This is a genomic window from Flavobacterium buctense (genome assembly GCF_014486695.1).
GTDB classification, from domain to species: domain Bacteria; phylum Bacteroidota; class Bacteroidia; order Flavobacteriales; family Flavobacteriaceae; genus Flavobacterium; species Flavobacterium buctense.
In genome coordinates, this window is record NZ_JACTAB010000001.1 from 57,672 (window position 1) to 115,342 (window position 57,671).

Genomic DNA, 57,671 nt, shown 5'->3' on the forward strand with positions numbered 1-57,671 from the left:
TAAAATCTTTTTAATGTTTATCTATTTTGGCGAAAGAATTAGTCCTCGAACTCTTCTTTCAATATTCTTATTACTTCTAAAATGGTTTCTTCTTCTAAATCGGTTCTTCTCACTAAATCAGCCACATCTTGATTCAAAATACTTCTGGCAGTATCCAATCCGATTTTGGCAAATTCGTCAATTACCCAACCGTCGATTTCATCTGAGAACTCTGTTAATTCTACGTCATCTTCTTCTGCCGTGATGCCTTCGCGAATTACATCTAATTCATAACCGGTCAATAATCCGGCCAATTTGATATTGTGACCACCGCGACCAATCGCTTTAGAAACTTCTTCTAATTTCAAGAATACTTCCGCTCTTTTTTTCTCTTCGTCAATTTTAACCGATGATACTTTGGCAGGACTTAATGCTCTGGTGATGTACAACTGCAAGTTGCTGGTGTAATTGATTACGTCGATGTTTTCGTTTCCTAACTCACGAACGATGCCATGAATACGAGAACCTTTCATCCCAACGCATGCTCCAACAGGATCTATTCTATCGTCATAAGAATCAACGGCTACTTTGGCTTTTTCGCCCGGAATTCTCACTACTTTTTTAATCATGATTAAACCATCGAAAACTTCCGGAATTTCTTGTTCGAATAATTTTTCCAAAAATTTATCCGCCGTTCTCGACATGATGATTTGTGGTTTATTTCCTTTCAATTCAACACTTTCGATGATACCGCGAACGTTATCTCCTTTGCGGAAAAAGTCAGACGGTATTTGTTTTTCTTTCGGTAATACGATTTCGTTTCCTTCATCATCGACCAAAATTACAACTCTTGGGCGAACGTGGTGCACTTCTGCGGTGTAAATTTCACCTATTAAATCTTTAAATTGTTTGTAAAGATTAGTATTATCGTGTTCGTGGATTTTAGAAATCAAATTTTGACGCAAAGCCAAAATCGCTCTTCTTCCTAAATCGATTAATTTTACTTCTTCAGAAACTTCTTCTCCGATTTCAAAATCAGGTTCAATTTTTCTAGCATCAGTCAAGGTGATTTCTTCGTTTTCTAAATCTAAATCGTCATCAGCCACAACAATTCTTCTTCTCCATATCTCCATATCTCCTTTATCAGGATTGATGATGATATCAAAATTATCATCCGAACCGTATTTCTTTTTTAATGCGTTTCTAAATACATCCTCCAAAATCGCCATAAGCGTTACTCGATCAATAAGTTTATCATCTTTAAACTCTGAGAATGATTCGATTAATGCAATATTTTCCATGCCAAGTTTTAATTAAATATTATAATAACAATTGCTTCTTTTATTTCTGAATAAGGAATTTCACGTTGGTGTTCTACCGTTTCTTTTCCTTTACCCACTTTTTTTGGTTCTCTTGCAGTCCACGAAAGTGTTATACTTTCTTCTGTAGCTGCTTCTAGTTTTGCTTCAATGGTTTCTGCAGCAGTTTTCACTTTCAAGGTTCTGCCAATATTTTTTTTGTATTGTCTGACCAATTTTAAAGGTGTTGAAACACCGGCCGATGCAACTTCCAAAGAAAAATCTTGTTCTTCACGGTCTAAATTATTTTCGATTACCCGACTGATGTCGATACAATCTTGCAAAATCACACCGTTATCACCATCCAAAGTTACGGTAATTTTATAACTCTCTGAAATACTTAAATCTACTAAAAACAAAGAAGCTTTTTCTTGTAATGCTTCCTCTAATAAATTCGTAACTTTCTCTTTAAATGTCATAGTTGTATAAAAAGAGGGAAGCACTGCTTCCCTCATTATTTAATTTGAATGGTAAATAACGGTGCAAATATAGTTATTTTTTTATAAATCAAAAATCATTGCTAAATCAAAAAAAAATAATACCTTTATTGTGTTAAAATATCCTATCCAAAACTTACTTTTTTACATTATGAAAAAAATTTTAGTCCCAACAGACTTTTCAGACCACGCAAAATACGCTTTAAGAGTTGCTGCTCAAATAGCTAGAAAAAACGGAGGAGAAATTTTTCTTCTTCACATGTTAGAATTACCTCATCAAGCCGGCGACGCTATTGGAAGCGGTCATGATTTACCTGAAATAATGCTTTTCAAAAATGCAGCCATCAATAGATTAGAAGATTTAATGGATGACGAATGCCTCGAGGGATTGAAAGTTTCTGAAATCATACAATTTGAATTGGCCTTTGAAGGAATTATGAATATTAGTAAAAAAAATGACGTTGATTTAATCGTAATGGGTTCACACGGTGCCAGCGGATTTAAAGAGATGTTTATTGGTTCCAATGCTGAAAAAGTAGTTCGTAATTCCGATATACCCGTTTTGATCATCAAAAAAGAAGCCGGTGACTTTGAGGTCAATAAATTTGTTTTTGCTTCCGACTTTTCAGAGGAAATCAAAAAACCGTTCAGCAAAGTGGTTGAATTTGCCAATAAGTTTGACGCAGAACTATTCCTTGTCATGATTAATACTCCAAGTAGTTTTAAACCAACTCATGTGGCTCAAGAAATAATGAAAGATTTTATTGCCAGCTTTAGCATTAACAAATATTCCACACACATTTACAACGATGTTAATGTTGAAAGTGGCGTTTTAAATTTCACAAATCACATTGATGCTGATTTAATAGGAATGAGCACACATGGCAGAAAAGGACTTGCCCACTTCTTTAACGGAAGCATAAGCGAAGACTTGGTTAATCATGCCGTAAAACCTGTAGTTACCTTTAAAATTTAAGATTCAAAGCAACATAAAACAAAAAGCCTCTCTATACGAGAGGCTTTTTGTTTTAATCTGACAAGACTTTTGAAAGAAATTCGGAATAAACTTCTCGCCCGACATAAACAAAAAATCCCGCTTATAGCGGGATTTTGTCGTTGGTCTACTAGGACTCGAACCTAGAAAGACTGCACCAAAAACAGTTGTGTTACCATTACACCATAGACCAGCGTTGCTGAATGCGAGTGCAAATTTAGAACAAATTTTATTTTACACAAACAATTCTATGAAAAAATTAAATACATCCTCTACAAAACCATCAACTGAGGACATAATAAACTTGTACTTAATTCGTTATCGGTTTGAGATTTTTTTGTTAATTGAAGTTTAATTGCGTTAAAAAAAATAGTTTCTTTGTAACCATAAATAAAACCCCTTCATTTCATACTTATATGATGAATTTTAACTTCAACAAGTGGAATACCATTTTAGGATGGACTGCCTTTGCTATTTCTTTAATTACTTTTTCGCTGACTGTAGAACCTACTATGAGTTTTTGGGATTGTGGTGAATATATTGCCACAGCTGCTAAATTAGAAGTTGGACATCCGCCTGGCGCTCCTTTGTTTCAAATTTTAGGCGCTTTCTTTGCGATGTTTGCTACCAACAAAGAAACGGTTGCTTTAATGGTAAACATGATGTCGGTATTTTCAAGCGCCTTTACCATCTTATTTATGTTTTGGTCTTCCTCCATTTTATTAAGAAAAATTGTTTCTTCTTATGCCGAAATGGATAAAAACAAAGCCATTGTTATCTTGGGAAGTTCCATGGTTGGTTCTTTAACTTTAACTTTCTCTGACAGCTTTTGGTTCAATGCTGTGGAAGCCGAAGTGTATGCTATGGCCTCATTATTTATTGCCTTATTATTTTGGCTTGGCTTGCGTTGGGAAGAAGAAATGCACACCCCAAAAGGCAATCGTTGGTTATTGCTTATTTCCCTAATCGTTGGGCTTTCCTTTGGAGTTCACTTTATGGCCTTATTGACTATTCCTGCCATTGGATTTTTATATTTTTTCAAAAATTACAAGACTGTAAACCTCAAAAGTTTCCTTATTGCCAATGTGATTATTGTGGCTGTGTTGTTGTTTATTTTCAAATTATTATTGCCATACACACTAGCTTTCTTTGGTAAAATGGAAATCTTTATGGTGAATAGTATTGGCTTGCCTTTCAACTCAGGAACGATTTTCTCCACTTTACTGATCATTGTTTTTTTCTATTTTGGATTAAAATACACCCGCGAGAAAGGACATCCTTTTTACAACACTGTGTTGCTGTGTATTCTTTTTGTACTGATTGGTTTCTCCACTTGGATGATGCTACCGATTCGTGCCAATGCCAATGTGGTGATTAATGAAAACAAACCTTCTGATGCCGCCGAAGTTTTAGCTTACTACAATCGTGAGCAATATGGTGTTAACCCATTGTTTTACGGCCCGCAGTACACCGATACTTTTGCCGGATTAGATGAAGACCAACCTTACTTAGATAAAGCACCCAATTACGAAAGAGATTATAAAACCGGTAAATATGTAATTGTAAACAATTATAAAAATGCCGAACAAAATTCAGACAACAAACACAAAGCCATACTACCACGTCTTTGGAGTAATGACCATATCGAGAATTATGTACAATTTACAGATATTCCAAAATTCACTTTAAATCAAAACTATCCTTACGAAGAGGATTTGGCACAATACGGTGTTGATATCGACAGCTTGAGTGAAGAACAAGTTATGCAAGCTGTAGTTCAATTGAAAGATGAGATGCAGAAAAACATCAACGACTTCAAATCTGCTTATGCCCAAAAACAAATTGACAACGAAGATTATATTTCATTTCTAAAAAAATACAGTGATTATCTAATCGTGGAAAAACCTTCTACTTGGGACAATATCAGTTTCATGATCGAATACCAATTCGGATACATGTACGGAAGGTATTTGTTGTGGAATTTTGTCGGAAGACAAAATGATGTTCAAGGAAAATATGACAACCTCGATGGAAATTGGTTAAGTGGTATAAAATTCATAGACGAAGTACACTTAGGCAAAGGTTCTCAAGAAAATCTTCCGGATGATGTTATCAATAACAAAGGTCGAAATGTTTATTATTTCTTGCCATTCATCATTGGGTTAATCGGATTGATGTACCACGCGCAGCGTAATTTAAAAAGCTTTTACGTTTTACTCATACTGTTCCTATTTACCGGTTTGGCCTTAAAAATTTACTTAAACGAAAGACCATTTGAACCAAGAGAAAGAGATTATGCTCTCGTAGGTTCGTTCTATGTTTTTGCCCTTTGGATTGGATTTGGCGTATATGCCATCTACGAAATAATTTCAGAGTACCTGAAATCAAAAATTGTTGGACCGGTTGTAATTGCCGCTTGCCTTTTAGCAGCGCCGATTTTGATGGCAACTCAAAACTGGGATGACCACGATCGTTCCAATAGATATACAGCTATAGCCATGGCTAAAAATTATCTCGAATCCTGCGAAAAAAATGCCATCCTGTTTACTATTGGCGACAACGACACTTTCCCGTTATGGTATGCCCAAGAAATAGAAGGCATCAGAACCGATATTAAGATTGTAAATACCAGTTTATTTATGACCGATTGGTATATTGACCAAATGAAGTTTAAAACGTATGATGCTGATGGATTGCCTATTTCCTTCAACCACAATGAATACGTTGGTGACAAATTAGATTACGTAGCTCATATCCCAAAAACGGATGCTCGTTGGGACATCAAAGCTTTTATTGACTTTATCAAAGATCCTAGATCTACTATTGATTTACAAAACGGACAAACCATTCATTTTTTTCCAACCAATAAAATCAGAATTCCGGTAGATAAAAATGCCATCATCAAGAATAAAGTGGTTAACAAAAAAGACTATGATTCTATAGTACCGTACATCGACTTAGACATCAAAGGCAGTGCGATGTATAAAAATCGACTAATGATGTTAGATGTTTTGGCCAATAATAATTGGGAAAGACCTATTTACTTTACCGGTGGAAGTTTTGGGGATGATGATTATCTTTGGATGAAAGATTACCTACAACTAGACGGCTTAGTATATAAACTAGTACCGATAAAAACGCCAGTAGACAAAGATAACCCTTATGATATGGGCCAAATTGACAGTGAAAAAATGTATGATTTGGTCATGAACTGGAAATGGGGCAATGGCGATTTGACTACCATTTATCACGATCCAGAAACCAGAAAAAACAGCATTTCATACCGTACCAATATGGCGCGATTAATGGAGCAATTAATCAATGAAGGCGATAAAGAAAAAGCCCAAAAAGTCATTGAATTAGCCTTGACCAAAATGCCTATGGATTATTACAGTTATTACACCATGGTTGAACCATTTGCTTCGGGTTATTATGAATTAGGCGAAAAAGCAAAAGCGCGTGAATTATTAGAAAAATTAATGACCAAGTACAAACAAAATCTGAAGTATTACGCCGGAATACAACCTTCTATTCAAAACGGAATTGCAACCGATATTATTACCGATATTGAACGCTATAGAAGTTTGCTAATGGTAATGAAAGATCGCGGTGATTTGGAGTTTTACAATCAAAATAAACCGATATTTAATTCTTTTGTGCAACGATTTACTCGTTTTGGAAGAGAACTAGAATAACCTTTTTTTTAAAAATTAGAAGATGTGCCAATTTGACGATTCCTTTTGGCACATTTTTTTTATATTTAGCCTATGAGTTTATGGGTAAAAACAAACCGTTTCGTTAAGACTATCTTTCCCAATTACATTTGGGATATACCCAATGAGGAAAGAAAAATATTCTTAACCTTTGACGACGGTCCAATTCCTGAAATCACCGAATGGACATTGGCACAATTAAAAAAACACAATGCCAAAGCCACCTTCTTTTGCATAGGTGACAATATTCAAAAACATCCTGAAGTTTTTCAAAAAATTATAACTGAAAACCACGCCATAGGAAACCATACTTTTAATCATCTAAAAGGTTGGGGAACTTCTTTGGAAGACTATATTGAGAACACCAAAAAGTGTACACAAGCTATGGCCAACTGCCAACTGAACACTGAACACTGTCTACTATTTCGTCCTCCTTACGGCAAAATCAAACCTGCTCAAGCCCGAGCGCTCAGAAAATTAGGGTACAAAATAATTCTGTGGGATATTATCAGCATGGATTTTGACCAAACCATTTCACCTGAAAAATGTTTGGACAATGTTCTGAAGAATATTGAAAGTGGTAGCATTATCGTTTTTCACGATAGTGTTAAAGCTTGGAAAAACCTAGAATACGTTTTACCAAAAACTTTAGCATTCTTAAACGAAAATGGATTTGTTTGTGAAAAGATTGATTACAATTGATCTTGAACCAATGCGATAATGCTATTAGCATCTAATTCCCCGGATTGTCTCCAAACCATTTGACCGTCTTTGTATATCATTAAAGTAGGCAAACCTTTGATACGCAAAGCATCGGCTAATTCCTGATTTTTGTCGACATCGATTTTGATCACTTTTGCTTTGTCGCCAAGAGCAGCTGCCACATCTCTGATAACAGGATGCATGGACACCGAGGATTCGTTCCATTCTGTGTAAAAGTCAATTAACACAGGTACTTGAGCGTTGATTAATTCTCCAAATTTTGACATAAAACCAAAATAATTTTACCTTCTTTTAAAGACTAAGAAGAGATATTAAAGCACAAATGTAGCATTTTTAACTAATTATGCTACTTTTTCCCCTTTTTTTAGTTCAAAAACAGTTATTTCCGGCCAAATCCCTACTCTACCGGGATAAGCATGAAAGCCTAATCCTCGATTTACATAGATATATCGACCAACATTTTCATATAATCCTGCCCATTGTTTGTATACATATTGCACCGGACTCCACTGAATAATTCCGGGTATTTCAATTCCAAATTGCAAACCGTGCGTATGCCCAGAAAGCGTCAACTGAAAATGCTTGTCATGGTTTTTTACTTCATATTCCCAATGACTCGGATCATGACTCATCAAGATTTTGAAATCTTCTGCCGTCAATCCTTCAGAAGCTTTGAGCAAATCACCTGCTTGTTTGAAGTTTTTTCCCCAATTTTCAACGCCAACAATGGCTATCTCGCTATCGCCTTTTTTGATTTTGGCATGTTGGTTCAACAACAAATCAAAACCAATATCACCGTACAATTTTTTGATGGCTTCAAAATTTTCATCTTTAGCGGTTTGAGATGGCCAATCAATGTATTCACCATAATCATGATTTCCTAAAACGGCAAACTTGCCATATTCGTGAGTGTCAATTTTATTAAACGTATCGATCCACGGATGCATTTCGGAGGCATGAGTATTCACAATGTCTCCGGTAAACAACATCATGTCTGTCTTGTGCTCATTAATCAAATCAACCGCATATTGTATTTTTTCGGCATCGTCAAAACTACCACTGTGAACGTCTGAAATTTGGGTAATCGTGAAACCATCAAAATCTTCGGGTAAATCAGGAAAGAATAACGTTTGTTTGATAACCCTGAAGTTGTATTTTCCTTTGGTCATTCCGTACAAAAGCGAAGTAAACGGAATAGCCGCCATTACCAAAGCGACCTGACTAACAAATCGCCTTCTATCAGGCAAAAAACCACCATTGTCATTGTCGCCCATAAAATGCGTAATTGTTCCTGAAAAAACTCGGTAAACATCTTCCAATAACATGAAGAAAGTCAGAATCATTTTCGGAATAAACAGCAACAATAGCAACCCAAAAGTGAGTAATGTTTTGCTGTTTTGCCCAACTCTGCGATCAAACTGAGAAAATTGGTAGACTATATAGAGGATTGCCGCTATTGAAATTACTTGATAGGCAACCAAAATCCATCTCGACTTAGTGATGGTTCTAAAAGCCTGAAAAGCATAAACTTCAATAATCGCAACAAAAAGGAAGAAGAAAATCCAACGAAGCATGATTCATAAATTTTCAGCAAAATAACAAAGAATCAGAGCATTATTATCTTTCATTTAGCTAAATTTAACTAAAATATTTCTCTTCTTCATCTTTTAAAGTTTCGCTACATTTACACTTTATAATTTATTTCGAAAATGTCACAACAAAAACGCCTTTTCCTGCTCGATGCTTACGCCTTAATTTTCCGTGGTTATTACGCTTTTATCAAAAATCCCCGAATCAATTCAAAAGGAATGGATACTTCGGCCATTATGGGTTTTATGAACTCTTTGATGGATGTGATTAAACGCGAAAAACCCGACCATTTAGCGGTAGCTTTTGACAAAGGCGGAAGCGATTATCGCTACGAAATGTACCAAGAATACAAAGCACATCGTGACGAAACGCCGGAAGCCATTAAAATTGCCGTGCCATACATTCAAGAATTGTTAAAGGCCATGCACATTCCGATTATGGAAAAAGCCGGTTTTGAAGCCGATGACTTAATTGGAACCTTAGCCAAGCAAGCCGAAAAAGAAGGCTTTCAAGTCTTTATGGTGACGCCCGATAAAGATTTTGCCCAACTGGTTTCCGAAAATATTTTCATGTACAAACCGGCACGAATGGGGAACGACATAGAAATTTGGGGCATTCCGGAAGTGTTGGCCAAATTTGAGATAGAAAGACCGGAACAAGTCATCGATTTTCTCGGAATGATGGGCGATTCTGCGGATAATATTCCCGGATTTCCCGGTGTTGGTGAAGTAACAGCGAAGAAATTATTAAAGGAATTCGGTTCGATGGAAAACCTTTTGGAAAATACCGACAAACTAAAAGGCGCTTTAAAAGACAAAATCGAGAACAATAAAGAACTCGGAATTCTATCTAAAAAATTAGCTCGAATTCTACTCGATTGTCCGGTGACTTTTGACGCAACCGATTTCGAATTATCAAAACCCGATATCGAAAAAACAGATGCTTTGTTTATGGAATTGGAATTCCGTCAAATGAAGGCGCAATTCGACAAACTATTCGGCACCGGAAAAGAATATGATGAAATTGAATCTAATGGCAATGACAATGGCAATGATCAAAAAGTGGCTAAGAAACCTGTTGCTAAAAAATCCAACGAAGACCAATTTGATTTATTTGGTTTTTCCGATGAAGAAAGCGATGAGCCGAAACATAATTCTTATTATGCCACTTTAGAAACCACCAATCATACTTATCAAATTGTTCAAGGCGACTTAGGAACCAAATTGTTTCTACAAAACCTAATGAACCAAACTTCAGTCTGCTTCGACACAGAAACTACCGGAATTGACACGCTTCATGCAGAATTAGTCGGCATGTCTTTCTCATTTGAAAAAGGCAAAGCTTTCTACGTTCCGTTTCCTGAAAACCGTGAAGAAGCACAAACATTAGCCGACAAATTCAAACCGTTTTTTGAAAGCGAAACCATTGAAAAGATTGGCCAAAACATTAAATATGATTTAAAGATTCTTTCCAATTACGGTATTTCTGTAAAAGGAAAATTATTCGACACCATGATTGCGCATTATTTAATCAATCCCGATATGCGTCACAATATGGATGTTTTGAGTGAAACGTATTTAAAATATTCGCCAAAATCCATCGAAACATTAATTGGTAAAAAAGGCAAAGGTCAGTTGTCGATGCGAGACGTGCCTTTGGAAGACATCAAAGAATACGCCGCAGAAGATGCTGATATTACGCTTCAATTAAAAGAAATTTTCAGTCCGATTTTAGACAGAGCCGAAACCAAAAAACTATTCGAAGAAATCGAAATTCCATTAATTCCGGTCTTAGCCGCCATGGAAACTGAAGGCATTCGCTTGGATGTTGATTTCCTAAAATCGATGTCGGTTGATATGCAAAAAGAAATCAATCTTTTTGAGCAAAAAATTTACGAAACGGCCGGCGAAAAATTCAATTTGGCTTCCCCAAAACAACTCGGAGAAGTATTATTTGACAAAATGAAAATCGGCGGTACCAAACAAAAGAAAACCAAAACCGGACAATACGCGACCGGCGAAGAAGTATTGAGTTATTTGGCCAACGAACACCAAATCGTAAAAGATATTTTAGAGTGGCGTCAAATGGTAAAATTGCAAAGTACTTATATCGAGGCATTGCCAAATCAAGTCGATGCCAAAACCCAACGCGTTCATACCGATTACATGCAAACCGTTGCCGCAACCGGTCGATTGAGTTCGAATAATCCGAACCTGCAAAACATTCCGATTCGTACCGAACGCGGACGTTTGATTAGAAAAGCATTTATCGCTCGTGATGAAAATTTCACCTTACTTTCTGCCGATTACTCGCAGATTGAATTGAGAATTATTGCCGCTTTATCGGGCGAAGAAAATATGATTAAAGCCTTCCAAAACAACGAAGACATTCACAGAAGTACGGCTGCGAAAGTATTCAATGTAGCTTTAGAAGAAGTCACCAAAGAACAACGAAGCAATGCCAAAACAGTAAACTTTGGCATCATATACGGCGTTTCTGCTTTTGGATTGAGCAACCAAACTTCTTTGTCAAGAAGTGAAAGTGCGGCACTCATTGATGCCTACTACAAAACCTATCCGAAACTAAAATCATACATGTCAGACCAAGTAGATTTTGCCAGAGAAAATGGCTATGTACAAACAGTTTTGGGAAGACGACGTTATTTAAAAGACATCAACTCAGCCAATGCTGTAGTTAGAAGTGGCGCTGAACGAAATGCCGTAAACGCACCCATTCAAGGAAGCGCCGCCGATATCATCAAAATTGCGATGATCAACATTCACAAGAAGCTGACTAGTGAAAACTGGCAATCTAAAATGCTTTTACAAGTGCATGATGAGCTTGTTTTTGATGTACACAACTCAGAATTAGAAAAAATCAAACCGCTAATCAAACACGAAATGGAAAATGCCTTCAAGCTAACTGTTCCGTTGGAAGTTGAACTCGGTAGCGGGAAAAATTGGCTCGAAGCACATTAAAATAAAAAAAGGCAACCATTATAAATCGTTGCCTTTTTTTTATAAAACTATTTTAGATCTTATTCAATAATAATTTTTTTCCATACTTTTTGAGCAGTATTTTGCAGTTCAATCAAATAGACACCGGCTGAAAGACCTTCGATATTGATTTGTGTTGCATTAGCACTGTCAACTTTTATCGATTTTACAAAATTACCCGTTATAGTATAAATAGACACTTGTTCTAAGGCAGTTCTAGTATTGATAGTAAAATTACCATTAGAAGGATTTGGGAAAATCTGTGAAGCATTTAAAGAGAAATCTTCAACTCCAAGAGTGGTGAAAGCTACACTTGTATTTGAAACTCTGTTTCCGGCACCATGATAAGCCAAGGAAAAAGAACTTGAATTTCCGTGAGCAATAGCAATTCCAATAGTGCTGTTGCTGTATACAAAATCAAAGTCGGTAGCATCAGGTGAATTAAATGCTCTTGTGGCAACTATTGTTCTAACTCCGGTTGTTACGGTGTTTGATGTAACGGTCCAATTGTTTTGAGCATCTGCAGTAGGTGCCGATCCAATTCCGTTATGTGTTGCATCTACCAGGATAGTTCCATTGTAATAAACGACATCACTGTCAGCTTCCATACCGCCGGCAAATTGTCCAAATTGACACGCCAACCATCGGTCTGAAGGACCAACTATAGTTAATGTTGCGGTTTGTGTATCATTGTTAAGTAAAATATTGGCACTGATATTCGATACAGAAACAGTGTTCGAAATCTTTGACTGTGACCAACCAAATAATGGTAAAGCAAGAAGTAATAAAGTAATTTTTTTCATAGTATCTATTTTAATAAGTTTATAATTTCTTCATTCTCTGAGAAAGTTGCATATTCAAATGCTGTTTTCCCTTTATTATCTGTTAAATTTTTATCTGCTTTATGAGCTAGCAATAATTTAATCATTTCAATATTTTTAAACTGTACTGCATACATCAGCGCTGTTGTTCCTTGGTTGTCAATAATATTTAAATCGGCTTTTTTATCAATTAGTAACTTTCCAATTTCATTATTTCCTTTTACAATGCAAGCCATCAATGCCGAACCCATATTGGTTTTAACATCAAGATTAGCTCCATTTTCAATAAAATATTTTGCTACAGTATTGTTTCCTTTGTAACACGCCAAAACCAATGCCGTAAATCCATTTTCATTTACGGAATTTAAGCTACTTGGGTTTGAATTAACAAATTCTTTGGCTTGTTCGATTGTCCCTTTTCTGGCAATATCAAAAATATTGGTTGCTTCCTGACAAAACATGAAGTTAACACAGAACATAAAAAACAAACCGGAGAGAATCTTCTTCATTGATATCATTTTTAGATTTTACAAATTTATAATAAAAAAAGAGCAAACCGCTACTGATTAAGGTTGACATTAGGTAAACACATGGTTTACTTTATTGCAATCTTTTGGTAGAATCTCTTTGTCTTAATTCGGTTTTAATTGTAGTGGTAGTGAACGTAAAGGTTTCATCTTCGCTCTCCAATTTATCTATTAATAATTGTGCTGCGACTTCACCTATCTCAGGTCCGTGTTGACTTACCGTAGACAAACTTGGCGTCATTCTTCTTGACCAAACTCCATCGGCAAACCCAATAATTGATAAATCTTGAGGTATTTTATATCCATTTTGAATCCCAAGCTTCATTGCCGTAACTGAAGCATGTTCGTCAACCGCAAAAACACCATCGGGTTTATTTTTAATGAAAAAACCTCCTATTTCGGCATTGAATTCTTCATTATTATTGGTCAAAATCACTAAATTTTCATCCACTTTTAAGCCGTGATTTTCTAACGCTTTATAAAAACCTTGCGCTCTTAATTTTCCAACACTCAAATTGTCTATCGCTGAAAGTAAAGCGATTTTTTTACATCCGGTTTTTATTAAATGCTCCATGGCATTAACCGCTGATTCAAAATCATCTACAATTACTTTGTCGCAATTTACCTCATCGGCAATTCGGTCAAACATTACGATCGGTGTTCCTTCATTTATAATGGAGGTAAAATGACCAAACTTTTGTAGTTTTTGAGATTCTTCCGATATCGAAAGAATAAAACCGTCGATGGTTCCATTGCTTAACATTTCTAGTGCATTGATTTCTTTTTCCAGAGATTCATTTGAAATACACGTAATCACTTTATACCCTTTTTCATCAGCCACTTTTTCGATGCCGCTAAATACTTTAGCAAAAAAAGAATTCAAAATATTCGGAATAATCACGCCTATGGTTTTGGTTCTTCTGTTTTTAAGGTTCAGACCAATCACATTCGGCTTATAATTTTTCAATTTAGCATATTCCTGCACACGTTGTTTGGTAGGTTCACTGATTTCCGGACTTCCGTTCAAAGCTTTTGAAACGGTGGAAACTGAAACGCCTAACTCTTTGGCAATTTGTTTTAAGGTGGCTTTCGATTTCATTTTTATCTTGGTTAAAGCGTAAAAATAGTAAAATTTATTCTCTTTCATCTCAAAGCGGTATGAAAGTTAATCGAAATCTAACACAATTATCTTATGATTTTAACCCAAAAAAGGAATCTAATTCACCCGTTAAGTGTATTCATTTAAAGGATTTTAAGTAAAATGAGGCGCTTTATAAAAAAATTTGAAAAATGGTATTTGCTTTATTAATAAATAATTGTACTTTTGCACTCCCTTTATTGGGAATGGAATGTTTAATTAAAAAAATATTATGGACGCATTAAGCTACAAGACACAATCTACAACCAAGGCCACTTCTGGAAAAGAGTGGATCATCGTAGATGCTGAAGGTCATAACTTAGGTCGTTTTGCTTCAAAAGTTGCGATGCTTTTAAGAGGTAAATACAAGCCGAGTTATACACCTCACGTCGACTGTGGAGATAACGTAATTGTTATCAACGCAGAGAAAATCAACCTAACAGGTAACAAACTTGACGACAAGACTTACATTCGTCACACAGGTTACCCAGGTGGACAAAGAACTTTGACTGCAAAAGTTTTGCAATCAAAAAACCCTGCTTTGCTAGTGGAGAAAGCAGTGAAAGGAATGTTACCTAAAAACAAATTAGGAGCAGAACTTTTCAGAAATTTAAATGTTGTTGTAGGAACTGAGCACAAACAAGGTGCACAAAAACCTAAAACAGTTAACCTAAACGATCTTAAATAATGGGAGTTATTCACAAAATCGGTAGAAGAAAATGTGCAGTAGCACGTGTTTATGTTTCAGAAGGAACAGGAAAAATCACCGTTAACAAAAGAGAATTCAACAACTACTTCCCAACAGCTACTTTACAGTACAAAGTATTACAGCCAATGTCTATGACAAACAACGCTGACAACTTTGACGTAAAAGTAAATGTATACGGTGGTGGTTCAACAGGCCAAGCAGAAGCTGTGAGAATGGCTATTGCAAGAGCAATGTGTGAAGTGGAAGCTGAAAACAGAAGCATCCTAAAACCAGAAGGATTACTAACAAGAGATCCAAGAATGGTAGAACGTAAAAAATTCGGTCAGAAAAAAGCGAGAAAGAGATTCCAATTCTCGAAACGTTAATATTCGGTATTTACCGCACTATATTTTCAGATTATTTTTTACAATTAAATTAGAATTTAAAACAAAGTTGTCGATATTCCTTGTAAAAAGGGAATTAGTTTAGCATCGAAATGCAGTCCAAAGTCTTACTCATTAAGCGAAAAAGGTGACGCATTGCTAATCAAACGGAACGTAAACTATTACACAATGGCAAACAAAATTGACGTTAAAGAATTATTAGAAGCAGGTGTTCACTTCGGACACATGACTCGTAAGTGGGATCCAAATATGGCCCCTTACATCTATATGGAGCGTAATGGAATTCACATTATCAACCTATACAAAACCGCTGCCAAAATTGAAGAGGCTAATGAAGCCATGAAAAAAATTGCAGCATCCGGTAGAAAAATACTTTTCGTAGCTACCAAAAAACAAGCAAAAGATATCGTATCTGAAAAAGCATTGGCTTGTAACATGCCTTACATCACTGAAAGATGGCCTGGTGGTATGTTAACTAACTTCGTTACTATCCGTAAAGCCGTTAAAAAAATGGCTTCTATTGATAAAATGAAGAAAGATGGTACTTTCATGACTTTGTCAAAAAAAGAAAGACTACAAGTTGATCGTCTTCGTGCCAAATTAGAGAAGAACTTAGGTTCTATCGCTGATATGTCAAGATTACCTGCTGCTTTATTCGTAGTAGATATCAAAGCGGAACACATCGCAATCAAAGAAGCACAAAAATTAAACATTCCAGTTTTTGCAATGGTTGATACTAACTCTGATCCACGTGAAGTAGATTACGTTATCCCAGCCAATGATGATGCTTCAAAATCAATTGATAAAATTTTAACTTTAGTTACTGACGCTGTAAAAGACGGTTTAGCTAACAGAACTGCTGAAGGTTCTGATGCTGCTCCTGAAGTAGAAGCTGAAGAAACTGTAGAAGTAGTAGCTGCTCCGGTAGCAGAAACTCCGGCTGTTGAAGCTGAAGTTGCTCCTGAAGTAGAAGCTACAGAAACTAAAACTGAAGAATAAAACAAAAATAATTACGAATTATGAATTAAAAATTACGGATTATTTTGACTCGTAATTTGAAATTCGTAATTCGTAATTTACTTTTAAAAAACTTTTAAATTAAAAAATATTATGTCAACAATCACAATTACTGCTGCAGACGTAAATAAATTAAGACAAACTACAGGTGCCGGAATGATGGACTGTAAAAAAGCTTTAGTTGAAGCGGAAGGAGATTTCGATAAAGCCATCCAAATCCTTAGAGAAAAAGGACAAAAAGTGGCTGCTAACCGTTCTGACCGTGAGTCTTCTGAAGGAGCTGCTGTTTCTTTTATCAATGCTGACAATACTAAAGGAGCCATCATCACTTTAAACTGCGAAACAGATTTCGTAGGTAAAAATGAAGCTTTCGTAACTTTAGCTAAAGAATTAGTGGAAAAAGCTATCAACTTCTCTTCTAAAGAAGCCTTCTTAGCGTCAGATTTCAACGGAATTACTGTAGCTGAAAAATTAATCGAACAAACTGGTGTTATCGGTGAAAAAATCGAAATCGGTGGTTTTGAAATCTTAGAAGGTGCTTTCGTTGGATCTTATGTTCACGTGAACAAAATTGCGGCCTTAACGGCTATTTCTGCACCAATTGCCAACGCTGACGTTTTAACCAAAGACATCTCTATGCAAGTGGCTTCAATGGGAGCTGATACCTTATCTTACAAAGATTTTGATCCTGCTTTCGTTGCTTCTGAATTGGCAGCTCGTATTGCGGTAATCGAAAAAGAAAATGAAGAAGCAAAACGTTTAGGGAAAACTTTGAAAAATGTTCCTAAATATATTTCTTTCTCTCAATTAACTCCAGAAGTTTTAAAACAAGCGGAAGAAGATGCTAAAGCGGAATTAAAAGCGGAAGGCAAACCGGAACAAATTTGGGATAAAATTATTCCTGGAAAAGTGCAACGTTTCATCTCTGACAATACAACTTTAGATCAAGAGAAAGCCTTATTAGACCAAAACTTCATCAAAGATGACAGTAAAAAAGTAGGCGATTATGTTAAAGGTTTCAACGTTGAAATTACAGGTTTCAAAAGAGTTACTTTGGGATAATCTCATGAATTAAAAATTATTAATTCACATACAAAAACCTCGGTTCTTCATTGAATTGAGGTTTTTTATTTTAGGGAGCACATCGTTTAGCTTTCTTTTCACTATTCGTCCCGCTGTCCGTTATATTCCCGATAAATCGGGAGATGCCACTCCCATCGGGGCTATAAACAACGTATAGTATATTAGAAAAAATCTCCCCAAAAAAATTAACAATAGTCACAGCATTCATGAGATGCCTTTTTGTTTATATTTGTCTGTAATCAAAATTGATATCCCTTGAAAAAGATTTTTGCTCTCGTCCTCTTTGTCCTTTTTACACTCCAAGTTAATGCCCAATTTGAAAAAACATTACTTTGGGAAATCTCCGGAAAAGGTTTAAAAAAGAAATCCTATGTTTATGGTACTTTTCATGTTAATGACAAGATATCCTACCATCTTTCAGACGCTTTCTATAAGCATTTGCTAGAAGCCGATATTGTAAGCAACGAAAGCAATCCCGATTCTTGGGGTGAACTGTTCGACTTATACATGAATTATCGCCCACAACAAAGAACTAAATTCTACTCTAAATTTTACCTGAAACCGGTTGAAAAACAAGACTTATTACCGCTGTTTACCAACTATAATTTCTTCAACCAAATGTCCTCCGGAGTGGAAGGCAACAGAGCCGATTACAGCGAAAGTACTGTGCTCGATATGTTCATCCATCAAACCGCTAAGAAATACAACAAAAAAACCGTGGGTTTAGAAGACGCCAAAAAATCATTTATCAATTTTAGTAAAGCCGAACAAATGGTTGACTTTAAAGAGTCAGAAAATGAGGCTTCGGAAGAAGAAGAGGAAAAAAAAGCTATCCTAACCAAAATCCTTAAAGGCAAATCCATCTATACTACTTTAAAAGATTTTTACCGCGAAAAAGACATCGTAATGCTTGATTCGTTAAGCAAATTATCCGAAAGCCCTAAAAAACACAAAATCATGATTATTGACCGAAATTATGATATGGTCAAAAGCATTGATTCATTAGTACACCATGGCAGTCTGTTTAGTGCCGTTGGTGCAGCGCATTTAGGCGGAAAAGAAGGCGTTTTACAACTTTTAATCAACAAAGGATATCAAGTAACTCCGGTAATTGGTCCGTTGACCAAAAAAGGGGAAACCGACAAAAAAACCATTGAAGAATTTTTTCCTGAACCAAAAATAAAAACGGAACCAACACCCGATCAAATGATTCAAACCGTTGATTTCGACTTAAACCTAAACTTCGAGAAAATTAAAAGCACACTTGACATCACTAATGGTGGCGTTTTGAGCATGGTTAGAGTACCGTTACACAATTATTTGCAAAAGAAAAACGATTACTTCAATCACAAGAGTATCGATAGTTTGCTATACGAATTCATACCGGGAGAAATCTTAGAGAAAAAAGAAATCAAAGACGAAGCCTATATCGGTTATGATGTGAAAAACAAAAGTAAAGCCGGTAATTTCCAACACTACCGTTTTTATGTAACCCCATTAGAAATCATTAGCGTTTCTTTTTCCGGAACGGGAACTTATGTAAAACAATACGAACAAACCATATTCGACAAATTCAAAATTAAAGGATTTAAAAATACCTGGGAAAAAGTTCAACCTCAAAAAGGAGGCTTTTCAGTAACCATGCCCGAGTTTTGTGTCCAATATGGCAATAGTGAAAAAACCGCTTCCGATGTAACCTTCGAAGCTTTTGATCCAAAAGAGAAAAGTTATTTTTTTGTGATTGAAAACACTTCAACAGACATGGATTTTATGGATGATAAAACGTTTCAACACCAACAAATCCAAAACGAATTCTACATGAATCAGGAAATGGAAGAAACCGCTAATTTTGAAAAAAACACGAAGGATTATGTCTCTTCATCCACTAATGAACACCATAAAGTCCAATTAAAGTCCATTATCAAAGGGAATAAATTTTACCTTTTGGGTGCCATAGATGCGACTGAACAAAACAGTACTAAATTCTTCAACTCTTTTACATTTGAGGAATTCAAAACCTCCGAAAGCACTGTTTATAAAGATACTTTAGGAAAATATGTTATCGAAATTCCCAAAAAAATAAACGAACAAACCATTTTAGGCATTGGTAACGACGAAATTCGCTCCATGAGAAGATGGCAAAGAAATCCTGAAGTCAATTTTGACCCTAAAGAATTCAACTCATACATCGGAAAATCGGTTACTGTTGAAGTAATGAATTACCCTAGATATCTTCAGGTAAGTACTCTTGATTCTCTTAAAAATGATTACAATAAAGAATTAAAAACCCTTTTTGACAACTACAGAATCAACAAAGACAATACCGATCCATGGCTATCTACTTGGGACAATTATTTCAAAGAGTTTGAAAAAACAGAGATTCTCAGCAACACTTTTTCACACAACGATGCTTTGGGTTGCGAAGTGGCCGATGCTTTGGTAAGTATTAAAAATTCAGACCAAGCGCTAAAAATCAAAACCTTCTTCATGGACAACCGAAAAGTCACCTTAAAGACTTTGGTAGACCGAAATTACAAAAACGACGATTCATTTACTGAAAAGGCATTCTCGTCATTTGTACCGGAAAAAACAACCCAAAGAAGCATTTTTGATGATAAAGTAAAACTGTTTTTGGAAGAAGCTGCAAGCGAGACCGATTCAATCCGTAAAATTGCCTACAATAACTTATACAATTTAACGTTAAACGAAACCGATTTTGAACGCATTACTACTTTTTTAGACACCCACGAATTTGAGGATACAGAGGCTTATGGCAAAGTAGGCTTGTACCAAAAACTAGGCGATTTGAAACACAAAGAGGTTGTTCCTTATTTGGAAAACAAATATAAAGCGGAAGGGACCAAAACAACAGAACAGTTAGCCATTCTTAATGCCTTAGCTTCTCAAAACACCGAAAATGCTTATCGTCAGGTTTTAAAACTAATGGAATTCGACCTTCCGGTTACAGAAGATGCCTATGAGTTAAATCAGTTATTCCATTCCTTCGAAGAAAATTTAGAGGAAAGTAAAGTACTATTTCCCGATATTTTCCAATTCTACGGTATAGAAGAGTACAACAAACCAATCATAAGTTTCTGTAACGCTTTGTTAGACAAAAAACTGGGTTCTCCTAAAAAAATCGCTGCTTTCCAAAAACTGATTTTAACCCATTCAAAATTGGAATACAAAAGACTACTTAACCGAGAAGAAAAAAAGGCTTCAGAGGAAGAAAATGAGTATGAAGAAGACTATGCTTATGACTATGAAGAGGACGAAAATCCAAACTCCAATCTTTTAAATTATCTTTCACTATTATCGCACCTGCCTAAAAACAATGATGTAAATGAATTGATGACGAAAATAAAAAAACTGGACAATCCTGAAATCCTATTGGAGATTTTAAAATTGGAAATCACCCACAACAAAGCCAGTAAAGAACTGATTAAAAAAGGGCTCGATAATCCTAAAACAAAATTCAAAACCATCCTTTTGCTGCAAGAAAAAGACGCTTTCGATTTCTTAAAAACAATATCAGATGACGAAATTGCTGAAGCCGCTATGAGAGATTTTGATAAAATAAAAGAAACCAGTAAAGTCCAGTTCTTAGAAAAAAGAGAAATAAAACAAGGAAATAATCTGGCTGTTTTCTATTTCTATCAGTCCCAAAAAACAAAAGAAGAAAAAATCATCGGCACCAAAACTTTCCACTCAATGGCCTTTTTAATTGAAAATGGCAAAATTGTTCCGAAAGCTTATTTCTCACCGGTGCTAGAAGAAATCGACGAAGAAAATACCATAGAAAAGCTAATGCCGGCCATCATGAAAGAAACCATTAATGCCAATCATCCGGGTGCCAGTTTTAGAAAAAAGGAAGAACGCGAAAACTACTTTAATTTCGAGGAATAAAGCATGTTTCAATCAAAAAAAGATACCGTATATGTTGTGCTTGCAGGCATTTTTATAACTAATGCTATAGTAGCTGAACTCATTGGCGGAAAACTAATTGATGTTGGCACTGCCGTAATGAGCATCGGTATTTTACCATGGCCAATTGTGTTTGTGACAACCGATTTAATCAATGAATATTTTGGCGAAAAAGGCGTAAGAAAGCTTTCCTTAATTACTGCCGGACTAATAGCCTATACTTTTTTTGTGTTGTTTTTCGCCATGAAAATACCTTCAACCGGAATTAGCTCAGTGACTACAGAGCAATTCAATGCGGTTTTTGGGCAAAGTCAATTGATTATAGTAGGCAGCATAATTGCCTTTTTAGCTTCTCAATTGATTGATGTTACTATCTTTCATTTTGTAAAAAGACGAACCGGTAACAAAATGATATGGCTCAGAAGTACTGGTTCAACAGTGATTTCACAGTTTTTTGATAGCTTTATCGTATTGGGTATCGCATTTTGGTTACCCGGAATTATGGACACCAAAACTTATATCATTTCAGGATTAACCGGCTACACCGTTAAGTTGATTATAGCCGTTGGCATGACACCATTTATTTATTTGGGCCATGCTTTAATTGAAAAATACATCGCTAAAGATGGAAAGTAAAATACGTTGCGCTTGGTGCGAAAAAGACGATTTATACCGTGATTACCACGATAACGAATGGGGAAATCCCGTATATGACGACGATAAATTATTCGAGTTTTTAGTATTAGAAACTTTCCAAGCCGGTTTGAGTTGGTACACGATTTTGAAAAAAAGAGACAACTTCCGCAAAGCTTTTGACCAATTCGATTACAAAAAAGTCGCGCAATACAACGAAGACAAAGTCGCCGAACTAATGCAAGACGCAGGTATCATTCGCAACGGCCTAAAAATCAAAGGAACGATTGCCAATGCCATAGCCTTTATGGAAGTTCAGAAAGAATTCGGAAGCTTTTCTAAATACATCTGGAATTTCACCGGCGGAAAACCGATTGAAAACAACATCAAGAAAATGAGCGATGTAAAAGCCACGACACCACTTTCAGACGAAATCAGTAAAGATTTAAAAAAACGCGGGTTTAAGTTTGTCGGCTCAACGGTAGTTTACGCGCACATGCAAGCCACCGGAATGGTCAATGATCATGTGGAAGATTGTTGGAAGAGGAAATAGTTCTCAGTCGCAGTCACAGTTGGCAGAATTAACTGAAAACTGTGACTAACTCTTCAACACCTTAATAAAAGTCTCTCGCGAAATCTCAAACGCACCCAATTTCTCCAAATGATCATTGTGTATTTGACAATCTAAGAGTTTGTAATTGTTGTCTTTTAAGTATTGTACCAAAGTCACAAACGCTATCTTACTCGCATTAGACACTTTAGAAAACATGCTTTCACCACAGAAAACGTGTCCTAAATCGACGCCATACAAACCGCCAACCAATTCACCATTTTGCCAAACTTCTACTGATTGCGCAAAACCCATTTCATGTAATTTAGTATACGAATCGATAATATCATCTGTAATCCAAGTTCCGTCTTGGTCTTTGCGGACAATTTGTTGGCAATTCCGAATCACTTCTTCAAAGCTTTGGTTGAAAGTGATGTCGAACTTCTTCTGGTTTAATAAATTCCGAATGCTCTTCGAAACCTTATACAATTGCGGCGCAACGACCATTCGCTCCGGCGGTGACCACCAAAGAATAGGCTCATCCGGATTAAACCAAGGAAATATCCCATTCCGGTACGCCAACAACAATCGGTCCGTAGACAAATCGCCGCCAACCGCCAAAATGCCTTCATACGAAGCTTCATCGACCGGTGGAAAATATAAATCTTTGGTTAAAAAATGCATTGTAAAAGTGTCAAATGTAAAAAGTCTTAAAGTCGAATGTCAAAATTATAATAAAAATGACGTTTGACTTTAAGACCTTTGGCTTTAAGACGAATTTATTAAAAAGGTAAATCGTCGTGCTCTTCTTCGTTGAAGTTCGTCGCTGGTGCAAAAGCTTCTGCCGGTGGCATTGGCGCCATTCCCGGAGCAGCCGGTGCTTCCGCTTGTAGTTTTTCCACTCTCCAACCTTGAATGTCGTTGAAATATTTGGTTTCTCCTTGCGGATTCACCCATTCTCTTCCTCTTAAGTTGATCGAAACTTTTACCGCTTCCCCTACATTATAGTTGTTCAATAAATCACATTTATCCTGCACAAAATTGATGCTGATAAACTGTGGATATTGCTCTTCTGTAGCCACAACTAATTCTCTTTTTCTAAAACTGGCACTCACTTGTTGCTCAGGATTAATCACTTTAATTTTTCCGGTAACTTCCATAATTATTGTTTTGCTAAAAGTACTTTCCAAGCCGATAGTACTTCATTATTATTCAAATATTCTTTTGCTTTTTGGTGTATTTTTTGCTCGTCATCCGAACTCAAAACTCCCTTTACTGCAAAATTCAGTTTTACAAATATAGTAATTTCTTCTTCGGTTGGCAAGGCTTCTACATTTCCTAATTTACCCAAATCGTTCCCATCAAAAATTGGACTTTTCTTGATAAAATCCGGAATCGAATCCACGCCTATTCCCAATGTTACCAAGGGTTTCTCCACTTCAAACAAGCCTTGATTGGAACGAGAATACCAATTGCCACCCAATCTTGAAACCAAATCAATTTTGCTTTGGTCAATCGCACCTTTGTCATCCAAAACGTTTTCGTTGATGTGAATTTTAACCACTTCACAAATGATTAAATTGCCTGCGCCGCCTTGATTTCCTAAGGCTATAATTTCGTTGACTTTGCATTCCATTTGCACCGGACTTTCCGCCACGCGAAATGGTTTTACCATATCCGAAGGCAACATCGTTAACCCGGATTTAATAAATTCGTTCACGCCATCAGCATATTCTGTACTTGACAACGATGCTTGTTGTACGATATCATAATTCACCACGTTAATCACGACTTGTTTCGTGGCTTCACAGTTTTCCAAAGTGTGTTTTGTTGTATTATTTCTAACGCGACGAGCCGGCGAAAAAACCAGTATCGGCGGATTCGAACTAAACACATTAAAAAAACTAAACGGCGACAAATTAGGCTTACCATTTTTATCAACGGTACTCGCAAAAGCAATCGGGCGCGGCGCTACCGCACTTTGCAAATAACCCTGTAATTGCGCGGGCGACAGTGTATGAGGTTCAAAACTGAGCATATTCTTTGTTTTCCCCAAAAATACAATTTTTATTGATTTCAGGAGCGAAAGGTTCGGGCATTCTTGCCATCCGTATTCCTGCTTTCTGTTACAATCAACTTTTGCAAAGTTGATTTCCTCGGCAATCAGGGCTAAACAGAATTCGTCTTGCACTTTTGGCGGTTTTGTCTATATTTATAAAAAATTTGACCATGCAGTTTTCCGAAAAAAGAAACACCACCCGTTGGATTATCATTATGGCTTCCTTTGTCATCGTGGCTTTAATTCTTTGGAATACGTATTCTTTTTTCCAAATCTTTAAAAATGAGGAACGTCTGAAGATGGAACTTTGGGCGAAATCTCAGGAAACCTTAATCAACGCTAACGAATACACCGATGTTGATTTGCCCTTACAGATTCTACAAACCGCTACTATTCCTATTATTGTTACCGAAAAAGATTCTATCATCAACACCAAGAATATTGATGAAGATATTCTGAAAGACAAAACCAAACTGCAGCGTTTTTTACAAAAGCTAAAAAATCAAAACGACCCGATTGTCATGCAAATTTCTGAAGGCAAAACACATCATTTATACTATGGTGATTCGTCTTTATTGAATAAATTGAAATATTATCCGGTCGCTTTATTACTGATTATTTTCCTCTTTGGCGGCTTGGTTTACAACTTTTACCGCAGTACCAAAATGGCGACTCAAAACAAACTTTGGGCCGGAATGGCGAAAGAAACCGCACACCAAATTGGCACACCATTGTCTTCCTTAATCGGCTGGCTCGAAATCATGAAAGCCGATAATGTCGCCGAAACTACCATCGTTGAAATTGAAAAAGACATCACTCGATTGCAAACCATCACCGATAGGTTTTCCAAAATCGGTTCCGAACCCATTCTTGAAAAAAGAAATATTATTGAAGAAACAGAACAATCTTTTGATTACCTAAGGTCAAGATTTTCAAAGCAAGTGGAGTTCTCTTTCAAAGCGCCTAAAAAACCCATTATAGTTTTACTCAATCCGGCTTTGCACAGTTGGACAGTTGAAAACTTAGTCAAAAATGCTATCGATGCGATGAAAGGTAGAGGAAAATTATCTGTAGTTATTGAAAACGACAACACTTACGTGAAAATCCTGGTTTCCGATACCGGAAAAGGCATTCCAAAGAACCAATTCAAGCGTGTTTTTGAACCGGGTTTTACCACCAAAAGACGCGGTTGGGGCTTGGGTTTATCATTAACCAAAAGAATTGTAGAAGAATACCACAAAGGGAAAATAAAAGTGCTGCATTCCGAAATAGACAAAGGCACAACCATGCAGGTTTCTTTTAAAAAGGCCTAAAAAAATCCCGATAACTCGGGATTTTCTTATTATAAATTACTTTGAATGGCTTTCGCTAAATCTTCAAACTCTTCTTTGGTCAAAGACACTTTTCGTTGGAAACGCATGTCATCCATATCGTGAAGCGGAATCAAATGCACGTGAACATGCGGCACTTCCAGACCAACTACAGCCACGCCCATACGCTTGCACGGAACGGTTTTCTCAACGGCTTGGGCTACTTTTCGGGCAAATTGCATTAAGCCTAAATAATGGTCTTCTTCCATATCGAAAATCTTGTTGATCTCCTGTTTCGGAATACAAAGTGCATGTCCTTTGGCATTAGGATTCACATCTAAAAAAGCCAAATAATTATCATCTTCGGCAATCTTGTAAGCCGGAATTTCTCCGTTAATAATTTTAGTGAATATGGAACTCATTTTAGTCTCTTGAGATTTCTAAAATTTCAAAATTCAATTTTCCGTTAGGCACACTGATTTCGGCAATTTCACCTACTTTTTTACCTAACAAACCTTTCCCAATTGGAGAGCTTACCGAAATTTTTCCGGTTTTTAAATCGGCTTCGCTTTCAGCTACTAAGGTATATTTCATTTCCATACCGTTGGCTTGATTTTTAATCTTTACATTCGATAAAACCAAAGCTTTGGAAACGTCTAATTGCGATTCGTCAATCAATCTGGCGTTTGAATATACTTCTTCCATTTTGGCAATTCTCATCTCCAACATGCCTTGCGCTTCTTTGGCTGCGTCATATTCTGCATTCTCTGACAAATCGCCTTTATCTCTGGCTTCTGCAATGGCTTGGGAAGCTTTTGGTCTTTCTATACTTTTTAATTGTTCTAATTCGTCTTTTAATTTTTTCAGTCCTTCTGCTGTGTAATACGATACTGTACTCATAATTTCATCATTTATATAAATAGAAAAAATCCCATCGCAACGGGATTTCTTTTTTCAAAGATAGTATTTTAAAATTTATTTCAAATTTGGTGGCGTTTAATAACGCATGTCAAAGTTAATTAATTTAAATTTGTTTCGCTATAGTATTGAAATAAATTTACATGAAAAAGATAATCGTTCTACTCTTATTATTGCCTTTCGCCTTTGGATGCGATAGTGGCAGTATTAATAATCGCAATCCTAATATACCAAATTATACGGTGTATCTGCAAATTAACATGAATTTACCGGGTTACAGCAACTTGCAATTTCCAAGCAATCATATAGTTGATTATTCGCAAGGCGCACGAGGTATTGTTGTTTTTAATACCGGAAGCGGTTTTGTAGCTTTTGACTTGGCTTGTCCTAACCAAGATTTTACCAGTTGTACAACCGCTATGACTATTAGTGGCATTGAGGCCACTTGTGATTGTGACGATACCGTTTACAATTTATTTTCGGGTCAAAGTCCGGGACAACAATACCCCATGAAACAATACCGCGTTGATATCAACGGAAGCACATTAATTATTACCAATTAAAAAAAGCCGAACAAAAACGTTCGGCTTTTTTAGGCTAAAATTTCAAAGTCAATCCTGCAATAAAATTGATTCCGGCTTGTGGATAAAATCCTGCGCCTTCCAGCGTTGTAATGCTTCCAGGATTGCTCCAATCGTCATCATACGTATAAAAATAACCATTGGATTCATATTCCAAATCGAATAAATTATTGACCAAAGCTGAAAACAAAATCGACTTTACTCCTTTGTTGATTTTCCATTCATAGGAAGCATTCAAATCATTGACAAAATAAGCCTCGAGTTTTGAATTCTCCGAATCGATATTGCCCATGTATTGTTCGCCTACAAATTTAGACAACAACGAAATTTGGAAATCTTTTACCGGTAAGTAAGTTAGTCTGTTTCCAACAACTACATTTGGGGAAAAAGCAATATCAGTATGGCCTAAATTTTGCAAAACACCATCACGTTGGAAGTAAAAATCCCGGTTTTTATTTTGGCTCAATGTGACATTGGGATTCAAAATCAATTGGTCAGTCAACGCAATCACCGATTCAATCTCTATACCAAGTCGGTAACTTTTACCGCTATTGGTGAAAATTGGCGAACCAACATCGTTCAAAGCACCAGTCAACACCAATTGATTGAGATAGTTCATATAAAAAGCATTAGCGGTAATTTTTACTTTCTTCGAATTGTATTTCCAGCCCAATTCATAATCAAACAAACGCTCCGGTTTTACACTTCCGTTCTCGTAATCATCGCGTCTTGGCTCTTTATTGGCGACGCCAAAATAACCGTAAAACGAGTTTTTGTCATTTAAATCATAATTCAAACCTACTTTGGGATTGAAAAAACGAAACGTATCATTTACATCACTAAATCGAAAACTGGTGGCTTCGTAAAAAACCATTCGGTACTGCAAATCGGCAAACATATTGAGTTTTTCGACTTGCTGAGAAGCTCTGGCGTAAAAATTTACATCGTCTTTATTGCCTATGTTGTTGTAATAACGGTTTTCATTCGGCACATAATACTGCGTCCACACTACTTCTCCGAAATGATCGCCTAAATAACGGTTTGCCGCTCCGCCAAGTAAAACATCGGTTTTAGCGGTTTTATAATTCAATGAAAAAGTGGCACCAAAAAAGTCGTTATCCAGCCATCTTTTTCGAACTAAATCTGAAATGGCATTGCCTTGAAAATCGGGTAAATTATAATCGGATAAAGTTTCGTCTTCTCTGTATTGTTCAAAATAGCCTTTCCCGATAGTGTAATGCAATGCGGTATTGGTAATCCATTTTTCAGACCACTTTTCGGACCAATGCAATTGAAAATGATTTTGCGTGTAATTATCCGTTTCGTCATCATAGAATTGCATATTTCCGTTTTCGTCAAAATACATCCCTGCCGGATTGAACGTTCTGTCATTAGCTAACTTTTCCGGATCTTCGATGCCATACCAAGCCTGATACGTTTTCTCTTTTCCGCCAAAAGCCAGTGCTTTAATCAAAGTCGTTTGGGTTACATAATTGGCATTAAAAAAATAACCGAACAAATTAGATGAAGCGCGGTCAATAAACCCATCAGAAGCAATATTGGAAAATCGGGCATTCATTTCAAAATTATTATGCAATCCTGTTCCAAAAGCTAAAGTGTGTTTTCGGGTTCCGAAACTTCCGGCGGAATTAGCAATTTCGGCATAAGCGTTTTCCTGATAGGATTTGGTTTGCATGTTCAAACTTGCTCCAAAAGCTCCGGCACCATTGGTGGATGTTCCAACGCCGCGTTGCAACTGAATGCTTTCTAATGAAGAAGCAAAATCGGGCAAATTGACAAAAAAAGTGCCTTGGCTTTCACTGTCGTTGAATGGAATGCCGTTTAAAGTCACATTGATTCGCGAACCATCGGCACCACGAACCCTCATATAAGTATAGCCAACGCCATTTCCGGCATCAGTGGTAGTAACTACAGACGGTAAGTAATTGAGTAAAATGGGAATGTCTTGCCCCAAATTTCGCGGTTCGATTTCTTTCTTACCTACATTGGTAAAAGTAATTGGATTTTTGCCTTTGGCTCTAACCGCCGAAACTGTGACTTCGTTTAGTTGGTTCACTTTTGTAGTGTCTTGTTGCTTTTCTTGAGCAAAGAAAGCTGAAGGCAGAAAGCAGAAAGCAGAGATTAGAAATGTCTTCTTGCTTGTTTTGAATAAAGTTTTCATTCGTAAAATGTTACGAATAAAAGGGGTAATTATTCTTGGTTAAAAAATTAAATTGATACTCTCGACAGGACAAACGTGCACTTTTGTCTTATCTAATCCCTAAACAGCATTACCTGTTCCAGGTTCGTTGGGTATAATCTCAGCTCGTTATTTAGAGCACCCCTTTGAGACGAGGCAAAGGTATAAAAAAAGCATTGGCAATAGCAAAATTCAATGATAATAAATGTGACAGAATTATTGCTATTGATTTTTGACATTGAAATTGAAATTTCAAAAATGTGGTTTTCTCCTATTCTGCTTGATTTCGGAAAGATTTCGTTTGGCTTTGATTCTTTTTTCGATGACTGAACGCGGAATCTTACTCGCTTTTCTTTTCTTCGGAACAATTAAAGATTTGTTGATTAGTTCCAAAAAACGTTTGGTCACAATGGTTTTGTTTTTAAGTTGGCTTCGGTCTTTGTCGCAGTTTAGGATTAAAATTTGTTCCGAAGTTAATCTGTTGGCCAATTTAGCCAAAAGCCATTCTTTTTCTTCAACTGTGAGTGCTTGCGAATTTTTTAAATCAAAAGTCAGCACTACTTTGGAGGACACTTTATTGACGTTTTGACCGCCTGCACCTGAACTTCTGACTGCTTTAAATTGAAGCTCGGCAAGTATGACCTCAGTTTTCATATTGGGGTTGGTGTGCCGGTTTTAATAAATCATTTACAGTCTTCACCGGATTAAAAGTTACTAAGGGCACTTCTATAAAAACGGTAATCCATTTGGCCATAGCGCCATTCCACAAACCCGGTAGTTCGTAGCCTTTGATTTCTTTTCCTTTATTGTTTTTGTGAACAATAAAACCTGTACTGTGATCAACAAACTGTTTTAAATCAAACTTTTGACCTTTGTAATTTTTAGTTGCACAAACCAAATCCACCGGATTGAAATGAGTCGCTTTGGCTAATAGGCTCGTTTGTTCTGAATTATGAGAATCAACTTGAGCGCTTTCTACGATTTGCAATGAAACATTCCCTTTAAAACTTCTCACCCAAAATGGTCCGCCACCGGGTTCGCCTTCATTTTTTACCATTCCACAAATGCGAATCGGTCGGTTTAATTTGTTTTTAATGAAGTCGATTTTATGCTCCAAAGTATATTTATTGAAATCCTCCAACACGTCAATATTGAGTTTTTGCTTCATAAAATTGACAATGGAAGCAATAGTACTTTCTTTTATTTTTTGTTGATCAATATCGGTTAATATTTGAAAAATCTGTTCTTGTAATTCCAATAAAATTCCGGCTAATCCTTTTTTGTAAAGTGTAATTTCATCAATATGATTTTGAATTACGTTATCAATATTCTTGATGAAAATAATATCGGCCTCCAAATTGTCCAAATTATTAATTAGCGCGCCATGTCCGCCCGGACGAAAAACCAACGTACCGTCATCATTTCTAAAAGGGTGATTATTAGAGCCAACTGCAATGGTATCGGTGCTTTTATCTTGGTAAGAATAGCTAACATTTAGCTTAGTATTTGATTTTTTTTCAACTTTGGCCTTTACTTCGCTGATGTTTTTTTGGAACAGCTCTTCATGATTTTCTGAAACCGTAAAATGCAAATTTGAAACCGAGTTGGAGGTTGCGTAAAAGGCACATTCGTTTAAATGTTCTTCAACCGGTGTAGCGATATGGTCAGCATATTTGTGAAAGTTGAGCACTGCTTTGGGTTTGTTGGCAAAATCAAAATAATCGGTAGCCAACATCAATTTGATAAAGTGATAACTTTTTTCGTGTCTTTCGAGCGAATAATAATTGGCGTGAAGTTCTTTTAACTTTGATTTTATTTCATCATAAAAAGGAAACTTTTCGATACCGGCTAAGAAAATCGGAAGATTTTTATCTTTCTTTCGGTTGATGTAAGCGTTAATGGTTTCGTTTTCGTGGTCGAATTCAATTAAAAACTCGCTCAAGAATTTAAACATTCTGCTTGCCGCTCCGGAAGCCGGAACAAACTTTTTAAGTTTAAGCGTTGATTTTTTTTGGTCGAAAAAGGCCGCTTGTTTTTGAAACTCTTCGTGGGATAATTTGACAATGCCATCGCCTATCGTAGCCGGTCTTTCTAAATAAATCTTTGGAATTCCGGATTGAAATAACAAAAGTTCTCCTTCAATCTTATCCAAAGCAATACCGTGCGCTTTGATTTGTTCAAAGTCGGTTTCCGTTAGTTTGTATTTTTTGGCTAAACTTTCTTTTCTTGTAAAATGCTCTTCCATTCTAAATAGCCATAAATGGCAATGATTGTAAATAGTAAATACTGCATGCTGGTAAACGAATAGCCTTTGGCAAAATACATTGGGATGGAGATAATATCGCCAATAATCCACAAAATCCAATTCTCTATTTTCCGTTTCGCCATTAACCACATTCCGACAAAGAAAATTCCGGTAACGAAAGTATCAACGTAGGAAGTCCAGTGGGTAAATTTATCAAAAAATGTATAAACAATGACTACAAAAGCGATAGTTAACACAAATATGATGAGTGACCATTTTTTCTCTGCAGTATTCATTCTCGAAATAGGAAATTCGATTACATTATCTTTTTTTCTGGTCCAATGATACCACCCGTATATACTCATGACGACGTAGTAAAAATTAATCATCATATCACCTAACAAAGACCATTTCCATAGCAAATATACATAAATCGCTGTGTTGATTATTCCTGTAGGAAATACCCAAATGTTGTCTTTTTTGGCAAACCACACACTTAATAATCCAAAAAATATAGCTCCCAACTCTAATACAATTTCGTAGTTTGGATAGTTTTCATATTGAGAAAATAGGAATTCTAGCATTAATCAAAAAAATTTAGATCATTTTCAAAAGCCGTTCCGATGACGACCATATCCGCTCCGGCAGTGAATGCCTCTTCGATTCCGTGTTTCGAACGAATGCCGCCACCAACAATTAAAGGCACAGAAATTCGTTTAGCCACCGTTGTAATCATTTCTATGGGAACCGCTTTTTGTGCACCACTTCCGGCTTCGAGATAGATTAATTTATTTCCGATAAACTCTCCGGCTTTAGCAGTTTGGGCTACATAATCAAAATTATTTCGGTCTAAGGGTTTGGTTTGACTAACTCTTTCTACTGCGGTTTCACTTCCGCTTTCAATAAGGATGTAACCGGTTGAGATGATTTCTAAGTTGGTTTTTTCTAAAACAGGTACGGCTTTAATTTGTTGCTCAACCAAGTACTCCGAATTTCTTCCTGAAAGTAATTGCAAAAACAAAATACCATCAGCTGCTGCGGAAATTTGGGTGGAGTTTCCCGGAAAAAGCAAAATTGGCAAATGCGAATTTTGTTTGAGAAAAAGGATCAATTCCTCTAAATGATTGCCTTCAAAAGAACTTCCGCCCACTAAAATATGGGTTGCCGGAGATTGACTGATTTTAGAAACCAAATTAGTGATGGATTCCAAAGTCAATTTATCAGGATCCAAAAGGATGGCTAATAGTTTTTGTTTTTGATGTTGGGCTTTTAGAATTTCTTGGTAAAGGTCTCTCATTATTTTTTTTCAAAAGCACACACAAAAGCATAGTTTTCGATAAAATCAAAAAGAATATCAAAGTGTTCTACTTGGTTATTAAACCTCAATTCAACGGTACATTTTTCATCTGTCAAGGCAAAATCATTTTCAAAAATATGGTCTTTAAAACTGATTCCGACTTCATTTTTTATTTTAAATACTGATTCTTTGATGCCCCAAACTACAGTCGCTTTTTTTAACAAATCATCCTCTGAAAGGTTTTGCAAATGCTTTACATCCATAAATCTTGGAGCCAATTTCATCGTTTTTTCTTTTAGAATTTCTAAATCGGCACCAATATTGTCCTCACTCAAAACAATCACCGAAAAATCATTGGAATGCGAGATGGAAATGTGTTTGCCGTCTTTTAAATGAGGCTTTCCAAACTCATCATAAAACAAATCAAAATCGGTGTAGCCGGCTTCCATCAATAGTCTTCTCACGCTGAGAAAACCTTTTTGGTGGCTTTCGGCTTTCATGCCTTCTAGTCTGGCTAATGAAACGTCTTTTAACGCCACTGTGCGAAAAAGTTCATCGAAAGTTTCGGTGATTTTCCAAACGTATAAATGCGTGGTTTCGTTTAAAGCTTTGATTTTTAGTAACGACATGGGTAATTTTTTAAATTATCTGTTTGTTTTTCAGAAAATTAAGTAGCTAAACAAATCACAAAAAAATAGAAAACGTTTTTTTAATTCTATCCTATTGTGTAATTTTGCACCACTATTTTAAAAAACAAATATACATAATAGATGAGTACACAAACATTACCTTTTGTAGCTTACAAAGTTAAGGATATTAACTTGGCAGCTTGGGGAAGAAAAGAAATCGAATTGGCGGAAGCTGAAATGCCGGGATTAATGGCACTTCGCGCTGAATATGGTGCTAGCCAACCTTTAAAAGGCGCTCGCATTGCCGGATGTCTTCACATGACTATCCAAACGGCTGTTTTAATTGAAACTTTAATTGCTTTGGGTGCAGAAGTTACTTGGTCATCTTGTAACATTTTCTCTACTCAAGATCAAGCTGCTGCAGCTATTGCTGCTGCGGGAATTCAAGTGTATGCTTGGAAAGGTTTGGATGAAGAGTCTTTTGATTGGTGTATTGAACAAACTTTATTCTTTGGTGAAGACAGAAAACCATTGAACATGATATTAGATGATGGTGGAGATTTAACCAATATGGTATTCGACCGTTACCCGGAATTAATTCCTGGAATCAAAGGTTTGTCTGAAGAAACTACTACAGGAGTTCACCGTTTGTACGAAAGAATGAAAAACGGAACGTTATTCATGCCGGCTATTAACGTAAATGACTCGGTTACTAAATCTAAATTTGACAACAAATACGGTTGTAAAGAATCAGCTGTGGATGCGGTTCGTCGTGCTACCGATATTATGTTGGCCGGAAAAAGAGTAATCGTTTGTGGTTACGGTGATGTTGGTAAAGGAACTGCGGCTTCTTTCAGAGGTGCCGGTTCAATTGTTACGGTTACAGAAATCGATCCAATCTGTGCTTTACAAGCAGCTATGGATGGTTTTGAAGTGAAAAAATTAAACACGGTTATCAAAACTGCCGATATTATTATCACGACAACAGGAAATAAAGATATCGTTATGGGAAGCCATTTCGAGCAAATGAAAGACAAAACTATCGTTTGTAACATTGGCCACTTTGATAACGAAATTGACATGGCTTGGTTGAACAAAAACTACGGTGCGTCAAAAATAGAAATCAAACCACAAGTAGACAAATATACCATCAACGGAAATGATATTCTTATTTTGGCTGAAGGTCGTTTGGTAAACTTAGGTTGTGCAACCGGTCACCCAAGTTTTGTAATGAGTAACTCCTTTACTAACCAAACTTTGGCACAAATCGAGTTGTGGACCAACAGTGCGGCTTACAATAACGAAGTGTATATGTTACCAAAACATTTAGATGAAAAAGTAGCGGCTTTACACTTGGCTAAATTAGGTGTTGAATTGGAAACCTTAAATGACGAGCAAGCGGCTTATATTGGCGTTGCTGTTGAAGGACCATACAAACCGGAGTATTACAGATACTAATCTGATATTAAATTTCAGATTTTAAATATTAGATATAAACCCTTGCTGAAAAGTGAGGGTTTTTTTATTGGCTGATGTAAAGAAAATATTTATACTGAACACAATTTATCCTTAATAATTCTGTGTCAAAAATTTACTTTTAAAAATTTGACACAATATCTGTGGCAAAAAAAGAATTTTGGAAATTTTGACACAATTTGTGTTTCAAAATGCATTCTGAAATTGAAACAAAGCACAACCCTTGCTGAGAAGTGAAGGTTTTTTATTTCAATCCCGTTAGGGATTTAATATGGGGAGCAAAAATAATTTATGTAAAAGAAAAGTCCCGTTAGGGATGATATACCAGACACAAAAGACAAATCCTAATTAGCCCCGATTGTAGTGGCACGAAGTATAACGGAAAGCGGGAACATGGAAACCAAGAAAGCCCGAGCGATTCGCTCCTAACCCGAGCCAAAGGCTAACTGAGCGAAGCTAAACAAAAAACCCGCTCATTGCTGAACGGGTTTTGTATTTTAATAAGAGTTTGTTCTTATGCTTCGAAAGGAATTACAGAAACAAATGATTTGTTGTCTGATTTCTTTTGAAACTTCACTACTCCGGCAACTTTTGCATGTAAAGTATGATCTTTACCCATGTAAACGTTTTCTCCCGGATTGTGTTTAGAACCTCTTTGTCTAACGATGATATTCCCAGCAATAGCAGCTTGACCACCATAAATCTTAACACCTAAACGTTTCGATTCTGATTCTCTACCATTCTTAGAACTACCGACACCTTTCTTGTGAGCCATGACGTATAAGTTTTAAATATTAGTTGTTTTCTTCTGTTGCTGGAGCTTCAGTGGTGGCTTTTTTCGCTTTTGGCGCTTTTGGCTCTGCTGCTGCTTTTTCAGCTTTTGGTTCTGTAGCTTTCTCAGCTTTAGCCGCTTTTTTACCGCCGGTTGCGCTGATACCTTCAATTACAATTTGAGTAAGATACTGTCTGTGACCGTTTCTTTTCTTGAATCCTTTTCTTCTTTTCTTTTTGAAAACGATTACTTTGTCTCCTTTTAAGTGTTGTAACACTTTGGCTTCTACTGAAGCACCTTCTATAGCTGGGGCGCCTAAAGTAATGTTGCCATTATCATCTAATAAAAGAACTTTGTCAAAAGAAACTTTTGAACCTTCTTCATTAGCCAAACGGTGAACATAAACTTTTAAGTCTTTGCTAACTTTAAATTGTTGCCCTGCTATCTCTACGATTGCGTACATAACAATGATGTTTAATTAATTTTTTAAGTGTGCAAATATACTACTATTTCTGTTACACGCAACAGTATACTGAAAAAAGTTTATCGCTATCCTTCAAGGAATTAGACTTGGCAACAGAAATTTAGAGAATTCTAAAGATTTTAGAGAAAAAAAAGTACTTTTGGTGTAACAAAACTAAAGGTTAGTTAACTAACAAAACAATCAACGAAAAAATTTCAATTTTTTATGAAAAAATCATTAATTGCTTTAAGTTCATTGCTTATGCTTGGAGGAACAGCGCATGCTCAAAAGGTAGCTTTTGAAGAGTACGATTTACCTAATGGTCTTCACGTAATTTTACACAACGATCCATCGGCTCCAGTGGTAATAACGTCTGTAATGTACCATGTAGGTTCTAAAGATGAAAATCCGGAAAGAACAGGGTTTGCTCACTTTTTTGAACATTTATTATTCGAAGGAACTGAAAACATCAAAAGAGGTGAATGGTTTAAAATAGTAACTTCTAACGGAGGAACAAACAACGCCAACACTTCTGAAGACAGAACCTATTACTTCGAAGTTTTCCCTTCTAACAATACCGAATTAGGATTGTGGATGGAATCCGAAAGATTAATGCATCCGGTAATCAACCAGATTGGTGTTGATACTCAAAACGAAGTAGTAAAAGAAGAAAAAAGACTACGTGTTGATAACCAACCTTACGGAAATTTGATTGCCGAGGTTAAGAAAAACATGTTTAAAAACCATCCTTATCGTTGGGCCCCAATTGGTTCAATGGAACATTTAGATGCTGCAACTTTAGAGGAGTTTCAAGCGTTCAACAAAAAATTCTACACGCCAAACAATGCGGTTTTAGTAGTAGCAGGTCAAATTGACATCGCTCAAACTAAAGCATGGATTGAAAAATATTTTGGTCCAATTCCAAGAGGTGTTGAAATCAAAAAACAAACTTTCACAGAAGCTCCGATTACTGAAACCATCAAAGCAACTTACGAAGATCCAAACATCCAAAAACCAATGATGGTAGCTGCCTACAGAATTCCATCAATGAAAACTCGTGAGGCGAGAGTTTTAGATATGATTTCTACTTACTTGAGCAATGGAAAAAGTTCAAAATTATACAAGAAAATTGTTGACGATAAGAAAATGGCTTTAGTAGTTGCCGCTTTCAATTACGCTCAAGAAGATTACGGACAATATATTCTTTACGGAATGCCGCAAGGCGAAAATACTTCGGCTGACTTGGTTAGAGAAATTGATGAAGAAATCGTTAAACTACAAACAGATTTAATATCTGAAAAAGATTTCCAAAAATTACAAAACATCAATGAAAGTAATTATGTTAACAACAACGCCAGTATTGAAGGAGTTGCCGAAAATTTAGCCACTTACTACATGTTATACGGAGATGTTAATTTGATCAATACTGAAATCGAAATTTACCGCTCTATCACTCGTGAAGAAATTAGAGATGCTGCCAAAAAATATTTAAATCCTAATCAACGCTTGATTTTGGATTATGTTCCAGCCAAAGACAAAGCTCAAAACTAAGACTCAAAGTATCATGAAAAAAACAATTATAGTATTATCAAGCTTGTTTTTAACCATAATTATGCAAGCACAGGACAGAACACAGCCAAAACCAGGTCCAGCACCGGTTTTGAACATCAAAAAACCAACCTCTTTTACTTTGCCAAACGGATTGAAAGTTTTGGTGGTTGAAAATAATAAATTACCGAGAGTTTCTTTTAGTTTAACTATAGACAACACTCCGTATGCTGAAGGAGATAAAAAAGGAGTATCCGATTTAACCAGTAGCTTAATTGGTAACGGTTCAACCAAAACTTCTAAAGATGCCTTCAACGAAGAAATCGATTTTCTTGGTGCTAGCATTAATTTCTTTGCTTCAGGCGCCAGTGCCAGCGGTTTGTCAAAACATTCTAAAAGAATATTGGAATTAATGGCTGAAGGGGCATTGATGCCCAACTTTACCCAAGAGGAATTTGATAAAGAAAGAGACAAATTAATCGAAGGTTTAAAAACCCAAGAAAAAAGTGTTACCGCAGTTGCCGGAAGAGTTGAAGGTGTTTTAGCTTATGGTAAAAACCATCCTGCCGGTGAATATTTGTCTGAAGAAACCATTAAAAACGTGTCTTTAGCAGATGTGAAAAACAATTACAGAACTTATTTTGTCCCTCAAAACGCTTATTTGGTAGTTGTTGGTGATGTTAAAACTAAAGATGTTAAGAAAACCGTTGAGAAATTATTTGGTTCTTGGGTAAAAGCTACGGCTCCAAATTTGACTTATTCAAACCCAGCCAACGTTCAATATTCTCAAATCAACTTTGTAGACATGCCCAATGCGGTACAATCGGAAATCACCATTTTAAATACCGTTAATTTAAAAATGTCTGATGCCGATTTCTTCCCGGTAATTTTAGCCAATCAGGTTTATGGTGGAGATTTCAATAGTTACTTAAACATGAATTTGAGAGAAGCTCATGGTTGGACTTATGGTGCTCGTTCAAGCGTTGGATTTGACAAAAACATGTACAGTGTTTTCAAAGCCAATACTCAAGTAAGAAACGCAGTTACTGATAGTGCCGTAGTAGAAGCTTTAAACGAATTGAAAAAAATCAGAACTGAAAAAGTTAGTGAAGAAGTATTAAATAGTGTAAAAGCAGGATATGTGGGTCGTTTCGTTATGCAAGTTGAAAAACCGGCTACTGTAGCGCGTTATGCTTTAAATATTGAAACAGAAGGCTTACCGGCTGATTTTTATGAAAACTACATCAAAAATATCAATGCGGTTACTCCGGATGATATCATGAGAGTGGCCAACAAATATTTCTTAGCCGATAATTTAAGAATATTGGTGGTTGGAAAAGCTTCTGAAGTACTAGCAGGATTGGAAAGCAGAAAAATTCCAATTTTCTACTTTGATAAATTTGGTAATCCAACAGAAAAACCAGCCCTGAAAAAACCGGTTCCTACCGGCGTAACAGTTAAAACTATAGTTGATGCTTATGTAGCTGCCATTGGTGGCGATAAAGCGGTAAAATCTGTAAAATCAATAGCTTCATTGGGTTCAACTAAAATTCCTCAAGCACCGATGCCTTTATCATACAATGCTAAAATTGATTCTAAAGGAAGAATGATGGTTGAATTGTCAATGGCCGGTATGGGTTCGTTAATGAAACAAGTAATTAATGGTAACAGCGGTTATGCTATGCAACAAGGTCAGAAAAAAGTGTTTGAAGGAGAAGAATTAGCTAAAATGAAAGAAAGCGCTGTGTTATTCAGTGAAACTCTATTACCAACCAAAGCCGGAGTTACTGTAACCGGTATCGAACCAATGAATGGTAGCGATGCTTACACCGTAGTTGATGGTGACACAACGCATTACTTTGATGTTAAAACCGGACTAAAAACGGCTGAAGCTTCAACAGTTGATCAAGGTGGACAAAAAGTAACACAAGTAACTTCTTATAATGATTATCGTGATGTCAAAGGGGTTAAAGTTCCTTTTAATACTATTATGAATGTTGGGATTGAATTAGATATTAAAATATCAGAAGTTAAAATCAACGAAGGCGTTTCAGATGCTGATTTTCAATAGTTGAAATTTATATAGAGTAAAGGAAAGACCGTTAGCAATAGCGGTCTTTTTTTATTTTTTACTCGAAAGATAAACGCCTATCAAAATAATAAAAGCACCAACAAACTGAACCGGCGTCAACATTTCGTTATCCAACAAACCCCAAAAGAAAGCCACAACCGGAATTAAATAAGTAACCGAAGTCGCAAAAACCGGAGAGGAAATCTGTATCAGTTTATAAAAAAGAACATTAGCAATTCCGGTTCCGATGATACCTAAAATCGCTACGAAAATCATTGCGTGTTGCACTTCTTTTACTTGAACCACCGAAAAGAAATCGGTAAAAGACAAAACGATTAAAGCCGGAAACAACATCACTAAAAAGTTCCCAACCGTTATGGTCAAAGGTTTTAAATCGGATAAATACTTCTTGATAAAATTCACGTTCATCGCATAACAAATTGAAGCAATCAACACTAGTATTGTGTACCAATAATTCTGATTCGGGTTGTGAATCGCTCCGTTGAAAATTAGCAACATCGTACCGATAAGCCCAACTACTACCCCAAAAATTTGTGTGCGCTTAAAATCCAAACCAAACACAATCGCGCCTAAAATTAAAGTGTTCAAGGGCGTTAATGAATTAAGTATCGAACTCACTGAACTATTAATCTCTGTTTGAGCAATCGCAAAAAGATACGCAGGAATAAAAGTGCCGAATAAAGAAGTCAAAGCAATGTATTTCCACTTGTGCAACGGAATTGAAGCCACATTTTTAAACCCAATCATCAAAAGAAACAAAGCGCAAAAGATAATTCGAAGTGAACCCAATTGAAAAGGATTCAAACTCACCAATCCTTTTTTGATTAGGATAAAAGAACTTCCCCAAATCAAGGCAAGTACAATCAAAATAATCCATTTAAACTGTGGTGGCTTCATAGGTAAATATCAGACTTCAAATTTTGTAATTATTTTAAGAATAATAACTTTTATTTTTATTTATTTTTGCCTTGACAAACAAGCAATTAAAATTTAAAAAATAAATACCATGAATTTCACCAAATCATTACTAACCTTCGGCATGGTCTCTACGCTACTTTTCAGTTGTAAAGAGACCGCAAGTAAACCTACCACTGATGATGCCAAAGAAACCAGCGCTACAGAAAAAAAAGCGCCGGCAGTTGCAGCTAAACCTGAGACAGCCAGTTTTAAAATAGAAGGCATGACTTGCTCAATGGGATGTGCTAAAACCATCGAAAAAGAATTAGCAGCAATGAACGGCGTGCAAAAAGCCACCGTAGATTTTGATAAAAAAGAAGCTAGAGTCGAATTTGATGCAGCAGTTTTAACCCCTGAAAAATTATTTGCAACTGTCGAAGCCACCGGAGACGGAGCTACTTATAAAGTGGTAGCCGCAAAATAATCTCCAATTGATATAATAAAAAAAGGAACTCAAAAGAGTTCCTTTTTTTATTTAGTTTGCTTCGCCAGTTCGCTTTGCTCGTGCCGCTCCGTTCGGCTTAACGGCCTTGGGTCCATTGAATCGTTTCCATTAATTGTTGCATGTCGTTTTTGATGTAATCCGCAGCGGGCATAATCGAGTCGAAATTAGGCTTGGCATAAAAATAAACCGAACCGGTAACAAAATGTTTAATGCTGTCAGTGGCATAAAACTGGGCATTAGTGGCGGCATTTCCTCTTACTTGGTAAAACATACCATAGACTTTCTTGTCCGGATTGATATAAGGTTGTTCCAAAATATCATCGGCTTTGATTACGTGTTCGTATGTCAGTTTTTGCGCATCTCTCAATAACTTATTGATATCTCCATTCACCGGTTTATAAGTCAAGTAAATGGTGGCTTTCATTTTTGGGTAATGAATCGAAAAACCACAATTTTTATCTTCTTTAATAATGGCATCTTCATTGATATCAAAAGCAACCGGACAATGGTTACTAAAAGCGGCATATTGTGCTAATGGATAATCCAAGCGCAATTGACTGGCCGGTTTAGGCAGCACATCATCTTTGCAAGCGGTAAAACTCAAAAGTAAAACCACGGTTAAAAATCCAATTGTCTTGTTTATCATAATCTATTATTCAAGGGTTACTTTTAATTGTTTGATTCTTTTTTTATCCACTACCTCAACCGTAAAATAGACGGAGGCAAAATGAATCTTCTGTCCTTTTTTGGGAAAATTGCCCAATACTTCTAATATAAATCCGGCCAAGGTTTCCGCTTCACCTTTTCGGTCTTCAAAAGCTTCTTCGTCTACATCGACAATTCGGTAGAAATCTTTGAGATTGATTTTGCCTTCAAAAAGAAAATTCTTTTCATCAATTTGAGAGAAATTAATATTCTCATCATCAAACTCATCGGAAATATCGCCGACAATTTCTTCTATTACATCTTCCAAAGAAACCAAGCCAGAGGTGCCGCCATATTCATCGACTACAATTGCTAAATGACTTTTCATGCGTTGGAAATCTTTCAACAAATCATCCAACTTTTTATTTTCGGGCACAAAAAACGGTTCGCGCATTAATGGGTTCCAATCAAACTCTTTCTTGTGAATGTGCGGAATTAAATCTTTCACAAAGAGAATGCCTTCAATGTGATCAATACTTTCTCTGAAAATCGGTATCCTCGAATACCCTTTAGCTACAATTTTAGCATAAATATCGGCGAAAGATTCCTCAATTTCGAGCGCAAAGATATCAATTCTCGGGCTCATGACCTGTTTGGTGTCGGTGTTTCCGAAAGATACTATGCCTTCCAAAATCTTCTGCTCATCAAAAGTAGTATCGTCTGTGGAAGTCATTTCTAACGCTTGAGACAATTGGTCTACTGAAATATTAGATTTTTGTCTGCCTAATTTATCATGTAAAAAAACGGAAACCGATCGCATTGGCAAACTAATTGGTGAGAGCAGTTGGTCTAATACAAATAAAGCCCCTACAATAAATTTTGAGAACTTTATATTGTTCCGACTGGCATATACTTTGGGCAATACTTCTCCGAAAAGCAAAATTAGAAAAGTGATTAAAATAACCTCTACAACAAATTTTATAATCGGTGATTCTATATCCGAAAAAACAGAATTGCCCACAAAGGAAAAAATAATAACCACGCCAATATTGACAAAATTATTGGCTAATAAAAGCGTGGCCAATAATTTTTTTGGCTTTTGTAAAAGTTTAGAAATTAAATTGGCCTTGTGCGGGTTTTCATTTCCGAGTTTGGTTATATCATTTGGTGTAAGCGAAAACAAAGCAACCTCAGCTGCCGAAATCATAGCCGAACAAAAGAGCAATAAGGCGATAGCGATACTTCCAAAAAGTAAATTGGTGTCTAAATTATCTAAGAAGGTAAAACTGGGCTCCGGGTCCAAAGGCAACAGGGTTAGTTAAACAATATCAAAACGGTAAATCATTTTCGTGATTCGCCGGATTTGAGGCTTCAAAATTACTATTTTTTGGTTCAAGATTTTGAGGTGCTTTCACCCCTTCGATTTCTTTTTTTGTGGTTAAAAAAGTAAATTCTGTCACCTGAATTTCCGTGGTGTATTTTGTTGTGCCATCTTCAGCTTGCCATTGGCGCGATTTGATTCTTCCTTCAATGTAGATTTTATCGCCTTTGGATAAATATTTTTCACAAATTTCTGCAGCTTTGTTTCGCACCACTAAATTGTGCCATTCGGTCGAGGTTATTTTTTCGTTGGTTTGCTTGTTGATGTAAACTTCATTGGTAGCCAAAGGAAAGCGTCCGATACAATTGCCTCCTTCAAAATAGTGCATTTTCACTTCGTCTCCTAAATGACCAATTAGCATCACTTTATTTAATGTACCATTCATTTTGAACTATTTCTTTTGTTACACTGCGTTCCACACAATTCGGCTAAGCCTTGAGTCTTTCAAATTTACAATTTTTTTTAAAAACTAAAACCTTTCTTTTTCAATAAAATTAAAAATTACAATCGGAAATGGCATTTTCTTCGCTGATTCCCAGTTAATTCCGTTTGCAAGCTTTCCTTTCACTCCTATTTTCCAAAAATTGATGTTTAAATGTTGGTGTGATAATTTATGAACCGTTGTTTCCGAATTGTACCAATGGATATTGAGCACTTCATTGGGCACAAATTGTTGATTTTGCATTAGTGTCAAAAGTTCTTCTTCTATCAATTCATTCTCCGTTTCTAATAGAGGGAATTCATATAAATTTTGCCAAATGCCTTTTTCAGTGCGTTTCTGTAGTAAAGTATTTTCGTTTTCATCCGAAAAAATCAGGTAATTAAAATGACGCATTCTTACTTTAACCTTTTTCGATTTTACCGGAAGCAAAGCCACTTTCTTCTTCTGCAACGCCGCACAACTGTCGTTAAAAATACAATTTCTGCAATCCGGATTTTTAGGCGTGCATTGCAGTGCTCCAAACTCCATGATGGCTTGGTTGAATAAATTCGCTTGACCTTTAGGTAATAATTCGGCAGCCAATTGAGTGAATTCTTTTTTAGCTCCTGAAGAAGCAATATCGGTTTCTACGTCAAAGTAGCGCGATAAAACCCGGTACACATTCCCATCAACCACCGGAACGCTTTCATTATAAGAGAAAGACGCAATCGCCGCGGCAGTGTACTCGCCTATGCCTTTTAGTTTTAGTAATTCGGTATAAGTTTTAGGGAATTCACCATTGAGCTCAAACGCAACTTTTTGGGCTGTTTTATGCAAATTCCTCGCTCTGGAATAATACCCCAAACCTTGCCAGAGTTTCAATACGTCTTCTTCGCTTGCTTTGGCCAAATCAAAAACGGTTGGAAAAGCTTCAGTAAAACGTAAAAAATAGGGCAATCCTTGTGCGACACGAGTTTGTTGCAACATGATTTCGGACAACCATATAAAGTAAGGCTTAACCGTATTTCGCCATGGCAAATCACGTTTGTTTTGTAAATACCATTGAATAAGCAGATTAGGGAATTTCATAGTTAAATTATCGTTTACAAAAATAAAAGTTTATGTTATTAAATTTTAATAGATTATGCTTGAAATATTGTTTTTTTAATTCATATATTTGCAACCTCAAAAAATTACACATAATATTAAAATACGAAAGAAAATGACGAAAGCAGATATCGTAGCGAAGATTTCAGAAAAATTAGGTCTTGAAAAAGGAGATGTTCAAGCAACAGTTGAAGCATTTATGGAAGAAGTGAAAACTTCATTAGAAACTGGCGACAATGTTTATTTAAGAGGTTTTGGTAGCTTTATTATCAAAACAAGAGCTGAAAAAACAGGAAGAAACATTTCTAAAAATACTACTATAAAAATTCCTGCTCACAACATTCCGGCATTTAAACCTGCTAAAGTATTTGTAGAATCAGTAAAAACCAATACTGAAGTAGCAGTATAAAACTTATTTATTAATCACAAAAAGACGAACTTATGCCAAGTGGTAAAAAAAGAAAAAGACATAAGGTAGCGACGCACAAACGTAAAAAGAGAGCGAGAGCTAACCGACACAAAAAGAAAAAGTAGTTCTAAACTACTTTTTCTTTTTTTAAAAAAAGTTCATTGAAATCGAAAATTAGACAACTTAGACTGCTTAGACAGTTTAGACAACTTAGATAATCTAAGAAGTCTAACAATCTAACAATCTAACCGTCTAAAATTCACCGGGTAATAAACAATACCTGTTAAATGTTTAATCCATCCTAACAATTCAGTTGCGAGTTGAAAGGTTACGAGTTGCGAGTTGAAAAACCCCAAACCAGAAACCTGAAACCCGAAACCAAATAGTTCGGATAAAAATTTACAACATGAATAAAGAATTAATCATCCGTAGTGGTGAAGATGCTGTAGATTTTGCCTTATTAAAAGATGGAAAACTAATTGAATTACACAAACAGGAAGACACAAGCAACTTTCAGGTTGGTGATATTTTTATCGCCAAAATCAGAAAACCAGTTGCCGGTCTAAATGCTGCTTTTGTAAACGTAGGCTTTGAAAAAGATGCCTTTTTACATTACCACGATTTAGGACCAAACTTGGCTTCTTATTTGAAATTCATAAAACTTGTAAGCGCAGGTAAACTAAAAGATTTCTCCCTAAAAAACTTCCAGTTTGAGAAAGAGATTGATAAAGATGGTACAATATCAGACATTCTGAGTGCCAATCAATCCGTATTAGTTCAAGTAGTCAAAGAACCTATTTCTACCAAAGGACCAAGAATCAGCACCGAGCTGTCATTCGCGGGAAGATTTGTAGTTTTAGTTCCGTTTTCTGACCGCGTTTCTATTTCGCAAAAAATAGAATCCAAAGAAGAAAAAGACCGTTTGAAAAAACTAGTGCAATCCATCAAACAAAGAGGTTTCGGGGTTATTGTGAGAACAGTAGCCGAAGGCAAAAGCATAGCCGAATTAGAAAAAGATTTGCAGAACTTAATGAATAGATGGACTGCAATGTGTAAAAAATTACCAACCGCTCATCATCCGTCCAAGATATTGGGAGAGCTTAACAAAGCTTCTTCCATATTGCGAGATGTATTCAATGATACTTTCACGAGTATTCAAACAGATGATGAAGAGTTGTACCAAGAAACAAAGGACTATTTAGCCGAAATAGCGCCTGAGAAACAAAAAATAGTGAAGCTTTATCAGTCGAAAGACGTGCCATTGTTTGAGAAATACCATATTGAGCGACAAATCAAAACCTCTTTTGGGCGCACGGTATCCATGAGTAAAGGAGCTTATTTAATTATAGAACACACCGAAGCTTTACACGTTATCGACGTGAATAGCGGCAACCGTTCTAACAAAGCCACCAACCAAGAAGACACCGCACTCGAAGTGAATATGATAGCCGCTGCCGAAATCGCACGACAATTGCGTCTGCGCGATATGGGTGGTATTATTGTAGTCGATTTTATCGATATGCAAAATCCGGACAATCGCCAAGTGTTGTTCAACTTCCTTAGAGAAGAAATGAGCGACGACAAAGCCAAACACAAGATCTTACCGCCGAGTAAATTTGGATTAGTCCAAATCACCCGTCAACGCGTAAGACCTGAAGTTAACATAGAGACCAGAGAAGAAAATCCGAACAATTTGAGCGGTGATGTAGATGCACCAATCCAAATTATAGACAAGATTAATTTCTCCCTCGAAAAGATTATCAAAGACCACAATGGTGTGAAACTTAACGTTCACCCATTCGTGGCAGCATACCTTAAAAAAGGTTTTCCATCATTACGTTCAAAATGGTTTTTTGAACATAAAAAGTGGGTGAAAATCATACCTCGTGACGCTTACACGTATTTAGAATACCATTTCTTTGACAGTCAAGGAAATGAAATTAAAGAATAAAAAGAAAAGACCATCCCGTTTTATAACGCGGATGGTTTTTTTATGTCTAAAAACAAGCTGAAGCTTGTGTACCTGACTGCCACTGGCAGTCCTCCTTTTAATTTCAAACGTGACGCTTACACGTATTTAGAATACCATTTCTTTGACAACCAAGGAAATGAAATTAAAGAATAAAAGAATAAACCGCCTTTCGTGAGATTGGCGGTTTTTTTGTTTTTGTTAGAAGCTAATCCGGCTATACGTTGCAATCTTTTTCGTCAGCACTACTGCGGTTTCAATCATAAATCGAGAAAACGAAAAAGGATTTCCACTGCTATCCGGGCTAGGGTAAACTGCTTTCTAAAGATTCAACCTATAACAATAAAACATCTCAGAAAAATCCCGTTAGGGATTAAATTTGGGTAACAACAATAAACATGTTTAAAAAAAATCCCGTTAGGGATGATATAATCAAATTGGATCTTTAAAAATATAACGCTCATCATACACAACCTCAAACAATTCTAAAAACTCTAAATATTCCTGTCTAAAACACTTTTTGGCATGATGATGTTCTTGGCTCTTAATATAATTAATCACATTATTAACCTGAGATTTAGAATAAGAGAACGCACCATAACCTTCTTGCCATTCAAATTTTACTTTGAGAAACTTTCTCTCATTAATCCATTTTGATGAGCTTCCTTTAATATCTTGCATTAAATCCGACAGCGATTGTGTTGGACGCATCCCAACCAATATATGGATGTGATCGGGCATTCCGTTAATTACTAGTAATTTGTGTTTGTGATGTTTGATTATTCCGGCCATATATTGGTATAATTCGTCTTTAAAAGACAAATGAATTAAACCGTCGCGGTATTTTACAGCGAAAACAAATTGGATATGAATTTGGGTGTATGTGTTGGACATTTAATATCATCCCTAACGGGATTTTAATCAATTTTAATTAATATTCTACCATTGTTGAATCCCTAACGGGATTTTGGTTAACGCAAAAATAGAAGTATTAAAGCCTTGGCTGTTATAGTTTTTGTGTACTTTTTAAGATGGAAAAGCTATTAAAGATTGTTAACCATTATTAATCCTTAATAATCTCTACTCGTCTCTTAATCTCATTCCCAAATTCGTCCGCAACGGTAATATAATGAATCCCGGTTTCGGCTGTAATCTGCATTTCGTGGAAGGTTTGGGTTGTGCCTTTGTATTCGTTGTCTACATACCAAAACAACTTGGCTTCTCGGTTGGAATGGGCCACTTTTAAAATCACGGGCTGTACATTACTATTGAAATCTTTGGCCAAATAAATCTTGCTGTTGGTTTTAGGATAAATAAAATCCATGGCGGCTTTTTGGTCTTGTTTACAATCTTCCCGAAATGGCGGTAACGGTTTATAATCAATATGCAAACTCTTGTAATACCATTCCATCACCGGCGGCAACACAAACCATTTTTTGGAAACGATTTTATCCACATCTTCGCAACTGCTGTTCACTCTGAATTGTAGTGTCGCATCCAAATGCACCAATTTGTGATACGGGCAAACCGAAGTCTTCTTTCCTCTTCGCGTGATTAATTGCTTGGTTTTCGGGCAATCGTCTTGGGCTAAATGGCCGCTTAAACTACAAACCTCAGCGTATTCCAAATCGTTCAACGGCGGTTGGAACCATTTCTTTTTGGGCAACAAATTAAAGACATCAAACAATATCGGTGCGGCACTTCCAACACCGGTTAGTTCCGGTCTGCCTTCACCATTCGCATTTCCAACCCAGACACCGACTACGTAACGAGAATTAGTTCCAATAGCCCAAGCGTCGCGATTCCCAAAGCTGGTTCCGGTTTTCCATGCCAATTCTAACGACGAATCGTAAAACTTCCAGGCTTCATCTCCTTCCGGTCTATTGACTTCCTTCATGGCATTATAAGTCAAATAAATCGAACCTGCGCCAAAGATATTTTTCTGAAAACTGTCGTCGCCATAATCCTGTTCGAAGCCGTTGACATAATTCAACTCGGTGAATTCTTTAGTTCGGTATTTCCCGCTCGATTGATTGAAATAATTAATCGTGGAAGACATATTCGCATAGGAGCGACACAAATCCCATAAATTACTTTCGGCACCGCCCAAAATCAACGACAGTCCGTAATGATCCGGATGTTGGTTGATGTTTTTGAGTTTTAATTTCTGGGTCAGTTCATAAAAATTATGCACGCCGTGTTCCTGCAACATCAAGACCGATGGAATATTCAACGAACGCGATAACGCTCTTTGTGCTGGAACCGCACCGTCAAACGTCAGGTTAAAATTCTGAGGTGTATACCCCGAAATTTGCGTGGGAATATCGGCAACCAAAGTATTGGGCAACAATTCGCCTTCATCGAGCATGGAGGCAAATAGCAACGGTTTCAAAATACTACCCGTACTTCGCGGAGCGCCTATGATATCGACATCTTTGTCGTGGTCTTTATCGGTTGGTGAATTACCCACATAACTAATCACATTGCGGTTTTGAATATCAATGACCATAATCGCCAAGTTGTGTACTTCGTTTTGTTTGTACTGATTGTAATACTGAAGCGCAATTTGGTTTACACGGTTTTGCAACGAAATATCAATGGTCGTTTTGATGCGTTTTCCTTCATCGGTTTTGGCGATTCTTTGCAACAAATGTGGTGCAATCTGTGGCAGATTATACGGTTTTTGCGGCAATGGTTCTTTGATAGCCAATTCGTAAGTCAGCTTGTCGATGATTTTTTCGTTGTAAAGTTTGAGCAACAAAGCATTGCGTTTTCGCAGTAACTTGATTTGGTTTTTACCGGGATAAATCAAACTCGGCGCATTGGGCAACACCGCCAAAGTCGCGCTTTCTGCCCAAGATAATTGATACGATTGCACGCCGAAATACCGCCAAGAAGCCATTTCCAATCCAACCACATTACCGCCATAAGGCGCATGAGCAGCATACAACTCAAGAATTTTTTCTTTGGAATGACGGAATTCTAATCTTGTGGCCAATATCATTTCAATTCCCTTTTCGAAATACGTTCGCTTTTTGTTTTTGCGCGATAACCGAATGACTTGTTGGGTCAACGTACTGCCACCGCGAACAACTTTGCCGGCACTTCTATTCTGCTGAAAAGCTTTGACCATCGCCACCGGATTGAATCCCGGATGATAGTAAAAATGTTCGTCCTCAAAATACACGATACATTTTTTAAACTTATCTGGAACACTGTCCTGAGCCGGGAAACGCCATTGCCCATCTCGTGCAATTTTGGCTGCGAGCAATTCGCCGTCACTGCTTTCGATTACGGTGGCATAAGGTTCTTCGAATAAAACTCTTGGCAACGAAAAGTAATACACCACCAAAAGAATAAATCCTATGGCTGATTTCTTTTTGTTGCGTTTAATCCAATTGAGTAGGCGTTGTGAGAACGCTTTGAGTTTTGCTTTCACGATTTACAAAGGATAAACACCTGACAGGTTTTGAAAACCTGTCAGGTGTAAAATTACTTCACCACTTCCACCCATTGTCCTTTAGTGCGTGCTAAAAACTCGTTGTCATACATCGCTTCACACTGCAATCCCGGCAAATAGTATTTACCCAAATAAGAAGCGTTCAACAAGATTTTTAACTGTCGTGTTTCGGCCGCTTTTAGACTGAAATAGTAATTGGCTCGGTCATCTCGAATGTCGATATAATCAGCTACATTGCTCGTGGCGTCACCAAAATCAGTGTAACGCGTGTTCACAATTTCAAATCCTGAAGGCAGAATTTGCGACAAAGCGATGTTCTCCACTCTTTCATTTTTACGATTCGTCAACGTCACTTCGGCATAAAATTCGGTGCCTTGGGCAATTTTGGAAACGCTGATGGTTTTGCCTTTTCGGTCTTTGAAAACCACATTGGCGGTCACGTTATTTTGCATTGGTTTTTCACTTCCCACCGGAAGAATTCCGCTATTCAAGACACGAACGAACAACGTATTCTTTTTGTTGTTTTTAATCGTCACCGAATTGCTTCCCATTTTTACACTTAAATCGCGTTGGGCAATCGTTTTATCAGTCGCGATGACTTCTGATTTACCAGCATTGATATACGAAATGGAAACGCCTTTCGGTCCATTCGACTTGGCGAATTTGGCCATAGCATACAACCCGTATGCGGTAGTTTGCGTACTCATCCATTGTTGACTGGAAAGGTTTTTAGCCAATTTAGTCGCCATCGCAAATGCCTTTTGTTTTTGACCTAACAATATCAAGGTTTCTAAAGCCATCGCTCGGTTTCTTTCGGCGGAACCATAATAATAATGGTAATAATTGTTATCTGAAACTTGCTCATCAATAAACGATTTGCTCAATAATGACATTCCGGCTGCATTTTGTTTTACCAAGGCATAACTCGCTGCCAAACGCAATTTGCTTTCATTAGAAATCCCAACCGTTTCACGCAGTCTGTTCATCGAGGCCAAATCGGCCGAACCGGCTAAAGCTAAAGTGTATAATCGATACGCCTGCGCAAAATCATTGCCGTATTGTTTTTCGTAACGCCATTGCTTGGCTTGTTTTTGTTGGTAGGAAATCCACTTTGTTTTGAAATTGATAGGCAACACATACCCTTTTTTCTCCGCTTCAATCAAGAAATGTCCGGCATAAGAAGTTCCCCAATCATCGGTATCGGCATTGCCCGGCCAATAAGACAAACCTCCATTCGCTTGTTGGAAATTCCCCAAACGTTGAATTCCGGCAGTGACATTTTTCTGGATTTTTTGTTTATAGGTCGCATCCAAATCCATAATCTCTGTCAAATACAATTGCGGGAATACCGACGAGGTCGTTTGCTCCACGCAACCGTGAGGATATTGAACCAAATAATTCAATCTTCTTCCGAAATCAACCGTTGGCACCGAGGACACTTCCATCTTCGCTTTATTGCTTCCGCTTACGCCAAAGGTTTTCCAAGTGATGGTTTTGGAACTATTAGGCGGAATAACAATATCGGTAAAGGCATTCGTCACCGGATTCGGATTGGTCACATCAATTTCAACCGTGTAAGTTGATTTTTCTTTGCCCGAAGTCGCAATGATGTCTATTTTTCCTATGCCGGTTGTGGCGCCGACTTCCAAATTGAAATACGCCATTTTTTCATCCGGTTCGGTGAATTTTACGATTTGACTCGCGTTTCCAACTACTCTGACACTACTATTGGTTTTAATTTGCAGCGTTACATTCTTGATGTGTTTTTCCGTGGCGAAAAGTGTCACCGGAATAGTTACTTTTTCCGAAGGTGAAATTTTTCTCGGCAACGAAGCCAAAATCATCAGCGGACTTTTGACTTGCGTGGCTTTTTCAGCCATACCATAAGCACTAGTTTTGGCATCAGCCGCCACGACCATAGTACGAACCGAACCGATGTATTTCGGCAATTTGATTTGGTGGGTTTTGGTGCCGCCATTTAATTCAAACGGACCAAAGTACATTACCACCGGTTTGAAACGATTCGCTTTTTTGGCTTTGCCACCACCGGCATCGGCATCTCCACCAATGCTGAACACTTGGTTGACTTTTCCGCCATAAGCGCCAATCACATCATCATAAATATCCCAAGTTCTTACGCCTAACGCTTCACGGGTATAGAAACTCGTCCACGCATTTGGGGTTTTGAAACGGGTTAAGTCCAACAAACCTTCATCGACAACTGCGATGGTATAGGTCATTCTTTTACCTTTCTTTTCGGAAACTTTGACGTTAACGGTTTGCTCCGGACGCAACACATCCGGCATAGAAAGTACCGGTTCCAATACCGTATTTTTATCGATTACTTCAATCGGAACGATGCCGTACATTCTGATAGGCGAATCGTTTTTGGTGGAAGCGTGTGGTTGCAATAAGGAAACATTGATGTACACATTCGGCGCCATGTCACCGGTGATTGGCAGCTCGACCGTGGTTTCACCTTTTTTGGTTTTGGCCCAAATGGTTTTCAAAACTTTGGTTCCGTTTTCAATAGAAATCATCGCTCTTCCGCCTTCACTCGATGGGAAGAAAATTTTGGCTTTATCGCCAACGGCATAATTGGCTTTGTCGGTGGTGAATCGCAAAATAGTTGCCGACTCTCCATCGGTACTTCTGCTTTTGGCAGACCACCAAGGCATGTCAATATAAACTCTTACTCCCGTCGCATGACCATCGGTTGGGTCGGTTACTCGGATTAAATAATTCCCCCAATCTTCATCGGGAACTGAAAAAGAGATGCTGCCTTTTCCGGACGCATCGGTATTGGTGTAGAAATTTTTGTATCCAATGGTCGCATTCGAAGTATTATAGTTAGACAAATTATCATTCGATGCATCCCACCACCAACGCGACTGCAAACGGTAAACGCTAACTTGCAAATTTTTAACTGAACGCGGACGACCGGTTTCACTTACCGTTACGATGTCGAATCGATTGTTTCTTCCGGTTTCAATCATGCCGTATTTATTCGGTTCAGGAGATTTTACGCCGACATAAGTTGGGTAAGGCGAATAAGAAGTCGATGCCACATCGGTACTCACATCGCCGCCGCTTTCATAGACTTTGGTAATAAACGCTGCTTTCAACATTCCCGGTGCCTGACCTTGAATCGTTGGTTTGATGGGAATAGACGCGCGACCTTGGGCATTGACTTTTCCGGAGAAAATATTGATTTCTTCCGTATAGAAACTTCTAGTTGGGTCATCAAAAACATAGTTGGAAAACCCTTTAAAAGTGGTTACCTGTTGGGAAAATTTGGCTTGCACCTCGGTTTTTAAATCTTTAGCCACCGCGCCATGCAACCACAATACTTGAATGTTATTGACGTTTTCTTTGTTGGCCGAAAGTATGGTTTCATTAAAACTGTTTTTAATTTTCAAACGATTCGGTTTGATGGTTTCAATCTTGATGCTTTTGTAAAAACGCGCGCCGCCAATACTGATTACCGCTTCCCAATTTCCGGTAATGTCTTCGGTTTCGGTTGGAATGATGAATTTGTAATGATTGAGGGCATTCATTTTTTGCACCGCTTCGTAAACGGTTTTGCCGTTCGGGTCGTTCATTTTTAATTTGATAGGATGCGATGCCGGTAGTTTATTGGCATTGTCATTTAAAATAAAAGACAAATACACCGTATCGCCCGGACGCCAAACGCCGCGTTCTCCGTAGATGTATCCTTTCAACCCTTTCTGTAACGTTTCGCCTGAAACATCAAAATTACTTACAGACAAAGACAACTCATCGTCGAGTTTTACGTAAGTACTTTGGTTACCATCACTCACTATGGCGAAATAAGCGTATTTCTCCAACTGGAACGAAGCCATACCATCACTGTCTGTAGTAGAAGAAGCTATTTTTTGTTGTTGGAAATTGTACAAATCCACTTTGGCGCCCGAAACCGCTTTGGTAGAAACGATATCACTTACGGCAACCACAATCGATTTATCGGTACCGCGTTTGGCAATTACGCCTAAATCTGTGGCTAAAATATTGGTCCCGACTTTGGTGTTGTAAAAATAATAATCGTTGCACGGATCCTGACTTTCTCGCCATTCGTAGTCTTCTTCGTAGTAGTAATCATAACCACTATTACTGTAATTCACATCGTTTTCATCGATCTCTTCTTCGTCTTCACGGTTGTAATAGCCTTCTTCTTCGTCCTCTTCGGGAGTAGTGGAAGAAGCACATCTGTACATCGAATAGGCTTTTTTATACGAGAATTCTACTCGATAAATCGCTCCCGGTTCGGGTTTGATGATTTTGGAAAGGTCTAAGGCATAAGTATTCCACTTTGTGTAATCGATGAGATTGTTTTGTTTTAATTCGATTTTAGTCTTGGCAATGGCTTGACCGACTTGTCTCAAATTACGTGTTCCGTTGAGTTCATTGTTTTGTAGAAACTGTAAGATGTTGTTTTTGTAGATTTTGAAAACTTTTACATCAACCGCATTTAAATTAGCGACTTCAAAATTGATTTTCAAATTATTGGAACTTGGCAAAATGTTGCCGCTTTTGAGCAATTTTACACCCGGTTTTACTTGTTCGAATAACAGTTTCTCCGAGTAATTATTTTTCATTTTGTTGCCATAGATGTTTTCAATGCCTTGGAAAACTTCTACCAACTTACTACCCGAAAAACCATCTTGAGTCGACTGAACTGCTTCCACAATTTCTTCAAAAGCTGCGGCGGCAGTATCAATGGCTACTGCGGTTGTGTCATATACTTCCTGAACTGCTACCGCTTCAGTTGTAGCACCACGATCGACTTTGGATTCGGGTTCTTTGTTGTAAAATACTTTTAGGACATTACCCATCGTAGCAAACTTGAGATTGCTCGTGTTTTCGATGGCTACTAATCCTTTGAAATCTTGGTCTTTTTTTAACGGGTCGGAAAAATTAATCAGTACCGATTGGTTGTTGGCATCGCCTACTTCAATCTTTAAGACTTTGAACTGATTTTTACCCGAAATCGGGAATTTGGTGACCCCTTTTTGGTCGATATCCACATCGTCTCCATCCCAATTGATTAGGATTTCACTATCGTCATCAAAACGTTGGATGCTGTCAATGATGAATTTGAAATCGGTAGCGGTACTTACCGCTTTGTCAAATTTTATTTTTAGTTTTTTGTCATTTTGTGTGGCCTCGATAATTTTTTGAGCCTCTTCAAAACTGAGATTATCGGCCGTTTTCAAGTTGCCGTGCAAGTAATACCAATCCCTGCTGTAAGACTGTAAATCTTGGGTGTTAACTATAAAATCCTGCTTAATTGTTTTGACCGAAAAATTAAAATCTTTAAGCTCTTTGGGCACTTTATTAGTAATGTCGGATAAATGCAAAGTGATTTGGTACAAAGTATTTTGTTCCAATTTGTCTTTGGGAATAAACGCAATGGTGTTGGGAGATAATGCTACTACTTTTCCGCTTACGCTGGGAGAAATGTCGAATAAATCTTCATCTAATTCCTGATTGGGCTTCCAATCGCTCTTGTTGAATGCCAATTGGACCCTAAAGTCCGAGTTGACCGAGACAAACCCCGATGAAAATCCTGTAATGTAATCTTTAAAAAGAGATGGGTCTGAATCAAAATCGGAAGCCGATTTTTTAGAACAGGATTGCAATAAAAAAATTGCAACAAACAAGCCAAAAATCTTGTTGGTTTTCATGGATGTAAAAGAGTTATTTGTTAGAACTTATTCCTTGGAAATTTTTTCCCAATTAGCATTATAACGTTAAAAATAGTATATTATTATTTACGTTGAGAAATATTTTTTAGGAATATTTTTCTTAACCTTTTATTTGCGTTTGGAAGCAAAAAATCGCACCATCAAATCGGAAGCTTCTTGGGCCAAAACCCCTTTAATTACTTGGGTTTTCGGATGAAGTTGGGTGCCTAATTTTTCAAACCCGCGTTGCTCATCCGACGCACCAAAAACCACTTTAGAAATTTGGCTCCAGTACAACGCACCGGCACACATTTGACAAGGTTCCAAAGTGACGTATAAAGTACAGCCTTTTAAGTATTTTCCACCGATGAAATTCGCAGCCGAAGTAATGGCTTGCATTTCGGCATGTGCAGTGACATCATGGAGCATTTCGGTGAGATTGTGCGTTCTGGCAATCACTTTATTATCGATTACAATGACAGCTCCGACAGGAATTTCGCCTTTGTCAAAAGCCAATTCGGCTTCCTGCAAAGCTTTCTTCATAAAATACTCATCGGTGAAAGGGTTTTCCATAAAACAAAAATACAATTTCAATTCGTACATTTGTCCCATGTCCAAAAAATTGCTCCATCATATTAATAATCCAGTCGATTTGCGAAAACTAGCCGTCGCTCAATTGCCCGAAGTGGCGAAAGAGTTGCGCGAGTTTATTATTGATATCGTTTCGGTAAAAGAAGGACATCTCGGTGCCAGTTTAGGCGTAGTCGAATTGACCATTGCCTTGCATTATGTTTTTGATACGCCCAATGATTTATTGGTTTGGGATGTTGGGCATCAAGCTTACGGGCATAAAATTTTGACAGAACGCAGAAAGAAATTCGATACCAATAGACAACTCGGCGGACTTTCCGGTTTTCCGAAACGCAGCGAAAGTGTGTATGATACTTTTGGCGTAGGCCATTCTTCTACGGCGATTTCTGCGGCATTGGGTATGGCGATTGCGTCCC

Annotated in this window: 50 protein-coding genes and 1 tRNA gene (2 of these 51 cut by a window edge); 20 read left to right on the plus strand and 31 right to left on the minus strand. The window is 37.0% G+C overall.

Annotated elements, in window-relative coordinates:
• The 3 genes in view from infB to rimP are tightly spaced (at most 37 nt apart) and all read right to left on the minus strand, a layout consistent with a single transcriptional unit that may run on beyond the window.
• Nucleotide 1, minus strand: a 1-nt sliver of a protein-coding gene (infB, locus tag ICG50_RS00215) for a translation initiation factor IF-2 (RefSeq protein ID WP_187658908.1). Its footprint begins 2,786 nt before the window's first position; only 1 of the gene's 2,787 nt is visible here; only part of the start codon is in view: it crosses the left edge, with 1 base visible at nt 1; its stop codon lies beyond the left edge, outside the window.
• Between the two features lie 37 nt (nt 2-38).
• Nucleotides 39-1,280: a transcription termination factor NusA gene (nusA, locus tag ICG50_RS00220; protein ID WP_187658909.1), complete on the minus strand. Its 1,242-nt coding sequence runs from the start codon at nt 1,278-1,280 to the stop codon at nt 39-41.
• A gap of 8 nt (nt 1,281-1,288) precedes the next feature.
• A complete protein-coding gene (gene rimP / locus ICG50_RS00225; protein WP_187658910.1) occupies nt 1,289-1,756 on the minus strand; it encodes a ribosome assembly cofactor RimP in 468 nt (155 codons plus the stop codon).
• A 169-nt stretch (nt 1,757-1,925) separates the two neighbouring features.
• On the opposite strand from rimP, the gene ICG50_RS00230 reads away from it, so the two are divergent.
• On the plus strand, nt 1,926-2,750 hold the full coding sequence (locus ICG50_RS00230) for a universal stress protein (protein ID WP_187658911.1): 825 nt from the start codon (nt 1,926-1,928) through the stop codon (nt 2,748-2,750).
• 140 nt (nt 2,751-2,890) lie between these two features.
• Here ICG50_RS00230 and ICG50_RS00235 read toward each other — a convergent pair.
• A tRNA-Gln gene (locus ICG50_RS00235) sits at nt 2,891-2,961 on the minus strand.
• 223 nt (nt 2,962-3,184) lie between these two features.
• Here ICG50_RS00235 and ICG50_RS00240 point away from each other — a divergent pair.
• The gene (locus ICG50_RS00240; RefSeq protein ID WP_187658912.1) at nt 3,185-6,463 is read left to right on the plus strand and encodes a glycosyltransferase family 117 protein; all 3,279 of its coding nucleotides are present in this window, start codon (nt 3,185-3,187) and stop codon (nt 6,461-6,463) included.
• Between the two features lie 72 nt (nt 6,464-6,535).
• Complete coding sequence (locus tag ICG50_RS00245; RefSeq protein ID WP_187658913.1) at nt 6,536-7,183, plus strand: polysaccharide deacetylase family protein; 648 nt, start codon at nt 6,536-6,538, stop codon at nt 7,181-7,183.
• On the opposite strand, the gene ICG50_RS00250 is transcribed toward ICG50_RS00245, so the two are convergent.
• Both ICG50_RS00250 and ICG50_RS00255 read right to left on the minus strand, forming a co-directional pair.
• Nucleotides 7,174-7,470, minus strand: coding sequence for a thioredoxin family protein (locus ICG50_RS00250; RefSeq protein WP_171221519.1), 297 nt, complete (start codon nt 7,468-7,470; stop codon nt 7,174-7,176). The genes ICG50_RS00245 and ICG50_RS00250 overlap by 10 nt on opposite strands.
• A gap of 75 nt (nt 7,471-7,545) precedes the next feature.
• Nucleotides 7,546-8,778 (minus strand): metallophosphoesterase, encoded by a 1,233-nt coding sequence (locus ICG50_RS00255; RefSeq protein WP_187658914.1) that lies wholly within the window; start codon nt 8,776-8,778, stop codon nt 7,546-7,548.
• A gap of 135 nt (nt 8,779-8,913) precedes the next feature.
• Between ICG50_RS00255 and polA the strand changes: the two genes are divergently transcribed.
• Nucleotides 8,914-11,772, plus strand: a complete 2,859-nt coding sequence (polA, locus tag ICG50_RS00260; protein WP_187658915.1) for a DNA polymerase I — start codon at nt 8,914-8,916, stop codon at nt 11,770-11,772.
• 59 nt (nt 11,773-11,831) lie between these two features.
• Here the strand turns inward: polA and ICG50_RS00265 are convergent, their stop codons facing one another.
• From ICG50_RS00265 to ICG50_RS00275, 3 genes are all read right to left on the minus strand, one after another.
• The gene (locus tag ICG50_RS00265; protein WP_187658916.1) at nt 11,832-12,593 is read right to left on the minus strand and encodes a T9SS type A sorting domain-containing protein; all 762 of its coding nucleotides are present in this window, start codon (nt 12,591-12,593) and stop codon (nt 11,832-11,834) included.
• Between the two features lie 5 nt (nt 12,594-12,598).
• On the minus strand, nt 12,599-13,120 hold the full coding sequence (locus ICG50_RS00270; RefSeq protein WP_187658917.1) for an ankyrin repeat domain-containing protein: 522 nt from the start codon (nt 13,118-13,120) through the stop codon (nt 12,599-12,601).
• Between the two features lie 91 nt (nt 13,121-13,211).
• Nucleotides 13,212-14,237, minus strand: a complete 1,026-nt coding sequence (locus ICG50_RS00275) for a LacI family DNA-binding transcriptional regulator (RefSeq protein ID WP_187658918.1) — start codon at nt 14,235-14,237, stop codon at nt 13,212-13,214.
• A 271-nt stretch (nt 14,238-14,508) separates the two neighbouring features.
• On the opposite strand from ICG50_RS00275, the gene rplM reads away from it, so the two are divergent.
• The 7 genes from rplM (at nt 14,509) to ICG50_RS00310 (ending at nt 22,578) form a co-directional block, all read left to right on the plus strand.
• Nucleotides 14,509-14,964, plus strand: coding sequence for a 50S ribosomal protein L13 (rplM, locus tag ICG50_RS00280; RefSeq protein ID WP_121311953.1), 456 nt, complete (start codon nt 14,509-14,511; stop codon nt 14,962-14,964).
• Nucleotides 14,964-15,350 carry a 30S ribosomal protein S9 gene (gene rpsI, locus ICG50_RS00285; RefSeq protein WP_121311954.1) on the plus strand — a complete coding sequence of 129 codons (387 nt, stop codon included), beginning with the start codon at nt 14,964-14,966 and terminating at the stop codon, nt 15,348-15,350. Before rplM ends, rpsI begins: the two co-directional genes overlap by 1 nt.
• Before the next feature lie 186 nt (nt 15,351-15,536).
• Entirely contained in the window at nt 15,537-16,367 is an 831-nt protein-coding gene (rpsB, locus tag ICG50_RS00290) for a 30S ribosomal protein S2 (protein ID WP_187658919.1), read from the plus strand.
• 111 nt (nt 16,368-16,478) lie between these two features.
• Nucleotides 16,479-17,447, plus strand: coding sequence for a translation elongation factor Ts (gene tsf, locus ICG50_RS00295; protein ID WP_187658920.1), 969 nt, complete (start codon nt 16,479-16,481; stop codon nt 17,445-17,447).
• A 276-nt stretch (nt 17,448-17,723) separates the two neighbouring features.
• Entirely contained in the window at nt 17,724-21,374 is a 3,651-nt protein-coding gene (locus ICG50_RS00300; RefSeq protein ID WP_187658921.1) for a TraB/GumN family protein, read from the plus strand.
• Nucleotides 21,375-21,377: 3 nt separating this feature from the next.
• Entirely contained in the window at nt 21,378-22,028 is a 651-nt protein-coding gene (locus ICG50_RS00305) for a queuosine precursor transporter (protein ID WP_187658922.1), read from the plus strand.
• A complete protein-coding gene (locus ICG50_RS00310) occupies nt 22,018-22,578 on the plus strand; it encodes a DNA-3-methyladenine glycosylase I (RefSeq protein ID WP_187658923.1) in 561 nt (186 codons plus the stop codon). The genes ICG50_RS00305 and ICG50_RS00310 overlap by 11 nt, the downstream gene beginning before the upstream one ends.
• A 45-nt stretch (nt 22,579-22,623) precedes the next feature.
• Here ICG50_RS00310 and aat read toward each other — a convergent pair whose 3' ends face one another.
• From aat to ICG50_RS00325, 3 genes are all read right to left on the minus strand, one after another.
• Nucleotides 22,624-23,259 (minus strand): leucyl/phenylalanyl-tRNA--protein transferase, encoded by a 636-nt coding sequence (aat, locus tag ICG50_RS00315; protein WP_187658924.1) that lies wholly within the window; start codon nt 23,257-23,259, stop codon nt 22,624-22,626.
• 98 nt (nt 23,260-23,357) lie between these two features.
• Nucleotides 23,358-23,735 (minus strand): DUF3127 domain-containing protein, encoded by a 378-nt coding sequence (locus ICG50_RS00320; RefSeq protein WP_176306476.1) that lies wholly within the window; start codon nt 23,733-23,735, stop codon nt 23,358-23,360.
• A 2-nt stretch (nt 23,736-23,737) separates the two neighbouring features.
• Nucleotides 23,738-24,613, minus strand: a complete 876-nt coding sequence (locus tag ICG50_RS00325; RefSeq protein WP_187659601.1) for a flavin reductase family protein — start codon at nt 24,611-24,613, stop codon at nt 23,738-23,740.
• Between the two features lie 191 nt (nt 24,614-24,804).
• Between ICG50_RS00325 and ICG50_RS00330 the strand changes: the two genes are divergently transcribed.
• Complete coding sequence (locus tag ICG50_RS00330) at nt 24,805-25,947, plus strand: sensor histidine kinase (protein WP_187658925.1); 1,143 nt, start codon at nt 24,805-24,807, stop codon at nt 25,945-25,947.
• 29 nt (nt 25,948-25,976) lie between these two features.
• On the opposite strand, the gene ICG50_RS00335 is transcribed toward ICG50_RS00330, so the two are convergent.
• Nucleotides 25,977-26,366 (minus strand): HIT family protein, encoded by a 390-nt coding sequence (locus ICG50_RS00335; protein WP_187658926.1) that lies wholly within the window; start codon nt 26,364-26,366, stop codon nt 25,977-25,979.
• Nucleotide 26,367: 1 nt separating this feature from the next.
• A complete protein-coding gene (greA, locus tag ICG50_RS00340) occupies nt 26,368-26,844 on the minus strand; it encodes a transcription elongation factor GreA (RefSeq protein WP_187658927.1) in 477 nt (158 codons plus the stop codon).
• A gap of 161 nt (nt 26,845-27,005) precedes the next feature.
• Between greA and ICG50_RS00345 the strand changes: the two genes are divergently transcribed.
• The gene (locus ICG50_RS00345; RefSeq protein WP_187658928.1) at nt 27,006-27,425 is read left to right on the plus strand and encodes a Rieske (2Fe-2S) protein; all 420 of its coding nucleotides are present in this window, start codon (nt 27,006-27,008) and stop codon (nt 27,423-27,425) included.
• A gap of 34 nt (nt 27,426-27,459) precedes the next feature.
• Here ICG50_RS00345 and ICG50_RS00350 read toward each other — a convergent pair whose 3' ends face one another.
• The 6 genes from ICG50_RS00350 to ICG50_RS00375 all read right to left on the minus strand — a co-directional run bounded on the left by ICG50_RS00350 (nt 27,460) and on the right by ICG50_RS00375 (nt 33,814).
• A complete protein-coding gene (locus tag ICG50_RS00350) occupies nt 27,460-29,625 on the minus strand; it encodes a TonB-dependent receptor (protein WP_187658929.1) in 2,166 nt (721 codons plus the stop codon).
• Between the two features lie 270 nt (nt 29,626-29,895).
• On the minus strand, nt 29,896-30,297 hold the full coding sequence (gene arfB, locus ICG50_RS00355; RefSeq protein WP_187658930.1) for an alternative ribosome rescue aminoacyl-tRNA hydrolase ArfB: 402 nt from the start codon (nt 30,295-30,297) through the stop codon (nt 29,896-29,898).
• Nucleotides 30,287-31,888 carry a DUF4301 family protein gene (locus tag ICG50_RS00360; RefSeq protein WP_187658931.1) on the minus strand — a complete coding sequence of 534 codons (1,602 nt, stop codon included), beginning with the start codon at nt 31,886-31,888 and terminating at the stop codon, nt 30,287-30,289. Before ICG50_RS00360 ends, arfB begins: the two co-directional genes overlap by 11 nt.
• A complete protein-coding gene (pnuC, locus tag ICG50_RS00365) occupies nt 31,855-32,472 on the minus strand; it encodes a nicotinamide riboside transporter PnuC (protein WP_187658932.1) in 618 nt (205 codons plus the stop codon). The genes ICG50_RS00360 and pnuC overlap by 34 nt, the downstream gene beginning before the upstream one ends.
• Nucleotides 32,472-33,185, minus strand: a complete 714-nt coding sequence (locus tag ICG50_RS00370; protein ID WP_187658933.1) for a phosphoglycerol geranylgeranyltransferase — start codon at nt 33,183-33,185, stop codon at nt 32,472-32,474. The genes pnuC and ICG50_RS00370 overlap by 1 nt, the downstream gene beginning before the upstream one ends.
• Nucleotides 33,185-33,814, minus strand: a complete 630-nt coding sequence (locus ICG50_RS00375) for a 4'-phosphopantetheinyl transferase family protein (RefSeq protein ID WP_187658934.1) — start codon at nt 33,812-33,814, stop codon at nt 33,185-33,187. Before ICG50_RS00375 ends, ICG50_RS00370 begins: the two co-directional genes overlap by 1 nt.
• 141 nt (nt 33,815-33,955) lie before the next feature.
• On the opposite strand from ICG50_RS00375, the gene ahcY reads away from it, so the two are divergent.
• Nucleotides 33,956-35,272: an adenosylhomocysteinase gene (gene ahcY, locus ICG50_RS00380; protein WP_187658935.1), complete on the plus strand. Its 1,317-nt coding sequence runs from the start codon at nt 33,956-33,958 to the stop codon at nt 35,270-35,272.
• A 532-nt stretch (nt 35,273-35,804) separates the two neighbouring features.
• On the opposite strand, the gene rpmA is transcribed toward ahcY, so the two are convergent.
• On the minus strand, nt 35,805-36,065 hold the full coding sequence (gene rpmA / locus ICG50_RS00385) for a 50S ribosomal protein L27 (RefSeq protein WP_121311976.1): 261 nt from the start codon (nt 36,063-36,065) through the stop codon (nt 35,805-35,807).
• Between the two features lie 19 nt (nt 36,066-36,084).
• Entirely contained in the window at nt 36,085-36,525 is a 441-nt protein-coding gene (rplU, locus tag ICG50_RS00390) for a 50S ribosomal protein L21 (protein WP_121311977.1), read from the minus strand.
• 225 nt (nt 36,526-36,750) lie between these two features.
• Between rplU and ICG50_RS00395 the strand changes: the two genes are divergently transcribed.
• On the plus strand, nt 36,751-38,076 hold the full coding sequence (locus tag ICG50_RS00395) for a M16 family metallopeptidase (protein ID WP_187658936.1): 1,326 nt from the start codon (nt 36,751-36,753) through the stop codon (nt 38,074-38,076).
• A gap of 13 nt (nt 38,077-38,089) precedes the next feature.
• Nucleotides 38,090-40,144, plus strand: coding sequence for a M16 family metallopeptidase (locus ICG50_RS00400; protein ID WP_246448705.1), 2,055 nt, complete (start codon nt 38,090-38,092; stop codon nt 40,142-40,144).
• Between the two features lie 51 nt (nt 40,145-40,195).
• On the opposite strand, the gene ICG50_RS00405 is transcribed toward ICG50_RS00400, so the two are convergent.
• A complete protein-coding gene (locus ICG50_RS00405) occupies nt 40,196-41,062 on the minus strand; it encodes a DMT family transporter (protein WP_187658937.1) in 867 nt (288 codons plus the stop codon).
• A gap of 109 nt (nt 41,063-41,171) precedes the next feature.
• On the opposite strand from ICG50_RS00405, the gene ICG50_RS00410 reads away from it, so the two are divergent.
• Nucleotides 41,172-41,546, plus strand: a complete 375-nt coding sequence (locus ICG50_RS00410) for a heavy-metal-associated domain-containing protein (RefSeq protein WP_187658938.1) — start codon at nt 41,172-41,174, stop codon at nt 41,544-41,546.
• A gap of 97 nt (nt 41,547-41,643) precedes the next feature.
• Here the strand turns inward: ICG50_RS00410 and gldD are convergent, their stop codons facing one another.
• From gldD to mutY, 4 genes are all read right to left on the minus strand, one after another.
• Complete coding sequence (gene gldD / locus ICG50_RS00415) at nt 41,644-42,213, minus strand: gliding motility lipoprotein GldD (protein ID WP_187658939.1); 570 nt, start codon at nt 42,211-42,213, stop codon at nt 41,644-41,646.
• A 6-nt stretch (nt 42,214-42,219) separates the two neighbouring features.
• Nucleotides 42,220-43,515: a gliding motility-associated protein GldE gene (gene gldE / locus ICG50_RS00420; RefSeq protein WP_187658940.1), complete on the minus strand. Its 1,296-nt coding sequence runs from the start codon at nt 43,513-43,515 to the stop codon at nt 42,220-42,222.
• A 25-nt stretch (nt 43,516-43,540) separates the two neighbouring features.
• Nucleotides 43,541-43,978, minus strand: a complete 438-nt coding sequence (locus ICG50_RS00425; RefSeq protein WP_187658941.1) for a single-stranded DNA-binding protein — start codon at nt 43,976-43,978, stop codon at nt 43,541-43,543.
• Between the two features lie 84 nt (nt 43,979-44,062).
• Nucleotides 44,063-45,103: an A/G-specific adenine glycosylase gene (gene mutY, locus ICG50_RS00430; protein WP_187658942.1), complete on the minus strand. Its 1,041-nt coding sequence runs from the start codon at nt 45,101-45,103 to the stop codon at nt 44,063-44,065.
• A gap of 103 nt (nt 45,104-45,206) precedes the next feature.
• Between mutY and ICG50_RS00435 the strand changes: the two genes are divergently transcribed.
• Nucleotides 45,207-45,530: an HU family DNA-binding protein gene (locus ICG50_RS00435; RefSeq protein WP_262886121.1), complete on the plus strand. Its 324-nt coding sequence runs from the start codon at nt 45,207-45,209 to the stop codon at nt 45,528-45,530.
• A 406-nt stretch (nt 45,531-45,936) separates the two neighbouring features.
• Entirely contained in the window at nt 45,937-47,481 is a 1,545-nt protein-coding gene (locus ICG50_RS00440) for an Rne/Rng family ribonuclease (protein ID WP_187658943.1), read from the plus strand.
• 450 nt (nt 47,482-47,931) lie between these two features.
• Here ICG50_RS00440 and tnpA read toward each other — a convergent pair whose 3' ends face one another.
• The 4 genes from tnpA to ICG50_RS00460 form a co-directional block, all read right to left on the minus strand.
• Nucleotides 47,932-48,393 (minus strand): IS200/IS605 family transposase, encoded by a 462-nt coding sequence (gene tnpA, locus ICG50_RS00445; protein WP_187658944.1) that lies wholly within the window; start codon nt 48,391-48,393, stop codon nt 47,932-47,934.
• A gap of 169 nt (nt 48,394-48,562) precedes the next feature.
• Nucleotides 48,563-50,938: a penicillin-binding protein 1C gene (pbpC, locus tag ICG50_RS00450; RefSeq protein ID WP_187658945.1), complete on the minus strand. Its 2,376-nt coding sequence runs from the start codon at nt 50,936-50,938 to the stop codon at nt 48,563-48,565.
• 53 nt (nt 50,939-50,991) lie between these two features.
• Complete coding sequence (locus ICG50_RS00455; protein ID WP_187658946.1) at nt 50,992-56,664, minus strand: alpha-2-macroglobulin family protein; 5,673 nt, start codon at nt 56,662-56,664, stop codon at nt 50,992-50,994.
• Nucleotides 56,665-56,793: 129 nt separating this feature from the next.
• A complete protein-coding gene (locus tag ICG50_RS00460) occupies nt 56,794-57,237 on the minus strand; it encodes a nucleoside deaminase (protein WP_187658947.1) in 444 nt (147 codons plus the stop codon).
• A gap of 37 nt (nt 57,238-57,274) precedes the next feature.
• On the opposite strand from ICG50_RS00460, the gene ICG50_RS00465 reads away from it, so the two are divergent.
• A protein-coding gene (locus ICG50_RS00465; protein ID WP_187658948.1) for a 1-deoxy-D-xylulose-5-phosphate synthase crosses the window boundary here: on the plus strand, nt 57,275-57,671 show its beginning. The gene runs 1,397 nt beyond the window's last position; 397 of the gene's 1,794 nt are visible here — the first part of the coding sequence; the start codon lies at nt 57,275-57,277; its stop codon lies beyond the right edge, outside the window.

Bases quoted from the DNA above. Each gene is read 5' to 3' on its own strand.
- nusA (WP_187658909.1), bottom strand. From the start codon at position 1,280: ATGGAAAATATTGCATTAATCGAATCATTCTCAGAGTTTAAAGATGAT.
- rimP (WP_187658910.1), bottom strand. From the start codon at position 1,756: ATGACATTTAAAGAGAAAGTTACGAATTTATTAGAGGAAGCATTACAA.
- ICG50_RS00230 (WP_187658911.1), top strand. From the start codon at position 1,926: ATGAAAAAAATTTTAGTCCCAACAGACTTTTCAGACCACGCAAAATAC.
- ICG50_RS00240 (WP_187658912.1), top strand. From the start codon at position 3,185: ATGATGAATTTTAACTTCAACAAGTGGAATACCATTTTAGGATGGACT.
- ICG50_RS00245 (WP_187658913.1), top strand. From the start codon at position 6,536: ATGAGTTTATGGGTAAAAACAAACCGTTTCGTTAAGACTATCTTTCCC.
- ICG50_RS00250 (WP_171221519.1), bottom strand. From the start codon at position 7,470: ATGTCAAAATTTGGAGAATTAATCAACGCTCAAGTACCTGTGTTAATT.
- ICG50_RS00255 (WP_187658914.1), bottom strand. From the start codon at position 8,778: ATGCTTCGTTGGATTTTCTTCTTCCTTTTTGTTGCGATTATTGAAGTT.
- polA (WP_187658915.1), top strand. From the start codon at position 8,914: ATGTCACAACAAAAACGCCTTTTCCTGCTCGATGCTTACGCCTTAATT.
- ICG50_RS00265 (WP_187658916.1), bottom strand. From the start codon at position 12,593: ATGAAAAAAATTACTTTATTACTTCTTGCTTTACCATTATTTGGTTGG.
- ICG50_RS00270 (WP_187658917.1), bottom strand. From the start codon at position 13,120: ATGAAGAAGATTCTCTCCGGTTTGTTTTTTATGTTCTGTGTTAACTTC.
- ICG50_RS00275 (WP_187658918.1), bottom strand. From the start codon at position 14,237: ATGAAATCGAAAGCCACCTTAAAACAAATTGCCAAAGAGTTAGGCGTT.
- rplM (WP_121311953.1), top strand. From the start codon at position 14,509: ATGGACGCATTAAGCTACAAGACACAATCTACAACCAAGGCCACTTCT.
- rpsI (WP_121311954.1), top strand. From the start codon at position 14,964: ATGGGAGTTATTCACAAAATCGGTAGAAGAAAATGTGCAGTAGCACGT.
- rpsB (WP_187658919.1), top strand. From the start codon at position 15,537: ATGGCAAACAAAATTGACGTTAAAGAATTATTAGAAGCAGGTGTTCAC.
- tsf (WP_187658920.1), top strand. From the start codon at position 16,479: ATGTCAACAATCACAATTACTGCTGCAGACGTAAATAAATTAAGACAA.
- ICG50_RS00305 (WP_187658922.1), top strand. From the start codon at position 21,378: ATGTTTCAATCAAAAAAAGATACCGTATATGTTGTGCTTGCAGGCATT.
- ICG50_RS00310 (WP_187658923.1), top strand. From the start codon at position 22,018: ATGGAAAGTAAAATACGTTGCGCTTGGTGCGAAAAAGACGATTTATAC.
- aat (WP_187658924.1), bottom strand. From the start codon at position 23,259: ATGCATTTTTTAACCAAAGATTTATATTTTCCACCGGTCGATGAAGCT.
- ICG50_RS00320 (WP_176306476.1), bottom strand. From the start codon at position 23,735: ATGGAAGTTACCGGAAAAATTAAAGTGATTAATCCTGAGCAACAAGTG.
- ICG50_RS00325 (WP_187659601.1), bottom strand. From the start codon at position 24,613: ATGCTCAGTTTTGAACCTCATACACTGTCGCCCGCGCAATTACAGGGT.
- ICG50_RS00330 (WP_187658925.1), top strand. From the start codon at position 24,805: ATGCAGTTTTCCGAAAAAAGAAACACCACCCGTTGGATTATCATTATG.
- ICG50_RS00335 (WP_187658926.1), bottom strand. From the start codon at position 26,366: ATGAGTTCCATATTCACTAAAATTATTAACGGAGAAATTCCGGCTTAC.
- greA (WP_187658927.1), bottom strand. From the start codon at position 26,844: ATGAGTACAGTATCGTATTACACAGCAGAAGGACTGAAAAAATTAAAA.
- ICG50_RS00345 (WP_187658928.1), top strand. From the start codon at position 27,006: ATGAAAAAGATAATCGTTCTACTCTTATTATTGCCTTTCGCCTTTGGA.
- ICG50_RS00350 (WP_187658929.1), bottom strand. From the start codon at position 29,625: ATGAAAACTTTATTCAAAACAAGCAAGAAGACATTTCTAATCTCTGCT.
- arfB (WP_187658930.1), bottom strand. From the start codon at position 30,297: ATGAAAACTGAGGTCATACTTGCCGAGCTTCAATTTAAAGCAGTCAGA.
- ICG50_RS00360 (WP_187658931.1), bottom strand. From the start codon at position 31,888: ATGGAAGAGCATTTTACAAGAAAAGAAAGTTTAGCCAAAAAATACAAA.
- pnuC (WP_187658932.1), bottom strand. From the start codon at position 32,472: ATGCTAGAATTCCTATTTTCTCAATATGAAAACTATCCAAACTACGAA.
- ICG50_RS00370 (WP_187658933.1), bottom strand. From the start codon at position 33,185: ATGAGAGACCTTTACCAAGAAATTCTAAAAGCCCAACATCAAAAACAA.
- ICG50_RS00375 (WP_187658934.1), bottom strand. From the start codon at position 33,814: ATGTCGTTACTAAAAATCAAAGCTTTAAACGAAACCACGCATTTATAC.
- ahcY (WP_187658935.1), top strand. From the start codon at position 33,956: ATGAGTACACAAACATTACCTTTTGTAGCTTACAAAGTTAAGGATATT.
- rpmA (WP_121311976.1), bottom strand. From the start codon at position 36,065: ATGGCTCACAAGAAAGGTGTCGGTAGTTCTAAGAATGGTAGAGAATCA.
- rplU (WP_121311977.1), bottom strand. From the start codon at position 36,525: ATGTACGCAATCGTAGAGATAGCAGGGCAACAATTTAAAGTTAGCAAA.
- ICG50_RS00395 (WP_187658936.1), top strand. From the start codon at position 36,751: ATGAAAAAATCATTAATTGCTTTAAGTTCATTGCTTATGCTTGGAGGA.
- ICG50_RS00400 (WP_246448705.1), top strand. From the start codon at position 38,090: ATGAAAAAAACAATTATAGTATTATCAAGCTTGTTTTTAACCATAATT.
- ICG50_RS00405 (WP_187658937.1), bottom strand. From the start codon at position 41,062: ATGAAGCCACCACAGTTTAAATGGATTATTTTGATTGTACTTGCCTTG.
- ICG50_RS00410 (WP_187658938.1), top strand. From the start codon at position 41,172: ATGAATTTCACCAAATCATTACTAACCTTCGGCATGGTCTCTACGCTA.
- gldD (WP_187658939.1), bottom strand. From the start codon at position 42,213: ATGATAAACAAGACAATTGGATTTTTAACCGTGGTTTTACTTTTGAGT.
- ICG50_RS00425 (WP_187658941.1), bottom strand. From the start codon at position 43,978: ATGAATGGTACATTAAATAAAGTGATGCTAATTGGTCATTTAGGAGAC.
- mutY (WP_187658942.1), bottom strand. From the start codon at position 45,103: ATGAAATTCCCTAATCTGCTTATTCAATGGTATTTACAAAACAAACGT.
- ICG50_RS00440 (WP_187658943.1), top strand. From the start codon at position 45,937: ATGAATAAAGAATTAATCATCCGTAGTGGTGAAGATGCTGTAGATTTT.
- tnpA (WP_187658944.1), bottom strand. From the start codon at position 48,393: ATGTCCAACACATACACCCAAATTCATATCCAATTTGTTTTCGCTGTA.
- ICG50_RS00455 (WP_187658946.1), bottom strand. From the start codon at position 56,664: ATGAAAACCAACAAGATTTTTGGCTTGTTTGTTGCAATTTTTTTATTG.
- ICG50_RS00460 (WP_187658947.1), bottom strand. From the start codon at position 57,237: ATGGAAAACCCTTTCACCGATGAGTATTTTATGAAGAAAGCTTTGCAG.